The sequence below is a fragment of the Ruegeria sp. AD2(2025) genome, assembly GCF_056542385.1.
The window spans coordinates 1-57671 of sequence record NZ_JBQFZS010000008.1; the positions used below are offsets into that span (position 1 = coordinate 1).

A 57671-nucleotide genomic window follows, 5' to 3' on the forward strand; every position below is an offset into this window, starting at 1 on the left:
CCAAACATAAGATCTGCCTATGAGTTGAAAAGGGACCGAAACAGCAAATGCCCGCGATCAGGAACCGCGGGCATTTATCGTTTTTTGTGAGTGACTTATCTGCTGCGCCAGGCTTGCGTTCGACCCAGGATTCCTTTCGACGCTACCAGGTGCAGGATACGCGCTGCGGCATTGGTGTAGAAGATCATCATCCCCATCGCCGCCGCCGGTGCAATATCCCCTGCATCATCCATGTTCAGCACCGCAATCGAGGCCAGCGTGGTCTTGGGTGAATACAGGAACACCACCGCCGACACTGTCGTCATCGCGTTGACGAACAGGTAGATCGAGATATCCAGGATCGCAGGCAGACAAACCGGCACCGTTACCCGCGCAAACAGCTTCATCGTGGGCTGCTTGAGCGAGGCCGAGACGGATTCGAACTCGGTATCCATCTGCTTCAGCGCGGTTACGGCGGTCAGGTGTGACACCGTATAGAAGTGGGTTACCGAGCAGATCACCAGAATGGCCATTGTGCCATAGATTGCATTCAGCGGGTTGGCCGGGTTGTTGAAGAAGAAGATATAGGCCAGACCCAGCACCATTCCGGGGATCGCCATGGGCAGCATCGCAAACATCTGGAACAGCGCCCGGCCGGTTTTGAACCCGTTCGACTTTTCAACCAGATAGGCCCCGAAGAACACGATCGCAGTGCCGATCACCGCCGTCAGCAGCGCCATCTTGATCGAGTTGAAATAGGACCCCCAGCCGCCGCCATCCATCTTGTCGAACTGATAGTTGTTCAGGCTGAGGCTCAGGTCATAGGGCCAGAACTTGATCAGCGCAGCGAATTGACACACCGCCAGCAGGCCAACGATGAACAGCGCGACCATGCTGCAATAGATCAGCATGATACGGTCGGTTTTCGGATTCGGGTTGGGCTGATAGGGCACCGAACGCGCCGACAGCAGGGCCACCTGTTTCGATTGCACCAGACGGTCGATGGCAAAGGCCAGGATCGCGGGCACCACCAGAACAACCGAGACAACAGCGCCCATCTCAAAGTTCTGCTGGCCGATCACCTGTTTGTAGATATCCACCGCCAGAACGTTGAACTGACCGCCAATCACCTTCGGCAGGCCGAAATCGGTGATCACAAGGTTGAACACCACAAAGGCCGCCGAGATCAGACCATAGCGCGCGCCCGGAATGGTCACGGTCCAGAAGGTCCGCCAGGGGGTCGAACGCAGGCTCGAGGCGGCCTCATACAACCGCGCGTCCGAGATCGCCAACGCCGTTGAGATGATCAGGAAGGCATGTGGAAAGGTGAAGAAAACCGAGCCGATCACGATGCCTATGGGTCCGTAGATACTTGCCCCAAACAGCAGCTCTTTCAGAAATCCCTGATTGCCGAACAGATAGACCAGCGCGATACCGGGCAGCAGCGAGGGCACCAGGATCGGCGCCATGGCAATCAGCCGGAACACACCTTTGAAACGCATGCAGCTGCGGTTCAGCGCATAGGCGAACCAGAAGGCCAGCGTGACCGTGATGACAGTGCTGACGACCGCAATCCAAAGCGAGTTCTTGATCGAATTGAACAGTGCCGGGGTCGAGAAATAGCTGATAAAGTTGTCAACACCCGTCGACTGCACCGGTCGCAACTGCACCCGGCGGAAGGTGTTTGAATCCAGTTCGACCCAATCGGTGCCTTTTTGCAGGTTCGAACCGATCAGGAACCGGCCATCCGGCGCGGTGTTCCGGATCTGATACATCACCGGGCTGCGGAAACTGAAATCGGGGAAGAATGGCGTGACCGACAGCCGCCCGTCAGAGCCTGTCGAAAGCTCCTGATCGGTATAGGCGCCGGTTTCCGCATTCAGTTGGGCCCCATTCAGGATGGTGCCGCTGAACACACCGTTGTCGTCGCTGACCTGAAACTCGTACTGCGACAGCTCCATCCGGTAGGTGGAAAACGATTTGGACAGCATCGCCCACAGCGGGAAGGCCAGCGTCACAACCAGATACAGGGCGATGACCATCATGCCGCCACGCATGATTAGGTCGTCGCGGCTCAGCTTGCCCTTGATGATCGGGCCGGCGGGCAGAGAGGTGGTGTCGGTCATCAGCCCTCCTCCGCCGGGGTGAAGGCCATCAGGCGGTTTCGAGGCAGTTCGATCATCATCTGGCCACCCTCTTCAAGACCCAGACGACGGACCGCGTTGATCGAGAAATCGGCGATCAACTCTTCGTCTCCGAAGGTCTTGTGGGACAGACGGCAGCGCCAGAACGAGCCAAGGAACTCCATCTCGGTGATCAGCACCTCAAAAGCGTTTTCGGGCGTGGTGATGATGTCGGGCGCACCGGGTGAACGCGCCCCTTCGCCATGCGGAATGATATCCTCGGGGCGGACGGCGGCGACGATGCGGCTGCCTTTCTGGTGCGAATGCGGCTCGCATTTCAGCGCCGAACCGCCAAGTTCCAGAGTATCGGTATCGCCTGCAACCGCAGGCAACTGGTTCATCTCACCGATGAAATCGGCCACGAACAGGTTGGCCGGATGGCGGTAAATCTCAGTGGGCGTACCGACCTGTTCGATTACGCCGTGGTTCATGACCACGATCCGGTCGGCCATGGCCAGCGCCTCTTCCTGATCGTGGGTCACCATCACGGTGGTCACGCCCAGCTTGCGCTGCAGTTCTTTGATTTCATGCCGCAAATGTACGCGCACCTTGGCATCCAGCGCCGAAAGCGGTTCATCCAGCAGCAACAGGCCGGGGTTGGTGGCAATGGCCCGCGCCAGGGCGATCCGCTGCTGCTGACCACCCGACAATTGAGCCGGGTACTTGCTGCCCTGATCCGGCAGACCCACCAGTTTCAGCAGTTCGGCCACCCGCACCGCAATCTCGGATTTGCTGCGGCCGGTGTTTTCCAGGCCAAAGGCAATGTTCTTTTCGATCGTCAGGTTCGGAAACAGCGCGTAAGACTGGAACACAATGCCGAAATCACGCTCGGACGGGGGCAGGTTCGAGACATCCTTGCCATCCTGCATAACCGTCCCCTTGGTCTGCAGGTCCAGCCCTGCAATGGCGCGGAGCAAGGTGGTCTTACCGCAGCCCGAGGGCCCCAGAAAACAGATGAATTCGCCTTCGTTGATGTCCAGCGAGATATCCCGGAGGGCCAGAAAATCGCCAAACGCCTTCCAGAGGTCTTGGATACTCAGATAGAGATCACCGGGAGAGGTTTTCTTAAGCACGGGGAGTGGTCCTTGAGCTTTGCGCAGCAGCCATGACGAGAGAGTGGCCAGAAATTCGCCGCGCCGTTCACGTGAGTTGTAGGGAGAGTTTATCCAAAGGTCGGAGGGGCGTTAAGCCCCTCCGACGTGAGTGGTTTATTCTTTGGGTTCGGACTTGCCGTCGTAACGCTCTTGCCATTCCTTCAGGATGGCAGCGCGGTTGTTGGCGGCGAATTCGAAATCATTGTCGATCATCGCATCCAGCAGACCTTCGGGGAAGTGCTCAACCGGCTTTGCGATACCAGGGTAGGCAACGACCGCGTAGCCAACATTGTACATCTCGTTGGCCTCAGGCGTGACCGAGAAGTCCACCAGTTTCTGAGCGGCTTCCAGCTTGTCGGTGCCCGCTACAATCGCCGTTGCTTCCATGTCCCAACCAACACCTTCGCTGGGCACGATGATGTCCAGCGGTGCGCCTGCGGCTTTCGACTTGGCGCCGCGGAAGGCAAACGAGATACCGATCGGAATCTCGCCGGCGGCAGCCAGCTTGCAGGGCTTGGAGCCCGAATGGGTGTAACGCGCGATGTTCTCATGCAGCGCGTCCATGTATTCCCAGCCGCCCTCTTCACCGAACATCTGCAGCCAGCTGGACACGTCCAGGAAGCCAGTGCCCGACGAGTTCGGGTTCGGCATGATCACATGACCCTTGTACTGCGCGTCGGTCAGGTCTTTCCACGAGGTCGGCGGCGTCAGGCCAGCCTTCTCGGCTTCGACGGTGTTGTAGCAGACCGAAGCAACCCAGGCGTCCATGCCAACCCAGCTGGGAACATCGCCGCCGTCGACGAATTTCGCATCCAGCTTCTCGACACCGACCGGCGCATAGGGCTCCAGCATGTCTTCGGATTTCAGCAGCAGCAGCGAGGTTGCCGCCAGACCCCAGACCACGTCAGCCTGCGGGTTGTCACGCTCGGCCAGCAGCTTGGCGGTGATGATACCGGTGGAATCGCGAACCCAGTTGATCTTGATGTCGGGATGCACGGCGTTGAACTGTTCAGCATAGCGGGCCAGGTCTTCGGCCTCGACTGCGGTGTAAACAGTCAGCTCGGTTTCAGCAGCGGCTGCGGCGGCGATCAGCGAAGTCGCTACAACTGCCGTGAAAGTGGAAAGAGTTTTTTTCATGTTGTCCTCTGTTGTGTAGATTATGACGCTGGCGCCATTCTCTCGTGGCGCTTCCACTATTAATTTTTGATGACAGTAATTTGACAGAATACCAAAACAAGAAAAATCGTTAAAATCTACAATATCATAAGTTTTCCCTATATATTATAATCCTGCAAAAAATTCAGCGTTTTGAAGCGGTTTCGCCCAAATTTCCACCAAAGGATGACCCACACCGCCCGCAAACCAGTAAAGGCGCCGTTACCATATCACATGCCAACGGCCAGATAGCCGGTACAAATTCCGCTGATGGTCACTCCTGCATCGTGCCGCAACAACCCGGCACGCCGCGAACTCGGGCGACTCGGCAGGCCTAGGTCTGGCTTTCGCGGGCTGGCAGGTCTTCGATCAAACGCGTCTCCAGCAACTGCCCGTTGGAATACAGGATCGGTGTGGAAATCGCCGCGATGTGGCTGTTGAACTCGCGTAGCGCACGCAGGGTTTCCAGATGCACATCACTGGTCTCGAAACTATCGAACATTCCGTTCTGCAACCGCCGGAAGTGGCGTTTGCGGCTGTCCCGTTCGGCCCGTTTGATTTCGGTCTTTTCCGAATTCAAAAGGCGCGCACTTTCCAGATCTTCCGAGATGATCACATTGGTCGCCAGTTTCAGGTTGGCCAGAATCTTTTCGTGCATATCCTGCACCTCGGACCAGCCTTCAGGCGAAAACTGCCTGCCGGTTTCGCGCAGTTCAGTCGCCAGCACCGTCAGCCGCTTGGCCACCACATCACCCGCAGTCTCAAGTCGGACAGCGTATTCCAGTACATCGCGGGCTGTTTCCGAGCTTTTCTTGTCCATTTTCTCGGCGGGCAGCGCAGCAACAAAGGCGCGGATATCAGTCAGGCACTGGTTCACGTCCAGATCAATGGCCTGAACCGCCTTAATCTGTTCGTCATCGCCCGACCGGTACAGTCCGAGCAGCGGGCTGAACATGGTCTGGACCAGTTCGGCCATCCGCAGCAGTTCCCGCTTTAGGGCCGAAACGGCCAGCACAGGGCTCTCGGCCATGTCGGGGTCCAGCGCGCTGACGGGGCGGGTCAGCGGATCGCCCTGCGTCTGGGGTTTTGTGTCCGGGAAGAACCGTTCGAACGGCGCATGCAGCATACCGCAGAACGGCATCGACAGAATCAGCAGAGAAGCATTGAACGCCAGATGCGCGTTGACCAGCATCTGTCCCTGATAGTCCGCGCTCAGCATTCCGGTCCTAAGGGCCAGATTGGCAGCAAACAGGCATATAACAGCCCAAAGTCCGCGTAGTGCAAGGTTGGCAAAGGGGATGCGCCTTGCGCGCGGCTCCATCCCGCGGGTCAGCCAGACGGGGATCAGCGCACTGCCCAGATTGGCCCCCAGAACCAGCGAAAGACCCGCCGAAAATGGCAACGCCCCAATCTGCACCAGCGTCACACACATCAGAATCGCCGCGACCGAGCTGTGCATCACAAAGGCCAGCGCCCCCCCGACCAGAAAGGCGGCCACATAATCGCGCACCAGATAGTCGGCGATGGCGGGCAGAAAGGCACTGTCGCGGATCGGGTCCATCGCCTCGCGCAGGAACCGCAGCGAGATCAGGATTAAGGCGACCCCCATCAGGATGCGCCCGATCTGGCGAGGCTTCTTACGCTCGGTCTTGACGAACAGCCAACCGCCCACCGCCAGCAGCAGCGGTACCAGCCAGTCCAGCCGGAACGACAGAATTTGGATCACCAGAGCCGAGCCCAGATCGCCGCCCAGCACAATCGCCAGACCGGCGGAAAAGGCCAGATACCCACCGGCGGCAAAACCCGAAGCCAGCAGCGCAACCGCTGCCGAACTTTGCAGCACAACGGCCAGCACCATGCCCGTCATGCTTGCGCCGATCATGCTGTCATTGCGGGTCAGAACCCGCTGGAACGAGGCGCCATAGCTGCGCTCGATCCCAGTGCGCACCATGCGCACCGCAAACAGCAGCAACATCGTCGCGCCAGCCAGCTGCATCAAGAAAACGAGTATTGCCATTATGTAATTGCCTCAGGTCTTGTTTGGGGTTCATCCTGCGCGCAACTGGCGGCAGGACTCCCGTCATTCGTGCGGAGATATGTCATTCAGCCGCCAACAGCGTTTTGATCTGCCAGCCCTCAAGTTTTGCCGCCAGTTTCTTCCCCGGAAGCGCATCGGTGATCAGTTGGTCGACAGCCTGAGGCTCAAATCCCTGATGCGGCCCCGAGGTGTCGAATTTCTGGTGCACCATGGCGACCATGGTCCGGCTGGTGCGGTCCACGACCACCGATGCCAGCTCGGCCTCGCCCGGGCTCTGGTACAGAAACCCGAATTTCGGGTCCAACGCGTCCGGGCTGAGGATTGCGATGTCGTAGGTATAACGGCGCAGCTGCGCCTCGGCGACAAATCCGAATGTCCCCATTTCGTCCTTGCGCATTTCACCGCCCAGCAGAAAGACGCGGTTTCCGTTGTGTGCCAAAAGCTTATGCGCCACGTTCATCGAGTTGGTCACAACCGTCAGATCCCGTCTGTCCCGCAAGGTCTCGGCGACGAATGCGGTCGTGCTGCCGACATCTAGGAACAGCGTGGCCCCGTCTGGCACAAGGCTGGCAACCGCCTTTGCGACCTGCATCTTTTCTTCGGTGAACTCGCCAAGGCGTTGGAAAAATCCGATCTCGTGCTGCGCGTCCAACAGGCGAACCATGCCATGGTTCCGCTCGACTATTCCCAGCTTGGACAGGGATTTGATCGTGCGCCGGATCGTCTCATCCGAAACGCTAAGCGTTTCCGCCAACTCCACATTGCGGGCCTGGCCGCCCAGTTGACGCAGCGCTTCGATTATTTGAAGCTCTCTCGGAGATAATGAATTCCGGGCGATCACGTTCGCACTCCTCACGCTTTGTGTGGTTTTTGCACTAAAATCCAACAAAGTCCACACAAGTATTGTTTTTTAACCAATCCTACCCTCATTATTGGGTGTATTTGAGATTTCAGGCAATACCAGCGTCGTTTTTGCAGGCCCCGGGGAATACAAATCACCAACAGCGCGGGCTGCGCGGGGCATCCGGGACCGGTCTGCAAAAACTGCTCGTAAGTCATAAAGATCATATTGACGCACCTTTCTTTCTCGGGCACTCAGATCGCTGATGGTTCCTGCGGATACGCCAAGGGATGAAAAGGGAATACGGTGCGGCACCGGGATAACCGGAACACGCCAAGACCGTAACTGCCCCCGCAACTGTAAGCGGCGAGCGACGTCAAACACCCACTGGCCGACGGGCCGGGAAGGACGGCCGAGCGCAGACCCGCAAGTCAGGAGACCTGCCATCAAATGTTAACCAACCCGGGGCGGGGCGTCCTGGAAGGAGGCTTTGATGGCACGTCTGATGCGTGTTTACCTGATCGGCACCTTCCGTCCGCGCTTGGCAATATGTGGAGCGGACGATGTCAGACCGGCCTGACCATTTTCTTCTGATCTGCGCCACCTGTGACGGAGGCAAGCCCGTTGATGCCATGCGCGGCGATCTGACGGACAAGCTGCCACAGGGGTTTGCGATCCGCACAGTTGACTGCATGGCAGGCTGCGACCGCCCCCGGACAGTGGGCTTTCAGGCGACGGGGAAGGCCCAATACCTGTTTGGCGACATCCAGACGGAAGCGGATATCGAGGCTCTGACCCAATTTGCCCAGCAATATCGGAACTCGGCCGACGGGTGGACCAAGGCCACCGACAGGCCACCCGCCTTGCTGACCAAGACGCTGTCCCGCCTGCCTGCGATCCACCGCGAGGGGCAAGCATGAAAGGCCCGGATTTTCTGATTGCGCGCGATCTCGAATATAATGCACCAAACGGGGATGTGCTGTTGCAGGATGCTTCGTTTGAACTGGACGAAGGCGCGATATTGGCCATCGCCGGGCCCAACGGGGCGGGCAAAACCACGTTGCTGAACCTGCTGTCCGGCGCGGCCGAGATGACGCTGGGGGATGTGCTGGTCAGGGGGCGCAGCCTCAGGCAGATGCCCGCGACCGAGCGGGCCCGGATGATCGCCGTGGTCAGTCAGCAGGAATATCCCGACGGGCGGCTGTCATTGCGCGATTATGTTGCGCTGGGTCAGATTCCGATCCGAACCGACCGCTCGGCCGACGACCATGCCGCCGACCTGACGCGCATTCTGGACCTGACCGGGCTGACAACCCTGGCCGATAAGAAAATGGCCGTGCTGTCGGGGGGCGAGCGTCAGCGGGCCCATATCGCGCGGGCATTGGCGCAGGACCCCTCGCTGCTGTTTCTGGACGAACCGACCAACCATCTGGACCCCGATGCCAAAGGGCGGATGCTGTCTCTGGTCGCGGAACTGGGAATCACCGTGGTCATGATCGTGCACGATCTGGTCATGATCCCGGAATTCGCCACCCATGTCGCGCTGATGAAATCCGCTCGATTGACCGGTTTCGGACCCGTGGCCGAGGTGCTGACCCCGGATCGGGTCCGCGACACGTTCGGGGTCGATTACCTGTGCCTGCCGCACGAAGGGCGCATGATTCCGGCGCTGGATATCAGAAGAACCTCAATTTCATCTCGATCAAGGAGCATTCCTGAATGAAACACCTCTGGTCAGTGGCTTTGGCCACAGCCTTGGCGGGCGGCGCTGCCGCGCATGAGATCACCGTCGACAATTGCGGTGAACCGCTGGTCTTTGACACCGCGCCTGAGCGGCTGGTGGTGCATGACATGAACATGACCGACATGGCCTTTGCTCTGGGTCTGCAGGACAAGATCGTCGGTCTGACCGGCATCACCGGCTGGTACAAGACCAGCCCGGAATTCGACACGCTGCGCGGCGACATCCCCGAGCTTGCCCCGAAATACCCCACTGTCGAAAACCTTGTGGCGGTCGAACCCGACCTGTTCTTTGCCGGTTGGTATTACGGCATGAAGCCGGGCGGCGACGTCACGCCCGACACGCTGGAACCCTTTGGCATCAAGACCATGATCCTGACCGAAAGCTGCGTGCATCTGGACAAGGACCGCCCCGAGGCGAGCATGGACCTGCTCTTTGACGATATCCTGCGTCTGGGCAAGGTGATGCATGTCGAGGACAAGGCCGAGGCGCTGGTGGCTGGTTGGAAAGAGCAACTGGCCGGGATCGAGGCCAAGACTGCCGATCTGTCCAAACCGCGCGTTTTCCTGCTGGACGGTCCAGCGGATGCGCCCTTCACAGCCGGTAAATTCGCCATCCCCGACGCGATGATTACCGCAGCGGGCGGCGAGAATGTCACCCATGACATGGATACCAGCTGGGGCCGCACCTCGTGGGAGGCCGTAGCGGCCGCAAATCCGGAATTCCTGGTGCTGCTGGACTATCAGACCGGCAATGGCGCGGCGGATACGTTCAAGTTCCTGCAGGAACACCCCGTCATGTCGCAGACCGACGCGGTCAAGAACGAGCGCTGGATCGGCCTGCGGTACGAGGAACTGACCCCCGGACCGGCAAATATCGAGGCGATCTCGAAAATGGCGCGGGCCATGCATCCGGGTCAGAGCTGACATGGGCCGAACCGGCCTGACACTTGTGCTGGGGGCGGTCGTACTGGCCGCCCTTCTGCTGGTCTCGACGATCTACGGCACCACCCCGATCCCCCTGCCCGATACGGTCGACGCCGTGTTGCTGGGCACCGGGCTGGCCGGGGGCGAGATGTCGCCGCTGCACCGGATCGTCTTTGATCTGCGCCTGCCGCGCGCGCTGTTTGCGGCGGTGATCGGGGCCGGGCTGGGGCTGGTCGGTGTTGTCCTGCAAACCACAACACGCAACGATCTGGCAGACCCGTTCCTGTTCGGCCTGTCGTCGGGGGCAGCAGCCGGGGCCGTGTTCGTCATCACGGTAACGGGCGATATTCTGGGCTTCTGGACCCTGCCTCTGGCGGCGTTCTGCGGCGGGTTGATCGCCTCGGGCATCGTGCTGGCGCTGGTCCACGGGCTGCGCACCAGCGCGCCGGAAAAACTGATCCTGGCGGGGCTGGCGGTTTCGTTCCTGTTCTCGGCCATCACCAATTACCTGATCTTCGCAGGCGACAGCCGCGCGGCGCATTCGGTGATCTTCTGGATGCTGGGCGGTCTGGGCCTTGCACGGTGGGAGACGTTTCCGCTGGTCTGCGCCGGTCTGCTGCTGATCCTCAGCTATTCGCTCTATCGCAGCCGCTGGCTGGACGCGCTACTGACCGGAGATCTGACGGCATCTACCCTCGGAGTACCCGTTCAGGGGCTGCGGTTCAGCATGTTCTTCGTGGCCGCGCTGGCGACGGCTGTTTTTGTCTCGGTTGCCGGTGTCATCGGCTTTGTCGGCCTGATGGTGCCCCATATCGCGCGCGGCATCGCCGGACCGCTACACCGCCAGCTTCTGCCGACGGCGGCGATCGTGGGCGCGGGGCTGCTGACAGGGTCCGACATCATCAGCCGCCTGCTGCTGGCCCCGCAGGAACTGCCAGTTGGCATCGTCACAACATCCATCGGCTCGGTCTTCGTGTTCCTGCTGCTGTTCAGGGGCGCGAAGACACCGCGATAACACGGGACACCCCGGATTGTCCCTCTCGGGCCATCACGGACATGACTCTATCGCGGAAAAACCGGCCTCACGTCGGCCACGTCCAAGGCCTCTTCAAGCGCCATCCCGAGCGCCAGCATGGGGCCTTCGTCAAACAGTTGACCCCAGAGGGAGACACCTCGGGGCACTTTGAAGGCCGGGCCGTCGCCGGTTTCAGGTCCACCGGGCGCGCGGTTTCCCAAAGTTCCCGGCAGCCTGCTGGGCAGGCTTTCGAACCCGGCGCGCAAGTGCAGACAGGGATGGCCGGTGAAATTGCTGGCCACGAGCATCGGCCCGGTGGCCGCAGGGCCGATGAGCACATCAACCTGTGACATCAGCCTGCCCACCTCCTCCATCACCCGAAAACGCAGGCGATCGAGGTTGACGTGATCCACAGCCGAAAGAAAACGGGCCTTTCGCATCGTATTCGGCCAGGCTCCATCCTCCTGCCATGTCAGCGCATCGTCCAGATCCGACAGCGTCAGATCCTCAAACGCAGCGGCGGCCTCGGCGTAGAGGATGTTGATCAGCGAGGTGTAGGGAAGATCGGGCAACGCCACTTCCCGCACCGTCAACCCAAGCGCGCGGACCGTGTCCAGTATTGCATGGTCGGTTTCCGTTGCGCCTTCGGCAAACGCCTCGGGCAGATAACCGACAACCATGCCGTCAATGCCGCTGGCTGCATCAAAGCGGAAGGGAGCAGCAATCGAGCACAGATCCGCCGGATCATGACCGTTCAGCTCAGCCAGCACCAGCGCGGTATCTTCGACACTTCGGCAGATGGGACCAACCTTGTCCATAGACCAACTCAGCGCCATCGCGCCGCGACGGCTGACCCGCCCGAAGGTCGGGCGCAAACCAGTGGTCCCGCACCGTTCGGAAGGCGATACGATCGAACCCAGCGTCTCGGTTCCGATGGAAAACCCACACAAACCCGCTGCGGTGGCCGAGGCTGAACCCGCGCTTGAACCGCTCGACCCCTCGTTCAGGTTCCACGGATTGCGCGTCCGCCCCCCGTACCAAAGATCGCCATAAGCCAGCGCGCCGAGCGTTGTCTTTCCAAGCAAAACCGCACCGGCCTCGCGCAGCCTGCTGGTCACTTCAGCATCTGTATCCGGCACCCGATCCTGAAAGGGCTCGGCCCCCCACCCTGTCACGACACCTCTGGTATCGAACAGATCCTTGAGCGCATAGGGCACACCATGCAAAGGACCCCGTGAGCGACCCGCCCGCGTCAGAGCATCCATAGCGTCGGCTTCCGACAACGCCTGCGCATCGGTCACGGTCGCAAAACAGTTCAGCCTGGGGTTCAGAGACGAAATCCGTCTCAGATAAATCTCGGTCAGCCTGCGTGATGTGATCTGCCCTGAAGCGATCCAGTAGGAAAGACAGGTCAGCGGAGCAAAGGCGATATCGTCTTCCGACGCCGGAAGATCGCCGGTAAAACCGGACGTCCTGACTGCATCTTCTCCCGTCGGCATTCTGAAACCCGGCAGTCGGGGATCAAATCTGCTCGCCATTGGCGTCTCATTGGGTAAAGGCACCTTTCGCCGGGCCCGAGCCGCAAGGATTTGCGTTTCGATGCTGTCCACCATCTGCCCGCGCTCGGCGGGCGTGTAGGCGACACCGGCGAGTTTTTCGGCGGCTTCGATGTCGCCTATGGTGACAGAATCCGTCATGTCCGTTTGTCAGCCATCGAAAAGTCCGGAGGCGTCTCGCCATATCCGTGGGCACGCACTTCGCTTTCCAGCGCAGCAAATCTGGTTTCCAGATGATCGCGCATGGCCTGTCGTGCGACGTCAGCATGTCGCCGGGCAATCGCCTCGACGATCGCCATATGTTCCGAGTGGGTCACGGCCAGAGATGCCCCATCGCGCGCCTTGGCCCGGATCCGAACCCAGCCAGCATTGAAACGAATGCTGTCGAGCAGCGAATAGGCCGTCAGCAGTGGTCGGTTGCGGGCGCATTGAGCAATCAGCCTGTGGAAAGACCCATCCCACAGTTCGGTGGCCTGCGCATCCGCCGCTTCGAACTGGCGCTGTGCCAGATGGCGCAGGCGGCTGATTTCATCAGGCGTCATACGTTTTGAACAAAGCGCCGCCAGCTCCGGCTCGATACACAGACGAGCCTCCATGACTTCCAGCGCATTGGTCTCGCCCGTGATTTTTGCTGCCAGATCGCCCATCGGGTCGGTGGGCTGGCCAATGAACGTGCCCTTGCCCTGTCTGCGCCAGACAAGGCCGTCGGTTTCCAGCGCATCCAATGCCTGACGCACGTGCCGCCGCCCAACCTCAAAGCGATCGGCCAGAGCGCGTTCGGTCGGCAGCTTGCCCTGTCCCTCCCACTCACCCGAGGATATCAGGGCCAGAAGCTGCCCCCGCACACGTGATGATGTCGCATTCAGCGGCATTTATTTCCCTTCACCCGTTCTCGACCGCAGCAGATAAGCTCTTGCGCCCCGCCGCTTTGCGCGCAGCTTCGGCGGCGGCAATGGTGGCGTCAATACCCTCGCGTCTGGGCTGGCCGGAAAACGCGGCGGCGGTCGGCATACCCTTGGCGAAATGGACGTATCGCTCTTGCGCGACCTCCCAAAGCCGGGCCAGTTCGTCCAGCGGGTTGGCGTGATCATCAGCACGCAGGTCAAGCCAGGGATGCTCCTCCTGCCGGTGTATGATCAGCCCGGCGGCCTGCCGCCCGCGCTTGTCGCCGCCTGCGGCCTGTCCGGCCTGCATGGCGCGGATCAGCCGTTCGGCAAAGGGACGATCAGCAAGCTCAGCAAAAGCTTCAGAGGTCGCCGTCAGGACCTGAGACCCGGCCAGCATGTTCCCTGCGACCGAGTGATCCTCTGCCATCAGGTGCCCGGCCCAATCCACGCAGTCTTGGCCGGTGTGCTGCGCAAAAGTTCCGTCCACACCCATCATATGCGCCTGCCGGATGGCCTGCCCCGCGTCCCGCGCAACCAGATCGTCCAGAACCGCCTGCGGATCTTCCCCGGCTGCCAGCCGGGCGCGCCCTTCGGTCCCCCAGATCGGGTTGCAGAACGCCTGACTGGCCACGGCGACACGCGCACCGACATAGGGAACAACGGCGCCGCAGGCAAAGAACTTGCTGGAAACGATTAGCCCGACGCTGCCGTCGTTGTCCCTTGCGATCAGCGACCAGGTCATCGGCCCACCGCATAGGCCTGCATCAGCCGCGGCGTCGCCGCCGCGCGCATGGAGCCGTCCGTTTCGCGCAGCGCAGCAGTCAGGCGCCCCACGCTCCAGGGTTCCGCGACAACTACATTGTGACCCCGCGCACGCAGATCAGCGATGGTTTCGGATCCGACATTGGGTTCGATCATCATCTCGCCCGACCGGACCTCACGCGGGAAAAAGGAGCCCTGAAAGTGCATCGAATGGAACAGCGGCGCATCCATGCAAGCCTGCAAACCCATACCGAAATGCACGAAACGCAGGAACCAGATCAGCTGCCACTGGTCCTGCTGGTCCCCGCCCGGAGTGCCAAAGACCAGACGTATACCGTTCTTTTCCGCCAGACTTGGCGTCAGCGTCGTGCGCGGCCTGCGCCCGGGGGCAAGCGAGGTCGGCAGGCCGTGTTCCAGCCAGAACATCTGCGCGCGCGAGTTCAGTGGAAAACCAAGGCCGGGGATGACCGGATTGCTTTGCAACCAGCCGCCGGACGGCGTGGCCGCGACCATGTTGCCCCACCGGTCGATCACGTCCAGATGCACCGTATCGCCACGCCTTTCGGTCAGATGTGACATGGTCGGCTCTTGCGCCACCACCGGGCCGACATTGAAGTCGCGCGCGCTGCGTTCGACATAGGCATCCGCCAGATGCTCCAGCCCGGGTACACGCCCCGGGCGCTGTTCGAACGACGCCTTTGCCGTAATCAGCTTGCGCCGTTCCGCGTTATACTCCTCGCTCAGCAGCACATCCATGGGGATTTCGCTGTGGTCCGGATCGCCGTAATAGGCTTCCCGATCCGCGTAGGCGAGCTTCATCGCCTCGATCACCGTATGCACAAATTCCCCGCCATTGGGATTCATTGCGCCCAGATCGAACCCCTTGAGCAGGGCCAGCGCCTGCAACATCACCGGCCCCTGGCTCCAGGCATGGGTCTTGTTGATGGTCCAGCCTTCATATTCATAGCTGAGCGGCGCTTCATAAGTCGCGCGCCAGCCAGCCATGTCGTCAGGTGCCAGCACGGCGGAATGCGGGGCGTTTGAAACATCCATGACGCTGGCAGTCTTCAGATAGTCAAAGATCGCATCGGCAACAAAGCCCTCGCGCCATTGCCGCCGCGCCTCATCTATCTGTGCTTCGCGGGTGTCGCCCGGGCTGTCGGCCAGCCGGTCGTAGGTTGCCGCCAGATCGGGGTTGCGGAACAGGCTATGCGGCTCGGGGCTTTTACCGCCGGGCGTCCAGACCTCGGCCGAGCTGGGCCATTCTTCGGCGAAAAACTCCGCCAGATCGGCAATCGTCTGCGCCACCCGCGGCAGTACCGGATGTCCGTCACGCGCATAGTCGATGGCGGGTTGCATGACATCGCGCAACGGCAGGCTGCCATGATCGCGCAGCATCAGCATCCAGCCGTCAAAGGCCCCCGGCACCACGGTCGACAACAGGCCCGAACCGGGAACAAGCGTCAGCCCCTGCGCGCAGTAGTGATCGACGGTCGCCGCCGCCGGTGCCACGCCTTGCGCACAAAGCACCTGCGTCTTTCCGCTGTCGGCAGAATGAAATATCGCAGGCATATCGCCGGCGGGCCCGTTCAGATGCGGTTCGACCACCTGCAGGGTCAAAGCGCAGGCCACGGCGGCGTCAAAGGCGTTACCGCCCTTTTCCAAAATGGACATCCCGACCGCTGATGCTATCCAATGGGTCGATGTGACGACACCAAACGTGCCGCGGATCTCAGGACGGGTGGTGAATTCGGACATAAGCGCTCCAGCAATTTTAGTGTTCACGCGGGTCGAGCGCATCACGCAGCCCGTCCCCCAGCAAGTTGAAACCAAGCACCACAAGGAAGATCGAAATCCCCGGCCAAAGGGCCATCCACGGGGCCTGATTCAGAAAGTTTTTGGCGGTGTTCAGCATGGATCCCCAGCTGGGCGCTGGCGGCTGCTGACCCAGCCCGAGAAATGACAGGGCCGCCTCGGCGATGATCGCGGTCGCAATCGTCAGCGTTGCCTGCACAAGGATCGGCGGCAACACGTTCGGCAGAATATACCGGCTGAGGATCAGCCGCGTGGGCAGGCCAATGGCCCGCGCACTTTCTACGTAGTCTTCGGATTTGATGTTGATGACCTGCCCGCGCGTCAGCCGAATGAAGATCGGTGTCGCCGAAATGCCGATGGCAATCATTGCATTGGTCAGGGACGGGCCCAGAAAAGCGGCCAAGGCAATCGCAAGGATCAGGAATGGCGCGGCCAGCAGCGCCTCGGTACAGCGCGAGATGACGGCATCGGTCCAGCCGCCGAAGAACCCAGCGACCAGTCCCAGCGGCACCCCCAGCGCCACCGCAATCCCCACCGAGATCACGCCGGCCAGCAGCGAGGCCTGCGCGCCCCAGATCATACGCGACAGGATATCGCGTCCGATCTCATCGGTCCCCATCCAGTGGGCCGCGCTGGGTGGCTTGCGGACAGCGCCCCAATCCGTGGCCGCCGGGTCCGGAATGGGCAGCAGCGGTGCGGAGATAGCAACCAGAAGGAAAAACACAACAAGGCCACCCCCCAGCATTGCGCTGCGATGGGCACGCAATTTCTTCCAGACCCGGCTTTCGCGCTTTGTGGCTAGAACGGGGTCTACCCTGGCGTCGGTTGCAGAGGCATCAGTCATCTACGGCTCTCTCAGACGGGGGTTGAGGACGAAATACATCATGTCGGCAATCAGGTTCATGACAATGAAGCCCACCGCGGTGACCAGAACGATGCCCTGCACCACGGCATAGTCGCGGTTGAACACCGCGTCGACCACCAGCTTGCCAAACCCGGGGATGGTGAAAATCTGCTCGGTCAGGACGGCTCCGGCGATCAGCTCGCCGAACAAAAGGGCCGTAATAGTCACGATCGGCGTCAGCGCGTTGCGGAAACTGTGCTTGAGGATGACAACCCGCTCGGGCAGCCCCTTGGCGCGCGCGGTGCGCACATAGTCGGCGCTCAGCACGCCCAACATGGATGATCGCGTGTGCCGCATCAGCGTTGCCGCCAGTCCGGTTCCAAGCACAAAGGCGGGCATGAGCATCGTGCGAATGGACTGCCAGAAATCCTCGGCCAGCGGCACATAGCCTGACGCGGGCAGTAACTGCCACTTCACCGAAACCAGCAGAATCAGCATGATGCCAAGCCAGAAATTCGGGATCGACAGACCGGACAGGGCGACGATATTGGCCACGTAGTCCGTAACAGTGCCCTTTTTGACCGCCGACAGGATTCCGGCGGGAACGCCGATGGCAAGCGCGAAAATGATCGCCATCACAGCCAGCTGGATGGTGACGGGCAGCTTTTCGGCGATCAGCTCTGTCACCGGCTGGTTGGACCGCAAAGACGTCCCCAGATCCCCCTGCAACGCGTTTCCGATCCAGGCGAGGTATTGCATCGGGATCGGATCGTTCAGGCGGTACTTCTCACGCAGGAATTCGAGCACCTCGGGATCGCGCTCCTCTCCTGCGAGCACCAGGAGCGGGTCCCCCGGCAACAACTTTTGCAGGAAAAAGACGAAGATAGAGATCAGTATGATGGTCGGCACCGCGATCAAAACGCGTCGCACCAGATAGGGAAACATGATCAGGCCTTTTGCGCGATAAAACCCCGCGCGCCGATGCGGCGCGCGGGACCATTTTGGGTCACTCTTCCCAGGTGACGTTTTCCAGACGGATCATGCCATCGGGATAAGCAACAAAGCCCTTCATCTTGTCGTTGTAGGCCCAGATCCATGTGACGTGATACAGGAACAGACGCGGCAACTCGTCCAGCATCATCACCATGGCTTCGTCATAAAGCCCCTTGCGCTGATCCGTGCTTGGCAACACCCGGGCTTCATTCATCATCTCGTCCATCTTGGGGTCCGAGAACTTGCTGTCGTTGATACCACCGTTCGTCGTGACGAATTGGTGGTTGTTGCCATCCGGATCTACACGGCCCGACCATCCGATCTGGCTGGCCGTGTAATCACCGGCCGACTGATCGGCCAGCAGGGTCGCAAACTCTTTCGAGGTCAGCGAGATATTGATCCCCGCCTGCGCGGCCATGGCCTGAATCACCTGCATGACGGCCAGAGGCTCGGTCGAGTTGGGAACCTGCACCTCAAGGTCGATCCCGTCCGGATAACCCGCCTCGGCCAGCAGCGCCTTGGCCTTCTCAATGTCCTGACCTTCGACGGGCAGGCTGCTGTTGTACCAGGGTGAGTTCGGCGGGAAGGACTGATTACCCGGGGCATAAGCGCCTTCGAACACCACCTGATTCAGCGCTTCACGGTCGATGGCATAGCTCAGCGCCTGACGCAGGCGCTTGTCATTGCCCCAGGGGTTATCGCCCTTGGCACCGTTGTTGATGTTGAAAGTAATGCCCTGATAGCCGAAGGAAACCGCGCTATCGACCACCAGCTGGTCATCCGCTTCGGCTTGCTTGAGGTCGGTCGCGGCCAGACGTTCCAACATGTCGATATCGCCTGACTGAAGGTTGGCCAGACGCACCGTCGTATCGGGGATGGGAAGGAAGGTGACGCTGTCGAAATGGATCGCGCCAGCGTTCCAGTAATCGTCAAACTTAGTCAGGACGATCTTATCCTGCGCAACCCGTTCCTCGAATTTGAAAGCACCTGAGCAGACCGGGTTCAGACCAAAATCGGCCCCCGCAGCCGCGGCGGCGGTCGGAGAGATCATCATCCCGGCACGATCCGCAAGCTGGGCAATCAGCGTGGCATCCGGGCCGGCAAGGTTGAGCACGATCTCATACTCTCCGGTAACCTCTGTCGAGGTGATCGATTTCAGCTCAGACTTGCGACGGGATTCGTCCAGCGTCTGAGACCGTTCGATATTCGCCGCAACGGCTTCGGCATTGAAGGGCGTACCATCATGAAACACGACACCCTCGCGCAGTTGCATGGTGACCTTGGTGCCATCGGACGAGGTTTCCCACGCCGTCGCAAGCTGAGGGATAATTTCCAGTTCGGGCGTGATGTCGACCAGCTTGTCACACATCGAGGCATAGACGATCCGACCGACAAAGGTCCGCGACTGATCGGGGTCCAGCACGTCTGCATCCGATTGCAGGGCAATGCGCAGGTCCTTCGCAACGCCCGGCGTCGCTGCAAGCGCGGTCGCACTCAAAAGAGCTGTGACCATGGCAGTTTTTACGTATCTCATCGTCTGTTCCTCTGCTGTTGGTTGGTGTTGTGAATGACTGTTCCGCCGGTCGTCGCGGCGCGATAAAGCGCAAAACGCGCCTCGGCTTTTTCCGATTTCTTGATGGGTGATGCGGCAGCCCGCGTCTCTGCAATCTCCTCCCAGAAATGGCAGGCCGTCTGATGGCCCTCTCCCTGCAGCGCAGGGCTTTCAGTCTTGCAGCGGGGCCGGGCATAGGCGCAACGCGTGTGAAACCGGCATCCAGAGGGCGGGTCAGACGGGTTTGGCAGCTCTCCCAGCAGCGCCGGAGTTTTGCCTCGGCTCCGGCCATCCATCATCGGAATGGCTGCCAGCAAGGCCTGCGTATAGGGGTGGCGGGGGCGCGACAGGACACTTTCGGCCTCGCCAACTTCGACGAACCTTCCCAGATACATGACCGCGACCCGGTCGCTCATGTGCCGAATGACCCCCAGATCATGGGCGATCACGACCAGCGTCAGGCCCAGATCACGCTGCAACTCGGCCAGCAGGTTGATCACCTGTGCCTGAACCGAAACATCAAGGGCCGAGACCGGCTCGTCGCCGATGATCAATCGGGGCTCGGCGGCAAGGGCGCGTGCGATCCCGATCCGCTGGCGCTGACCACCGCTGAATTCGTGCGGGTAGCGATCCGCGTGTTCCGCACGCAGACCCACCTGGCGCAGCAGCGAGGCCACACGCTCTTGCCGCTCCTGCGCGCTGAGGTCCGGGGCGTGCACTTCCAGCGGCTCTCCGACAAGTCGGCCAACGCTCATCCTTGGATTCAGAGACGAGAACGGATCCTGAAAAACAAACTGCATCTCGCCGCGCAACGCTTTCAGCGCCTCGCCCTGTGCGTGGCTGACGTCAGTTCCATCAAATCTTACGATGCCGTCCGTGGGTTCGAGCAACCGCATCAACAGCCGCGCCAGCGTAGATTTCCCGCAACCTGATTCCCCTACGATCGCAAAGGTCTCGCCCTTCTTTATCTGCACCGAGACCCCATCGACCGCCTGAACCCGGCGCTCGGGTGACAACAGGCCGCCACCCAAATAGAAGTGCTTTACGACATCGACCGCTTCGAGAATGATTTCGCCGGTCATGCGCTCACCCTGACATGAGCTTCGAGCGGTGCGAAATGACATGCAACAGCATGGCCTTCGCCGTCATCGCGCAGGCTGGGTCGGCTACTGCAAGCATCCGCGGCAAAGGCACAGCGGGTTCGGAACCGGCACCCCTGAGGCATGTTGGCCATGGTCGGGACGGTGCCGGGCACGATCGCCAGGGGCTCGCCCGGCCGATCAAAGCGCGGCATCGCGCCCATCAGGCCAATCGTGTAGGGATGTTGCGGATTATCGAAGACGTCGCGCACCGGCCCCTGTTCAACCACCTGCCCCGCGTACATGACCGCAACCGTATCGGCAATCTCAGCGACAACACCCAGATCATGGGTGATCATCACGGTGCCCATCCCGGTCTGATCCCCGAGATCCCGGATCAGATCAAGAATCTGCGCCTGTATGGTTACGTCCAGCGCGGTGGTGGGTTCATCGGCGATCAACACGTCCGGATCATTGGCCAGTGCCATGGCGATCATGACCCTTTGACGCATACCACCAGACAATTGGTGCGGATATTCCCGCAACCTCCGATCAGGATCGGCAATACCGACACGCTCCAGCATCTCTTTCGCGCGGGCCATCGCCTCGCTCCGGGTGACATCGCGATGGCATTGCACCACCTCGGCAATCTGATCCCCGATCCGGAAGGCTGGGTTGAGAGAGGTCATGGGTTCCTGAAAGATCATTGCGATCTTGTTGCCCCGAACGCTGGCCGGCAGCCGCTCGGTCTCCAGATTCCAACTGTCGGTCAGGATCGACAGTTTTCCTGAGGAAATATTGGATGAATTTGGCGGAAGCAGTCCCATCAAAGCCATTGATGTCACGCTTTTCCCGCATCCGGATTCGCCCACGACACACAGCACTTCGCCATGTTTCACACGCAGGCTCACCCCTTGGACGACGTCATTGGCTTGCCCCCTGAACCTCAGCGTCAAATCTGACAGCTCAAGCAACAGACGATGGCGATCTGCACTCGTCGAAGCGACTGCATCGGGCGTACTCAAACCAAAGACCTCGATTCGATATTCATGAACCTTTTATAAATTGGTTTGCTTCAATTGCCAGATTTTTTGCATGCGAACCTCGGAATTAGCGACGAAGGCACTGATCCGTTGTCTAGGAAATGAGCACTTTCAGCCCTTGAGAATACAGATCAGCGTCATGCGACCCCCTGGTCGGGATCAACCCCCGATACTGTAGACCTGCCATCAGAAACCGTTTCGGAACCGGGCAGTCGGATCGAACCCTCAGGCTTTGCGGCCACCATGTTTGCCTTTGCGAATCTGGGAAATGATCTCGGATGGTTGTCGCCAGAGTTGCAGAAGGCGTCCCGCTTCTGACTGCCTAGCCAATGAACCGCATCACAATTGGCGCGCCAAGGATGACCAGAACCAATCGAAACACATGATGTGCAACCACAAAGGCGACGTCTGCCCCCACGATCAGCGCCAGCACCGCCATCTCGGCCTGCCCACCCGGCGCGAAGGCAAGCAAAGCCTCGCGACCGGGCGCAAGGTCAAAGATAATCGCGACCTCGACCAGCGCGAATGTCAACGCGATCAGCACCAGGCAGAAGCCCGCCCCGGCCACAAGGTCGCGCTGAACTTCGGCGCGCGTCACGCCCGAGTATTTCGCACCCACGGTCAGACCGATGAAGAACTGCGCCAGCCAGATTGCCTCGGCGGGTGGGCGAAAGTGCAGGAATCCGGTCAGGGCAGCAATCGCCGCTGCAATCATCGGCCCCAGAATTGAGGCGCCAAACAATCCGGCCCGCTCTGCGATGCGCCAGCCCGCGACGGCACAGACAAGCATGATCAGCAGTTCATGTGGCGGGATTGATGCCGCGGGCGCTCCGGGCGGATTGCTGAGATCGACATCCCAGATGATCTCGAGAATAAACGGCAAGGCGGCGACGATCAGCAGAACCCGGGTGGCGTGGATCAGGGACAGGGTCCGCACATTGCCGCCAGCCTCTTCGCCGAAAACCAGCATGTCCTGAAGCCCGCCGGGCATCGCCGCATAGTATGCCGTCGGCATGTCATAGCCCCAGACGCGACGGAAATAGGGGACCCCGATCAGTCCGATCAAAACCACGCTGACCGGGATCATGGCCAGCGTGGGCCACATGGATGGGAAACTCGCCAGAACTGCCGGCGTCAGGGTCGCACCAACCGCGACACCCAGTATGGTCCGCATAGATTTGTTCACGACGGAAATCCCGCGCAGCGGCATCCCGAAGGCCGCCGCTATGAGACAGGCAAAGATGGGCCCCAACAACCAGGGCAACGGCAGGTCAAGCAAGTGAAACCCGGCCACGCCGGCAAGGCCAATTGCGAAGGTCAGAAAGATCGTCATCTCTGGAGTTTCACGGGCGTTCTCATGACCTTTCTACCTTTCAAAACTGTGACCTCAGGAGCGGGAGGCCGGCTCTCCTGCTTTAGCCGCGATCACCATTTAACATCGAACCTGCAACCCTATCCGTACAGATCTGGCGACGTCATCGAAACAAGGGTGTGAGCGCGCCCAACGAACCCAACGTCGCGATGCCTTGCGCACGGTCATATAGGTCGTCGGCACGTTCGTGATCGGCCATGCAATCGAGGAACTTCTCGCGCTTCTGCGTCTCGGAAAATGGTTCGGTGATGCTGCCCTTTGGATTGCGCCGAACCCGCTCGACTTTCGAACCATCCGTGAGTGTCGCGGTCAGGATATGTGGCAGAAAGTCTTCGGCAGCTTCTTCTTCGGCGGTATAGTGGGTCATCTTTATGCGGTCCAGCAGAGGTTCGTCCGCATGGGTCTCGACCCCTTCCGGGGTGAAATCTGCGACACTCAACCGGCCCGCCCGCACCGCGCGCGCGATGCAATAGGACATCGAGAACCGGGCCTCCATTTCGTTTCTGGGATGCGTGAACGGCATGTTCCGATAGTTCGCTATGCGCACCTTGACCGAGATGTCTGCAATGTTCTCGGGGGTGATGACGCCTTCGTCGTGCAGATCCAGCGCCATGTCGATGGCCATATGGCTGGACCCACAACAGGCGAACCGCTTTGGCATGACCCCGGCGGTTTCGATATAGTGGGGCATGTCGGGGGTTATGTTGAGATCGCCGTATCCGCGAGGGTCTTTGCCGCCGAAAAGCTCAAGAAATCCCTGCCCGCGTTCAATGATATCAGCGTGCCCGGAAAGACCTGCCCGCGCCAGACGGGCGGCTTCGATGGCATTTTTGGCGCCCATTCCCGCGTGGAACGGTTTGACAGGCGCCCCGAACTGGGCCTTGCTGCCCGAGGCGAAGCTGACAGTCAGCGACATCGCGTGGACGATTTGCGCGCGATCGAATCCCATCATCGAAGCCACGCCAGCCGCCGTTCCGATGGTGCCGATTGTCGACGTGCTGTGCCAGCCAGCGGTATAGTGAGAGGGCACCACACCCGCACCAACCAGTCCCTGAACCTGCAACGCGACCAGATAAGCCTCGACAACCTGCGCGCCGGATGCGTTCAGCTCATCGCCGATTGCCAGCAAAGCTGGAACTGAAACCGCTGAAGCGTGGCTGAGCGCGGGGCGGAAATTATCATCGAAATCCAGCGCATGGGCAGCGGTTCCGTTGATTGCAGCGGCAATGGCAGCATCTGACCGCCCGCCACCAATCAGCCGTGCCGGGCCATCCTGAGGCGATCCCGACAAATAAGCCTGTCGAACGCTGAGGGTCGCCGGGTCGTCGCGCCCCAGATACATACATGCAACCGTGTCCGTGATCGCATCGGCTGCAAGCGCGCGTCGACGCTCTGTCGATTGGTACGAGATGCACCAATCCGCGATGCGTTCCAGAACGGTGCTCATATCAGTTGGGCATGCTGGTCGGGGCCAGCACGTTCTCGACGACCTCGGCAAACCACGCCGCGCCGACGGGCAGGACATCATCGTTGAAATCGTAACGCGGATTGTGCAGCGGCACGGCCGTTTCACCGGGTTTGGTGGTGCCGATCCGGGCAAAGCAACCGGGGCGCGCTTGTGCCAAAAAGGCAAAGTCCTCGCCACCCATTGCGGGCGGGCGCTTCAGCATCACATTGTCGCCGCCAACAACGGCAATGGCGGCATCCATGCCAAAATCAGTCGGTGCGTCCGCGTTGATCACAGGCGGATAGCCCCGCCGGTAGTCGACGGCGACCTCGGCCCCCATTGTGGCGGCTGCATTGTGGGCGACTTCGGCAATCAGCCTTTCGAATTCGTCCTGAACCTCGGGTTTCAGGCTGCGGGCGGTGCCTTGCAGTTCGGCCACCTCGGGGATCACATTGCCTGTTGTGCCCGCATGAAACTGCGTCACCGAGATCACGCCGTTTTCCAGCGGATCGATCCGGCGCGATAGGATGGTCTGCAGAGACAAGGCAACCTGCGCCCCGGCAATCAGCGGGTCGACGGTGTGATGCGGGCGTGCGGCGTGTCCACCCTTGCCTGTGACCTTGATCGAAAACCGGTCGGACGCGGCCATTGTTGGGCCTTTGACTACGCTCATCACACCTTCGGGCAACAAAGGGTCGTTGTGTTGGCCAAACACCATGTCAGCAGGAAATTTCTCGAAGAGACCCGCATCAAGCAGGCTTTTGGCCCCGGCCAGCCCTTCCTCGGCGGGTTGAAAGATCGCATGAACCGTTCCAGAAAATCGGCGCGTCTGCGACAGGTATTTCATCGCACCCAACAGCGTCGCGGTATGCCCGTCATGGCCGCAGCCATGCATGACACCCGGCACGGTCGAGGCCCAGGGCGCGTCGCCCTGATCTTCCATCGGCAGCGCGTCCATGTCCGCGCGCAAGGCCACGGCTCGGTTGCCGTCGCCCGCGCGCAGAGTTGCGACGATGCCGGTCTCGGTCAGGCGTTCAAACGGGATGCCCCATTCCGTCAGATGCCGGGCGACGAAATCCGAGGTCTCGAACTCCTTATACCCCAGCTCGGGGTGGGCATGGAGATGTCGGCGCCAGCTGGTCATTTCACCGGCAAAGGCCGCGATTTCAGAAGGAATGGCCATAAGAAACCTCATGCATTGAAAAGGCACTGCCCTCTGCCTGCGTTTGGCAGAGGGCAAATGCCCGTGTTGGGATCAATCGTCCTGAATGGCGGCAAGCGCCTTGTTCATCCGGGCTTTTCTGATCCGCATGATGATCATGACAACTGTGAGGATCAGGATCGTCAGCGAAATCGGGCGCTGGAAGATGATCCAGAGGCCGTCATTGGCAAGTAGCTGGGTCTGGCGCACCGCGCGCTCCATGCCGCCGCCCAGAAGCAAGGCGATCATGAAGGCCGGAATGTTGTAGTGATAGCGCCGGAACAGATAGCCAAGCACACCGAACAGAACCATGATCCAGACGTCGAACAGCGACGAGTGCAGCACATAAGCCGACGAGACCGAGATCATCAGGATCAGCGAATAGGTGATCCGCGCAGGCACCGCCAGAATGATCCGACCGATCATCGGGCTGAACCAGAAGCCCACAACAAAGTAGGCGACGATGCAGAACAGACCGGCGCTGAACAGTGCATAGATCAGGTTGGCGTCTTCGGTGAAGACCTGCGGCCCAACGGTGATGCCATGGATCAACATCGCACCAGCCAATAGAGCCGCCTGTGTCGAACCGGGAATACCAAGCGTCAGCAGCGGGATCAGGTTCGCGCCAGAGGTTGCGTTGTTGGCCGCCTCCGAGGCTGCAACGCCTTTGACCTCGCCATCGCCCCATTCGTCATCGGGCTTGGCCTGACGTCTGGCCTCGCCGAAGGACAGGAACGACGCGACCGAGGCTCCGATGCCGGGGAACATGCCGACCGAGGCTCCGATGAACATCGACCGAATGATCGTCGGGAGAACCCGCAGATAATCCGCAAGGCCGAAAGTATCGTCCGGTTTGCTGACTTCGTTCTTTTGGTTCTTTTGATCCTTGTGCGAGGTCGCGCCAAAATCCCGAACGTCAAAGCGGTGGAACACTTCGCCAACCACAAAGATACCGATCAGCGCCGGAACCAGCGGCAGGCCATCCATCAGCGGCAGCTGATCAAAGGTCATGCGCAGGTTGCCCGAGATCGGGTCGAAGCCGACCAAGGCCAGAGTGATGCCGAACAAGGTGCTGATGATGCCCTTGATCATCGATTCACCAATGATCGACGAGATCACCACAAAGGCGAGAATATAGATCGTCACCAGCTCGGGCGGACCGATTTTCACGGCGTAAACTGCAAGGTAAGCCGCGCCAAAGATCAGCAGGCATTCCGAGAAGAAGTCGCCCGTTGCCGACGCCGCCGTGGCGGCACGCAACGCCTTTACCGGGTATCCCTTCCGCGCCAGCGGATGACCTTCGATCATGGTCGCAGCCGCGGAAGGGGTCCCGGGAGTGTTGAAGAGAATTCCGGGGATCGAGCCGCCGAAATCCGATGATTTTGAGATCGTATACATCAGGATCAACGCGATCAGCGGATCCAGATAGAACGAGAAGGGCAACAACAGGGCGACCGCGGTTGTACCGCTCAGCCCGGGCACGGCGCCGACGAGAATACCCGCAACCGAGCCGATGATGGCGACAATCACCGCGCTGGGGCTGGTGATGAACGCCGACATACCTTCCAGGAATGGAGTCATATTCTATTTCCTTTTGATCGGTCTTCGGATGCGTTCAGAACGCGGCAAAGAAGTCGCGGCGCCATGTGGGCACCTTGTCGTTCAACCCGGTCGAAATCAGCGCGCCATCGCCTTCGGTGATCCCCAGAACAAAGAAGAACAGAAGGTACGAGAACAGGGTGAAACACACCGCAATCGTTGCCTGCTTGCGACCGAACTCTCCGGTGAAAAGGCTGACCGCGACAAAGCCCACGATGGTAGTGGCGATGATGTATTCGGCGGCCCAGAAGAGGATCGGATAGGCACAGCCCACCAGCCCAATCAGAACGCCGCGCCGTGTCATGAAAGGAAAATAGGCATCCGGGTCCTCGCGCTCTTCCAGACTGGCACGTGCAGCGGGCGACAGGATAACCACGGCCAGCAAGATGACCGACAAGACGATGATGGCCAATGCAAAGGCCACTCCGCTGTCCTGCGCAATTCCGGCCAAGCCACCAACGGACAGCAGATCATACGCGCCCGCCAAAAAAACAACGATCATGAAGAGTCCGAACAGGATCTCGCCATCAAGCCACTTAGGCATCTCTCTCTCCCTATTTCCGTTGACCGAAGGCAGCGTACTGCCTCCGGTCCTGATCAAGATGCTCTTACAGCGAGCCAGCGACCGAGTCGGTCGTCGGACGCCACGCATCCATGAGCTCTTTCATGTGCTCATGCGTTTCGGCACCATCCATGAACACGACATTCAGGTTGGCGTTCTTGACTTTTTCCTGCGTGGCCGGGTCGTCGATTGCAAATTTGAACGCTGCGGTCAGCTCGGCAACAACCTCATCCGGCGTATCCTTGGGTGCCAGCACGATGTAGGGTGCAGGCATGGCGACGAATTCGGTATTCTGTTCGGCGAAGGACAGCATATCGGGGGCCAGACCATCACGCTCCTCAGCCATAACACCGATTGCGCTCATGGTGTCGAGGTTGGCCAGATAGTGGTGTGTGCCAACCACGCCAAAGGCCACCTGATCGCCGATGATCGCAGCACGGGCCGGGGCACCGCCTGCAAACGGGACGTCTTGTACCTTGTCCTGCAGATCATTGGCCAGCAGCCAGCTGGTCATGGCGACATCGGTGATCGAGCCTTTACCGGTATGGGCCCAGCGAAGCTGTTCGCCTGCCGCGTCCGCGTCCAGAATGGCTTGTTTCAGATCGGCAACCGAGTTGAGGTTCCGCGCCTTAGGGGCAACAACGGCCAGGTTCGCCACGGCCACATGCGCCACTGGTTTGAAGTCGTTCAGAACGTCAACGCCGGTTTCCTTGACCATCGTTGCGATCATGGCCGAGCCCGAGATCATCACGACGGTCTGGCCATCAGGCTTTGCAGGTTTGGTGAATTTCAGGCCAATCAACTGGCCCGCACCCGGACGGTTCGCGACGACGATGGGCTGGTTATCCAGCGCTTCGGTCAAAGCCGGCGCAAATATGCGGGACAATGTGTCAAGTCCGCCGCCGGGTTTTGCGCCCACAACGATAGTGACCGGCCCGTTCGGGAAGTTGTCGGCGGCAGTTGCCGCACCGGCCATAGCGGCCAGCGCGATTGTCGCGCTTGCGGCTACGCTTTTAAGTGTTCTGTACATGGTGTTCTCCCTTGATTGGTATGCGCAGAATTGAGGTTGAAGTAAGCATCCACAAAGCGGGTCAGCTTATGCAGAATGTCGTCGAAGAAGATCTTGCCTGCCTCGGCACTGAACGGCACGTTTTCACCGTTGATTTTTGCGTCTTCGCTGATGTCTTCAGCATAAACGGGTAAGTTTATGTCGAGATCCTCGAACTTGCCCTGATGCATCGAGACAAGGGGGATTCCGTTCATCTCGCCTTTGCCTTCACGATGCACGTCCTGCTGCAGGGGGCAGTCATCGGGGAACAGATAGCGGCTGAGCGAGCCCATCGGCTCGGTCCCGTGGCCTTTGGCGCGAATACCGAATTCGGGCTGCGCACGGTTCCACACATCATCGTCGAACTTGCCCCAGACATTAACCGACGGAATGATGATGCCGTGCTTGGCACGCGCCAACCGAAGCTGATTGGCGATGATCCCGGAATTGCCGCCATGCCCGTTCAGGACGAGGATATTCCGAACGCCGTCCCGAATGAGGCCGTCCACGATCTCGGAAAATACGGCGGCAAATGTCTCGGCAGACAGGGCGATGCCCGCAGGCGCATTCTGAAAATACGTGGCATGACCGAAGGGCAGCGTCGGCACAGCAATGCAACCTGTGACCTCAGCCAGACGCTTGGCCAGTTCATCGACCAGCCGGTAATCCCCCATGGGCGTAAAACACCCGTGCGGCTCGGTCGAACCGACCGGGATCAGGAAGGGCTTGTCGGCGACGACGGCTGCGCGGGCGTTCAGAATGTTGGTTGCTGCAAGATCAGTCATTGCGCGGTCTCCACGGTCACGGCGTATTGCGCCACCAGATCGTCGGCACCAGACAAGGCGCCAAGCGTTGCCCCGGCCTTCATGTCCGCACGGCGCTGGGTGCTTGTGTCTTCTTTTGTCGCCGCCGCTTTGGCGAGTTCTGCGGCTTGGGCGCGGGGGATGCAGATCACTCCGCTATCGTCGGCCATGATCAGATCGCCCGCATGAACCACAACGCCGCCACAGTTGACGGGCAGGTTCAGGCTACCTGCGGGGCCGGTCCGACGCGTGGTGATGGGCGAAACACCGCAGGACCAGACCGGAAAGTCATGTTCGCGGATTTCGTCGGGATCGCAGATCGGGCCATCGACAATGGCACCCGCCGCGCCCGCCTGCACCAGCCCATAGGCTACATTGCCACCAAGACAGGCCAAACGGGTATCCCCTGCCCGGTCGATCACGACGATGTCGCCGGGACGCACCCGTCCCGACGCATAATGCAACAGAGTCGAATCCGGCGTGGGCAACCGCAGCGTCACGGCTGTTCCCATAATGCGTTTGTCGGACTGGCGCGGCGTGATGCGGTGATGATCCAGAAAGCCGGTCCAGGTCAGATGACCGACCGTTGCAACCGAAACACCGGACAGCATCGACAAGATTTCGCCGTCGATCTGGTCCGGCATGGGGGCTATGTCGTAGTGTCCAGTCATATGTTCGAACATTTCTATTATTTCGATGATCTACCGATTTGTAGCAGAAACATAATTATCGGTCAATAATTTCAAATTCGACTATTTTCTAATGCCCGATCGCATGTTAAACACTAGGAATGCGCACAGATATTTTGCCCACCTCCGCGACCTCGACCGCCAAAGAACCGATAACGAACCGAATTTATGATTCGATTCTTGAGGACATCCGGTCGGGAAAGCTTGAACCGGGACAAAAGCTAAAAGTGCGCGAGCTGACATCCGAGTATGGCGGCTCTACCGGATCCTGCCGCGAAGTCCTGAACCGGCTCGCGGGCGAGCGATTCGTGCAAACCAAGGGCATGACCGGTTTCAGCGTCCGCGATCTGTCCTCCGAGGATCTGGTCGAAGTGCTCGATCTAAGGGACCAGCTGGAATCGCAGGCCTTCGTTCAGGCGATCCAGCATGGGGATACCGAGTGGGAAGAACGCATGGTTCTGGCGTTTCACAGGCTGGAACGCGAGCGCGCGCGGGAAGGAACCTCTCTGATCGAGCGGGAGTATTTCCACCGGGAATTCCATCTGGCCCTGATCGGAGCCCATACCTCGGAATGGCATCAGTTCTTCATTCGGACACTCAGCCTGCATTCCGAACGATACCGCCGGATTCTGCTGCCCAAGAGGATATTCGAACCCGAATACGTCCAATTGGTTGATGAAGAACACGCGCAGATCATGGGTCTGGCGATGGAACGTCGCGCCGAAGAAGCGGCAGCGGCACTGAAGAAACACCGCTCAAGATCCCGGACAGACCTGCTTATCGCACTGGAAGGTCGCTGACCTTGGGCCCGACCCGTCCAAACCCCGCACAAAGTGAAGCCTGACGCATGACCCTGCCCCGTATCGCCCTGATCCATTTCCATCTGGAAAGCAATCGTGCAGCGCCGATAACCGCGCGCGCCGATTTTGCCGCTCAACGCCTGGCCATCGGCAAAGATTTCGCTCGGGACCTCGCGGAACGACCTGCCCTCGCCTCGGCCGGGATCAGAGGGTTCCAAGAGGATTTCGGGCCGTTTGACCCCGTGCCGGTCTTCGCGGCATTCGCAGGGGCTGGCGGCATGATGGACGGCCCGTTCTTCGATGGATTGTTGCAAGCGGTGCGTGATCAGCTTCCGGCCAACGTCGATGGCGTCTATCTGGACGCGCACGGGGCCTGCATCGCAACCAATGACGAAGACCCAGACGGGACCCTGATTTCCCTGATCCGCAAAATTGTCGGGCCGGGTATCCCGCTGGCGGTGACGCTGGATCTACACGCACATGTCAGCCCGGCCATGATTGAGGGCGCGGACTTCATCGCCGCGTATCGAACCAATCCTCACGTGGATCAGTTCGAACGGGGACAGGAAGCTGCCGCCGCCATGAAGCGGCTGCTGAACCGGGAAAAGACAGGCCGCGCCTTGGTCCGCCTGCCCTTTATTCCGCCGTCGACCACGCAGGATACGACAGGTGGACCATATGGACGGCTGATGAACGAGGCGGTGGCACAAGCGGTCGGCCCGATCTGGAACGTGTCCTTATGCGCAGGCTTTTCCGTCGGAGATTCGTCGAAAGCCGGCGTGAATGTCACAGTCACGGCGGACACTTCCGCAATCGCTCTCGAAACGGCGCGCGCAATCGGGCAGTCGTTTTGGGACGCCCGTCATGAGTTCCAGATCAATCTAACCTCAATCGACGATGCGGTTCGCCTGATGTCCGACATGGGCACCGCTCGTATTTATGCAGACGTGGCCGACAATCCCGGCGGCGGAGGTCGCGGCAACACGCTCGCCATTCTGCAAAAGATGCTCGAGGCAGATATCAAAAATGCTCTGATCGGGATGTTCTTTGATCCGGCACTCGCCGCTGAGGCTGCCGAGCTCGGTGAAGGCGCAATTTTCCGAGCCAGATTTAATCGGTCCGAGATTGATACGCAGTCTGGCCGTCATGAGGCAGAGGTCGAAGTCGTGAAACTGGCTGATGGCCCCGTCAGTTGCAGACGCGGGCTATATGCTGGCGGACAGCAAGACCTTGGCCGATGTGCCCTTCTGAGGTGCAAAGGTGTGCTCATCATCGTTGCAAGCATCCGCCGCCAGCTATGTGAACCGGCATTCGTGGAACGCCTTGGGCTCAACATTGCTGACTTCAACGCCATCGTCGTCAAGTCCCGCGGCCATTTCAGGGCCGGATTCGACGAGTTTTTCACCCCCGACCGAGTTGTCGAAATCGACGGCCCCGGCCTGACCTCACCCGAGTTGTCCCGAATAGATTTCAAAAAGACCCCGCGCCCGATCCATCCGATTGACGCCGGCGTCGAATGGTCGGCGGAGGCCGAAGGATTCGTGGCGGGCGCCTAGGTAAGGCCCACCGACGCTGACACGATCTCCGTAATGTTCAGCATCTCGACACCGCCCCTCCGGGCGCGCGCAGCATTACGTGGGCAGGTTCAAGTCTCTTTACATCTGCCCTCATTCAGACCAGTCGATGCGGAACTCTTCACGGAAGGCAAAACGCACCAGATGGGCCTCGATCACGTCTTTCCAGCGGGTCAAATCACCTCTGGGGCCGGTCGTGGCGGTGACTATCAGGCTATCATCTTCCGCCACAAGCGTGACTTTGTTCCCATCCGGGAAGGTCACGCTGCCCTTTGTTTCATCAAACTCAACCTCGGCCTTGTTTGACCAGTGTTTGCAAAGCTGCTGCAGGTATTTCCCGGCTGCAGCGGTCGTGGCAACGCCCGAGACGGTCTGGTCCGGCAACAGGCTCAGCCCCGCTTTGGCAGCATTGCGCATCGCTGTTGCAAAGAGCGTGACGTCGATATCGGTGGCCACAAAGCTGGCCCCAAGATCCAGGCATTCGCGTTGCATTACCGGATCAAGCGCCAATATGCCCGCAGCCTTACCCGCAGCAACAATGCGGGTCAGCGCGTCAGACACGGCTTGTGCAACGTCAGGATGACCGGCGTTGCCGATATGGCCCATGTCGGCGGCCAGATCGGCCGGGCCGATAAACACTCCATCCACATCCGTGGTCAGAATATCGTCCAGCGCGGCCATACCCTTTTTGTTTTCCACCTGCACCAACAGGCAAATCTGGTCGTCCGCAGTTTGCAGGTAATCGGGAATAGCCGCAAAGCGCGAGGCCCGCGCCAGAGCGGACCCGACCCCCCGAATACCATGCGGCGGATAGCGCACCGCCCGCACCAGTTCGCGCGCCTGATCGCCGCTTTCGACCATCGGCACCAGAAGGTTCTGCACGCCTGCATCCAGGTATTGCTTGATCATCCAGGTCTCGCCAATCGGCAGGCGCGCAACGGGTGCGCTGCCTGATCCCTCGATCACCCGCACCTGTTCGAGGATCGAGCGCAGATCGTTCGGCGCGTGCTCCCCATCGACCAGTAGCCAGTCGAACTGAGCCGTTGCCGCAATCTCGGCCGAATAGGCGCTGGCCATTCCAACCCAACACCCGATCTGAGGGTGTCCGGCCCCAAGGGCGGCCTTAAAGTCATTCTTTGGCGCTGGCATATCCCCTCTCCTTTCGGGCAAAATTGATATCGACCGAGCCAAATGGCCCGAAATCGGCGTGAATCTTGGTGCCCGCCGGACACTCGACCGGGCGGATGAAACTGCCGGACAGGATGATCTGCCCCGGCTCGATGCTCTGACCGTATTGTGCCATGCGACGGGCCAGCCAGACCACACTTTCGACCGGGTCGTTCAGCACCCCTGCCCCAAGACCTGTTTCCTCGATCTCGGCATTGCGGAAGGTCAGCGCGCCGACCCAGCGCAGGTCAATGCTGTCGACGGCGTGGCGTTCGGCCCCGAGAACAATGCCTGCATTGGCCGCGTTGTCGCTGATCGTGTCAAACACCGTGCGCGCCTTGCCGGACCCGGGGTCGACCCTCTGAATGCGGGTGTCGAGGATTTCGATGGCGGGCGCGACGTAATCCGTGGCGGCGATGACATCATCCCGGCTAACGTTCTCGCCGCCAACTGCGGATTTCATGACAAAGGCGATCTCAGCCTCGATCCGCGGCTGGATGAAGCGGCCCGCCGGTACGGTTGCGCCGTTTTCGAACGCCATGTCGTCGAACAGGATGCCGCTGTCGGGAATGTCGATGTTCAGCGCATATTGCATGGCCTTCGAGGTCAGGCCGATCTTCCAGCCGATCACCTTGCGCCCCTCGGCCAGTTTCTGGCGATAGATGGCGTTCTGCACCTCATAGGCATCGTCCATCCCCATCTCGGGATGGCGCAGGGTCAGCAGGCCGATCTGCTTACCCGTGCGCTCGGCCTGCAGCAGATCAGCAGCGGCGCGGGCGTGATCTTCGGGCATCATGTCCGTTCATCCTCGACCGTGTTGCGCAGCGTGCCGATCCCGTCGACCGACACCTCGACCACATCACCCGGAGCCAGATATTTCGGAGGATCAAACCGCGCGCCCGCCCCGGTGGGCGTACCCGTCACGATGATGTCGCCCGGCTGCAGCGTCATGAAGGTCGAGATATATTCGATCTCGCGCCGGATCGGGAACATCATGCGGTTCAGCGTGTCGTCCTGCCGCAATTCACCGTTCACCCGGGTCTGGATGCGGGCCTCATCCAGCTGCGCCGCGTCGGTGAAGGGCACCAGCCACGGCCCGATGGCACCGGAATTGTCCCAGTTCTTGCCCTGCGTGACATTGAACTTTGCATGACGCACCCAGTCGCGGATCGTGCCTTCGTTACACAGCGTCAGCGCCGCGATATGGTCATAGGCATCTGCCTGAGAAATCCGGCGCCCGGCCTTGCCGATCACGATGGCCACCTCGCCTTCGTAATCCAGCGTGTGGTTCTCGGGCGGGCGGATCAGGGGGCGGTCATGGCCGGTGAAACCGCTGGCAAAGCGCGGGAACAGCGACATATATTTTGGCTGCGCGCTGCCATCTTTGTATTCCGCGTTGCGGTCGGGAAAGTTGACCCCCACGCACAGGATACGGCGCGCATCAGGCATCACCATGTCATAGGCGAAATCCCGGTGCGTCACCGCGCGGCCCTCGGCTTCTTTGGCCAGTTGCTCGAACGCACCGCCGGCAATGACCTCATACAGGCTGACGTGATCCGGAAACGCATCGTTCAGGGCAATTGCGCCTGCCTCGGTGATGACCCCGAAAAACTGACGCCCCTCGGCCGTGAAGGTTGCGAATTTCATGACAATGTCTCCCAAATCTCGCGGATGACATCGGCGGCCATCAGCACATCCTGCCGGGTGGTATCGAACTGGCCGACCTGAAAGCGGATGATCTTGCGGCCATCGAACATGCCTTGGGTCAGATAGATGCGGCCATCATCGTTCAGCGCGTCCACCAAACGCTGCTGCATGGCATCGTCACCGGGACAGCGGAAGGAAAACAGGCTGAGGATCGGCCCGGTCGTGATCTCGAACCCCTCGATCGCGCCGATCTGTTCGGCCAGCTCATTGGCCCAGGCGACGTGGTTGCGGATGCGCTCGCGCAGGCCATCCAGCCCGTATGAGCGCAACAGGAACCAGATCTTCAGCGCCCGGAACCGCCGCCCCAGCGGGATGGTCCATTCCGAGTAATTGGTCACCTCGGCCCCGGTTGTCTTGAGGTATTCGGGTTCGATCTTCAGCGTGTTCAACTGCGGCGCGGCATCGCGCAAGAACTGGATGGCGCAGTCGAACTGCGCGCCCATCCATTTATGCGGGTTGAAGACGATGCTGTCATAGCGGTCGGCCTGCGCCCACAGCGCCGCGCGGAATTCCGGGCAGATCATCGCCGACCCGGCCCAGGCTGCATCGAGATGAGTATAGAGGTCGAACGCCTGCGCAATATCCGCCACCGCCGCCAGATCATCGCAAGCCCCCACGCCGGTGCCGCCGGTGATGGCCACGATCCCCGCTGGGATGTGACCGGCGGCAAGATCGGCGCGGATCGCAGCCTCAAGCGCGTCCGTATCCATCGCATAGGTTGGCCCCCGCGTCGGCAGCTTGACCAGATTGTCCTGACCGATCCCGGCGACCCAGCAGGCGCGGTCAATCGACGAATGCACCTGATCCGAGCAATAGATCCGCAGCGCCCCCTTGGCGTTCAGCCCCTGCCGGTTGCCGGTATAGCCCGTGGCGCGTTCCCGCATGGTCAGCACCGCCGACAGGGTGGCCGATGACGCGCTGTCCTGAATGACCCCGGTCATGCCGTCGGGCAGGCCAAGCGCCTGCCGCAGCCAGTCGACCATGACGCCTTCGACCTCGGTCGCGGCGGGCGAGGTCTGCCACAACATGCATTGCGCCGCGATTGTGGTCACCAGCATCTCGGCCAGCATCGACGGCGGCGCGGCATTGGCCGGGAAATAGGCAAAGAAACGCGGGTGCTGCCAATGGGTCATCCCCGGCATAACGATGCGTTCGAAATCGCCCATGATGGCTTCCATCGGCTCGCCCGCCTCGGGCGGCGCGCCCTCAAGCTGAGCGGCGATCTCGCCGGGCGCAGTCTGTGCCCGCACCGGACGATCCGGCAGAGTGCGGTGATAATCGGCGGCCCATCTGGCGATGTGCTGCCCCCAATGCGAAAACGCGTCCCAATCCATGCGTTAGCCTTCTACTGCCGCAGAAACACCCATCCATCGAGCCCCGGAACCGGGGGTGCGGATGTCTGTATCCGTCATTTGAACTCTGTCCCTGTTTCCGGCCTTACACCGAAAAGCTGATATTCGCCTGACCAGTGCCAGAGCTGCCGAAATACGGGGTGTAGATGTCGATCTCGCCCTTATAGCTGCCCCAGCCAAGAGCCCCGAACAGCAATGCCGTGTCGTTCATGGCGCATTCGCCCACGCATTTCTTGGCGTAATCGGGCAGAAGCTCCAGAAACTCTTCGAACCTGCCCTGTTCCCACAGGTCCAGCACGCGCATGTCCATCTGGCGATTGAACTCGCCATTCACCGAGTTCAGACCTTCGACCGAGCGTTCATTGGGCGAAAAATCATGGCTCAGCGACCCCGAAGCCAGAATCGAGACATTGCGGTCCGAGCGCGTGATGGCTTCGGCGATGGCCTCGCCCCAGACCCGGTTTTCGGCAATCGATGAGAACTGGTTGACCGCCACGGGCAGAACCCGGGCGTTGACGCCGTCGTTGATGAAATGCATCGGCAGAAGGGTGCCGTATTCCATCCCCATATCGGGATGCGAATGCCCCAGCGCCCGCTCGCCACGCTCGCGCAAAACGTCAAGGATAGTCTCGCCCAACGCGTGGTCACCGCGATAGTCAAACTCCATATCCGCCAGCATGTGGGGCAGCTCGTGGCTGATGAACCGGCCCTTGTGATGCTCTTTGGTGTTCAGATGAAAACCCTGATTGGTGATCCAGTGGGTATCGAAGACGACGAACGTGTCGACCTTGCGGTCAATCGCATCCTGACGCAGGCGCGCATAGCCGTCGATGGCCGGCTGGCGGATGCCTTTGTATTTCGGCATCGTGTGGGACATCCAGATGCTTGGCACATGCGTGATCTTCGCAGCCTGCACAATCTTTCCCATGACAGTTCCTCCTGTTGCATAAGGTCCGGTCGGCGATCGGTTTGCGGGCCTTTACTTGCCCAGCTGCATGATCTTGTGCTGACCGGTGGCAAAACCGATATGCTTTTGTTCCATATAAAACTCGAACGACCAATCGCCGCCATCCCGACCAATGCCCGAGGCCTTGACGCCCCCGAAAGGCGTTGGCAGGTGACGGACGTTTTCCGAGTTCACCCAGATCATCCCGGCCTCAAGCTTGTCGGTGAACCGCAGCGCCCGCGTCAGATCATTGGTCCAGACATAGCCGGTCAGACCATAGGGCGTGTCATTGGCGATCTGCAGCGCCTCTTCCTCGGTCGAGAACGGGATTGAGGTCAGGACGGGGCCAAAGATTTCCTCGCGCGCGATGCGCATCTGGTTGTTGGCGTTGGTGAACAGGGTCGGGCGGATGAAATAGCCCTCGTCGCCCAGTGTCTCGCCCCCCGCCGCGATGGTCGCGCCGTCCTGTTTGGCGATATCGAAATAGCTGGTGACCTTGTTATAGTGCTCCTCGGTGACCAGCGGCCCAATCTCGGTCGCCGGGTCCAGCGGGTGGCCAACCTTGATGTTGTTCACGCGCTCGATCAGCCTAGCCTCGAATTCATCCTTGATGCTGTCTTGCACCAGCAAGCGCGAGGACGAGGTGCAGCGCTCGCCGTTGATCGAGTAGATCATGAAGATCACCGCATCCAGCGCCCGGTCCAGATCGGCGTCATCGAATACGATGACCGGGTTCTTGCCGCCCAGTTCCAGATGCATCCGCTTGAGCGTATCGGCCCCCTGTTTGGTGATGATACTGCCGGTGCGGCTTTCGCCGACAAAGGCAATGGCCTTGATCAGAGGATGCTCGGTCAGGGCCTTGCCCGCATCGGGGCCGAAGCCGTTCACAGTGTTCAAAACCCCCTTGGGCAGCCCGGCCTCTTCGGCGATTTCGACCAGCAGGCGGGCCGACAGGGGCGAATCCTCGGCGGGTTTGTGAACCACCGTGCACCCTGCGGCCAGCGCGGGCGCGATCTTCCAGGTCGACAGCATGAACGGCGTGTTCCACGGGGTGATCACACCAACCGGGCCGATCGGCACGCGCGTGGTGATATTCATCAGAGTCGGCGATTTCAGATGCTGCCCATCCCGCGCCTGCACCACCTGATCCGCGAAATAGCGGAAATTCTCGGCCCCGCGCAACGCCGCCTTGGACATGAAACGCAGGGTCTGGCCCGTATCCCAGCATTCGCACAGGGCGATTTCCTCGGCCCGCGCCTCGATCCCATTGGCCACGTTCAGCAGGATGCGGCGGCGTTCGGTGGCGGGCGTGTCGCGCCACGCGGCAAAGGCAGAATGGGCGGCGTTGGCTGCAGCGTCGATATCCGCAGCCGTGCCATGGGCCACGTCGCAAATCACCGATTTGTCGACCGGCGAAGTGGATTGAAACACACCAGCAGCCCCGCCGACATCCTGCCCCGCGATCCGGTTCCTGATACCGGTCTCTTTGAACCGCGCCAGAAACCCCGCCAGGTTTTCGAGGTTGGAATCGAGTGCACTCATGGCTCAGCTCTCCTGCGTGGATGCGCCCAGATGGTCACGGATCGTGCCGGTCTTGGGCGAAAGCTTGGGGTCGATATCGCGCATCTCAAGGGAAAGCGCGATGGAATGGTCGGCGAAGGCGGGCTGCAGATAGGTTTTGACCGCATCGAAAATACGTTGGGTGGCCTCGTGCTTGACCTCATCAGGCCGACCGGCGCGCAAACGGATCGAGATATCGACGAAACCATGCGCCGAATTACCGTCGGCGATGGCATAATGATCAACCCGCGTGGCGCGGACGCGAATGCCCGGCATCGGAAAGGTCTCGATCCCGGCGGCGGTTGCCCGGATGCACTCACACAGGCCAGCCATGTCGATCTTGTCTTCCAGATTGCCGGAATATTCGACGTGAAAATGTGGCATGTGACCTCCGCTATTGCTTAACATATTTAGTATTATGTAATCACACTGTCAAGAACTTGTCTTGTTAATCTTTGCAATTCCGCAACGGGCGCTCTAGAAATCCGCATGACCACGCAAAGCCACACCAAAAGCACAGCCCGTTCCCTGCCAATTGCCCTGCTACGCGCCCGCGAAACCGTCATGGCACCGATCCGGGAAATGCTGCATGACGTCCAGCTTAGCGAACAAAAGTGGCGCATCCTCAGGGTTCTGGACGAGCTGGGCGAAGTTGAACAAAGCACCATCGCGCACGAGGCCTGCCTGCTGCTGCCAAGCCTCACCCGCATTCTACGCAAGATGGAGGCCGAGGCTCAGATCACCCGCCGCCAGGACGAAGAAGACAAACGCCGGACCATGGTCCGTATCACCGATGCGGGCCGGGCGGTTCTGGAAGACAACCTTGCCACCTCGCTGGCGATTTCCAGCAATATCGAGGCGCAGATGGGCCGCGAGAAGCTGGACCAACTGCTGGACCTGCTGGAAGAACTTCAGGCGATCAAGGTCTGACGCCCCCTACAAGCTGGCCAGACCAGTATCCAGCGCCGACAGGATCTTGGCCACGTCATCTGACGTGACGATCAGCGGCGGCGACAGGATGATGTTGTTGCCGGATACGCGGATCATCACACCATCCTCATAGGTCGCCTTTTGAACCTGCAGCGGCAGATGTTTGGCAACCGGCGTCTTGGCCGCGCGGTCCGACACCAGCTCCAGCGCACACATCAGCCCCTCACCGCCCCGCACGTCACCGATCACATCGTATTTCTCGGCCAGTTTCTGCAGCCCCGCGAACAGCTCGTCGCCCCGCGCAGCAGCATTTTCCCAGATGCGCAGGCGGTTGATTTCCGACAGCGCCGCAAGGGCCGCCGCCGCGCCGACGGGATGGCCGGAATAGGTATACCCCTGATCCACCGAAGCTTTTCCGGTTGTGTCGCTCTCGAAAACCTCGGCGACCGCGCCCGAGATCATCGCAGCGCCAAAGGGGAAGTAGCCGTTGGTGATGGCCTTGGCCGTGGTCATGATGTCAGGTTGCACGCCCCAATGCCGCGCGCCACTTTCGCTGCCAGTCCGACCAAAGGCGGTGATGATTTCGTCCGAGATCAGCAGAATGCCGTGTTTCGAGCAGACCTCGCGCACCATGGGCATAAAGCTGTGATGAGGCGGGATGACCCCCCCTGCCCCCAGAACCGGCTCCATGATGAAGGCGGCGACGGTGTCGGCCCCCTGAAACGCAATCTCAGCCTCAAGCGCGTTGACGCACAGTTGGGCCAGACGCTCGGGGTCCGTTTCGCCGAACGGGTTGCGATAGGTCCAAGGCGCGGGAACATGGAAACATCCCGGCATCATCGGCTCATAGGCCGCGCGGAACTTCTGATTGCCATTGACCGAGGCGGCGGCGAAATGGGTGCCGTGATAGCCCTGCCTGAGGCTGATGAACTTGGCCCGCCCCGTCTGACCCCGTACCTTATGGTATTGCCGCGCCAGCTTCAGCGCGATTTCAACCGAATCCGATCCGCCCGAGGTAAAGAACGCGCGGGTCAGACCGTCAGGCGCAAAGAATTGCGCCAGTTCATATGACAGCTCGATGGCCTTGTCGTTGCTGGTGCCGCGGAAGGTCGAGTAATAGGGCAGCGCGTTCAGCTGATCGGCAATGGCCTGCTTCACCGGCTCGCAGGAATAACCCAGATTGACATTCCACAGCCCCCCGACCGCATCCAGCGCCTTGTGGCCGTCGATATCAATGATGCTGACGCCTTCGCCGCCATTCAGAATGGTCGGCGGATTTTTCTGGCTGTCGGCGGGATGCGCCATCGGGTGCCAGAAATGACGGGCGTTGTTTTCCTTTAGAAAGTTCGAGTCTTTCATGTCTCGGGCCTCCGGGGATGGATCCACCTGTTCAGGGGTGAAATTCGGTTGGGAATGTATCGGGAAGCTGGCCGCCGAAGATCGCGGTCAGGTCTGTCGTAAGGGCGCGCAGGGTGGCCAGAATCCCGGGCAGCAGGTCGCCCGTGGCGCGGCCTTCGGGAACCGCAATGGCAATGGTTCCCAGGGCCACCTGATCAATACCGAATATGGGGGCTGCATAGCCGTGCACGCCACTCTCATAGCTTCCGTTGCTGTTGGCCCAGCCGGTTTGGCTGATTGCCGCGACGCGTTCGCTGATCTGAACCGGGTCGGTCAGAGTGGTCTCGGTGTACCGCACGTGATCGCCCTGCCCCAGGCGATCTGCCAGAAACGCCGGACCAAAGCTGAGCATACACAGGCCCGAAGCGGTCGCATTGATCGGAAGGACCTCGCTGGGGTCCAGACTGACACGGACGCTGTGATGGGTGGTTTCTACCACCAGCGCGGTCCGCAGCGCCTCTTTTTCCAGCAAAGACAGATGCAGGCTTTCACCCACATCGTGCATGGCGGTTTGCATTCTCTGACGGGCGCTTTCGATACCCGGGCGCGCGATCTGGCGCAGCGCCGCCAGACGCAACGCGACGGGCCCGACGGCATAGGATTTCGTCATCGGATTCTGTTCAACCAGCCCGTATTCCTCAAGCGCCCGCAGGTGCCGCAGGGCGGTGGCCTTGCTTAAACCAGACAGGCGCGCGAACTGACTCAGCCCGATTTCGGGCCGGGCGTTCGAAAAGTAGTTGAGCATTTTCAGGGCGTTCAGGGCGGTACCCATGTGTTCTATATCCTCTGGCTAAGGTAATACTTGACAGAATACGCTTAACAACGCAACATTATTATTGGTAACGCGGTTCAACTAATGAACCACAACGGGAGGTGCCAATGAAGAAAATTCTAACAGCCGCCGCTTTTGTTGCTTGTGCAACGGCCGCACTGGCCGAGTACCCTGAAAAACCGGTGACCTTTGTCGTTCCGTGGCCTCCGGGCGATCTCGAGGACGTGCTGACGCGGATCATCGCGGACGAATTTCAAGCCATGTATGGCGTTCCGGCCGCAGTCGTGAACAAGCCCGGCGGTGGCGGTGGCCCCTTCCCGGGCGCGGTGGAAGTGGCCACCGCACCGGCGGATGGCTACACCATCGGGTCCTTTGTGACCGACGTGCCCATCGGCGGCCCGCAGATCGGCATCCCCGAGCTGTCCCCGAACCCGTTCGAGCCGATCGGCATTTTCATGACCTATCCCTTCGTGATCGCGTCCGGCAAGGATGCCCCCTTTGCGAATTGGGAAGAACTGGTCGCCTATGGCAAAGACAACGACGTGGCGCTGGGGCATTTCGGGTCGTTCCTGCCGCCCACACAGGTCACGTTTGCGGCCGCCATCAGCTCGGGCTTTGATTTCGCAAGCGAGGCGGCCTTCGACGCGCTGGACTGCAACACGCTGGCCTCGGGCGATGTCGACGTGATCAACACCACGCTGCAGTTGATCCTGCCTTGCATGGACGACGTCAACGTTCTGGCCAGCATCGGCAACGAGCGCATCAGCCTGACCCCGGACACACCCACCGTCAGCGAGCTGCATTCGGACCTGAACGTGGCGCTTTGGAACGGTCTGTTTGTCCACAAGGACACCCCGCCAGAGGCGCGCGACAAAATCGCAGCGGCGGCTCAGAAGGCGCTGCAAACCGAGAAGGCACAGAACCTGATCGGTGAGACCGGCGTTCTGATCTACTGGCAGGACGCCGAGGCCTCGAACGCGCAGATTGAGCGCGACAGCGAGACGATTGGCGCGATCCAAGCTCTGGTCGGCGAATAAGTGAACCGAAAGGTCGCGCGGGGATCCCGCGCGGCCTTTCCATAAGTTGGGAGGGGGACCATGATCGCCAGAACGCTTCAGGACATGTTCAAACGATACCGCCGGCCCGGCGATGTCGTGTTTGCCATGGCCTTCCTGATCTTTTCCGTCGTCCTGCTGACGCAGTTGGGAGAGCAAACCCAGGTCGTCAAACGGACCAAGTGGTTTGCGCAACCCGGTTTCTGGCCCATGGTCTCGCTTTGGGCGATGGTCATCTTTGCCTTTCTGCACTGGCTCAGCTCGGCCATGTCAGACCGCATTCCGGGCCGCTGGCCCGAGGTTGTCTTTTGGGTTCGGGCACTCGAATACGTCGCCTATTTTCTGGCTTACGTCAAAGTCGTCCCGCTTTTGGGATATCTGCCGTCAACCATTCTCTTCGCCGTTTTCCTCGCCCTTCGCACGGGGTTCCGAGACGTCCGGTCCATCACGCTTGCCGCCGCTTTCGGCGCTGCGGTGACCCTCATATTCCGCGCCTTCCTGCAGGTGAAGATACCCGCAGGCGCCGCCTATGAATACCTGCCCGCTTCGGTGCGCACCTTCGCGCTGACGTATCTCTGAGGTCCCCATGGAAACGCTTCTGTCAGGCCTTGCAATTCTGACGCAATGGCAGGTGATTGCCGCCTTGCTGGTCGGCTCCATCGGCGGCGTCATCATCGGTGCCGTGCCCGGCGTTGGCGCGGCTGTGGCCATCGCCATCCTGCTGCCTGCCACCTTTGCATTTGAACCCATTGTCGGGCTGACGCTGCTGTTGGGCATCTATGGCTCCTCCATGTATGGCGGCGCGATCCCGGCCATTCTGATCAACACGCCCGGCACGGCGGTCAACGCGCTGACCACCTATGACGGCTATCCGATGACCAAACGCGGACAGGGGCACCGGGCGTTGTCGCTGGCCTATTCCGCGTCTTTCTTTGGCGGGGTCTTTGCGATCATCTGCCTGATGATCCTGTCGCCGGTCCTTGCCCTGATCGCCCCGCATTTCGGCAGCCGCGAAATCTTTTTGGCGGCCCTGCTGGGGATCGTTCTGGTCATTCTGGCCCACCGAGGGCAGATTTTCGCCGCCGGTATGCTGGCCGCCTTCGGCATCTTCCTAAACACCGTCGGGCTGGAGCCGGTCAAATACACCCGGCGCTTTACCTTCGACCAAAGCTGGCTGGCCTCGGGCGTCGATCTGATCGTGGTCGTGCTGGGCCTGTTTGCGATCAGCCAGGCGCTGCTGCTGCTGCTGGAAAAGAACCATGCCCCGGGCGAGGCGCATGTCAGCGGCAATATCTTCGCCGGTCTCAAGGAATTGTTGGGCATCAAGCGTGTCGCCACCGTATCGTCCAGCATCGGCGTCTTCATGGGCATGGTGCCGGGCACGGGCGAGTTCACCTCGCAATTCCTGTCCTACACCTATGCGCAAAAGACCTCGAAAAACCCCAACAGCTTCGGCGATGGCGCACCCGAGGGGCTGGTAGCGTCTGAGGCCGCCAACAACGCGGTCCCCGGTGCCGCCATGATCCCGCTGCTGGCGCTGGGTATCCCGGGCGAGGCGCTGACCGCGATGATGCTGTCGGTGTTCTATGTACACAACGTCATCCCCGGCCCGCAGCTGTTCGAGAACCAGATGGACTTTGTGATGGCGCTGTATATGGCGCTGATCCTGCTGAACGTGATCGTTCTGGTGTTCCTGCTGTTCTCGACCAACCTGCTGCTCAAGATCATCCGCATTCCGACCCGGTTTCTGGGCATCATGATCCTGATCCTGGCCTTTGTCGGTGTCTACAGCCTGCGCAACTCGATCACCGACTGCGCCATCGCGGCTGGGTTCGGAGTGTTCGGCCTGATCCTGAAACGGCTGGACCTGCCGATTGTGCCGATCATCCTCGGCATGGTTCTGGGCGGCATCATGGAAGTCAAGCTGCGCAGCGCCATGGCGCGGGTCAAAACCCCGCTCGATTTCGTCGACCGCCCGATCGCGGCGATCCTGACGGCGCTGATCGTGCTGGTCCTGCTGCTGCATTTCCGCACGCTGTACTTTGAATTCCGCAACAAGCTGAAACCCGAACCGACGGCGCAACCGGTCGATTCCGATCACCCCAATCAGCAAGGGTAATCCTGCCATGAACCAATCCGATATTGACGCCCTGCGATCCCAGACCCTGTCGCCCCGGTCCCATTTCATCGACGGGTGCTGGGTCCCGGCCCAAGACGGTGGCCACCGCGACGTGCTGTCCCCAATTGACGGCACAGTGCTGACCCGGATCGCCGACGGATCTCCGGCTGATATGGAGGCCGCGATTGCCGCCGCCCGCACCGCGTTCGAGGATGGCCGCTGGTCCCGCCAATCCCCGGCAGCGCGCAAGAAGGTCTTGCTGAAACTGACCGACCTGATCGAGAAACACGCCCTTGAACTGGCGGTTCTGGGCGTGCGCGACAATGGCACCGAGATCACCATGGCCCTGAAAGCCGAGCCCATGTCGGCGGCGGGCACCTTCCGCTATTACGCCGAGGCCATCGACAAGGTTTACGGCCAGATCGCCCCGACGGCGGACAACGTTCTGGGCCTGATCCATCACGCGCCGGTCGGGGTGGTCGGTGCAATCGTGCCATGGAACATGCCGATGATGATCGGCGCATGGAAACTGGCCCCGGCGCTGGCCACCGGGAATTCGGTGGTGCTGAAACCCGCCGAAAGCGCATCTTTGTCGTTGCTGAGGCTGGCCGAACTTGCCGCCGAGGCCGGATTGCCCGACGGGGTGCTGAACGTCGTCACCGGCGCGGGCCGCGTGGTGGGCGAAACGCTGGCCCTGTCGATGGAGGTGGACATCATGGTGTTCACAGGCTCGGGCGCAACCGGGCGGAGGCTGCTGGACTATTCGGCGCGGTCGAATATGAAACGCTGCTATCTGGAACTGGGTGGCAAATCCCCCAACATCATCTTCAACGACGCCCCGGACCTAAGCGAGGCCGCCAAGGTGTCGGCGGGCGGCATCTTCCGCAACGCAGGCCAGATCTGCATCGCCGGGTCGCGCCTGCTGGTGCAGGAGGACATCCACGACGATTTCGTGGCTGAACTGGTCCAGCACGCCGAAGCCATGCGCGTCGGCGACCCGCTGGACCTAACCACACAAATCGGCGCGGTTCATTCGTTGTCGGAACTGGACTCCAATCTGAATTTCGTAGTCAAAGCCGAGGCCGAAGGTGCCGAGCGCCGAACCGGCGGCTTCCGCATTCTCGAGGACACCGGTGGGTACTACATGGCCCCAACCGTCATGACCGGGGTGAAGCCCACCGACAACCTGTTTCAGAACGAAGTGTTCGGCCCGGTTCTGGCGGTCACCTCGTTCAAGGACGAGGACGAGGCGATCCGGCTGGCAAACGACAGCGTCTACGGCCTGTCCTCGGGCGTGTGGACATCAAACCTAAGCCGCGCCCACCGCATGATCGCCGGCATCCGCGCAGGCGTCGTCCATGTGAACACCTATGGCGGCTCTGACTTGACGGTGCCGATGGGCGGTGTGCGCCAGTCGGGGAACGGACATGACAAGTCATTGCATGCGCTTGAAAAATACCTCGATCTGAAAACCGCATGGATCAAATTCTGACCACAGGACAGGTTGCAGACACGGACCGGAGGACCCCATGACCGACAAAACGATCCTGCTGATCGGGACATACGACACCAAAGACCCCGAGATGCGGTTTCTCGAAGACGTCATCCGCGCGCAAGGCGCAAATGTGCTGACAATGGACGTGTCCGTTCTGGGCGATCCAGAGGCCCCGACCGATATCTCAAAGCACAAGGTCGCCGCTGCCGAAGGCATGACCATCGACGAGGTGATCGCGCTGGGGGATGAAAACAAAGCGTTCCGCGTCATGTCCGCCGGGGCCGCCAAGGTGGTGGCAAGGGCCTATGCCGACGGTCGGCTGGACGGGATGCTGGCCACCGGCGGCACGATGGGCACCGATCTTGCATTGGACTGCGCGCAGGCCCTGCCGATGGGAGTGCCGAAATACATCGTCTCGACCGTCAGTTTCTCGCCCCTGATCCCGCCCCACCGTCTGGCCCCGGACATTCAGATGATCCTGTGGGCTGGGGGGCTCTATGGCATGAACTCGGTCTGCCGGTCCTCTCTCAGCCAGGCCGCCGGTGCCGTGGTTGGTGCGACCAAAGCCGCCATCGCGCCCGACCGCAGCAAGCCGCTGATCGGTATGACCAGCCTTGGGTCGTCCTGCCTGCGCTACATGAAAACCCTGAAACCGGCGCTGGAAGACCGCGGCTTTGAGGTCGCCGTGTTTCACTCGACCGGGATGGGCGGTATGGCCTTCGAAAAACTGGCCGCCGAGGGTGCCTTTGCCTGCGTGATGGATTTCTGCATGCAGGAGTTCGTCAACTTTCTGGCAGGCTCGGTCGTCTCAAGCGGGACGGACCGCCTGACAAATGCCGGGCGCTCGGGCACGCCGCAGATGGTTGCGCCCGGCGCGCTGGACCTGCTGGATTTCGCCGGCTGGCAAGAGATCCCCGACCAGTACACCGACCGCCCCTTTCACGAGCACAACCGCCTGATCAAAAGCTCGGTCTTCAACGGCGACGAACGCCGCGCCTGGATCCGCGAACTCGCCGACCGGCTGGACGCCGCCACCGGGCCGGTTCATTTCTTCCTTCCAATTCAGGGCGTCGAGGCCTGGGACAAGGAAGGCGGCGAGACCCACGACCCCGAAGCCCTCGCGGCCATGATTGACGAAGCTCGCAAGGTGATGCCTGGTCGGGTGCCAATGACCGAACTGGACGCTCACATCAACGACGCCGCGTTCTGCAGCACCGTGCTGGCACAGTTTGATGCGTGGCTGGAGAACGGGGTCATCAGTCGGAACTAGCGGGCAGGTTTCTTCTTGCCCCGCAACTGAGGCAACGATGAGCGAAAGCGCCGCATGGGTCGACAACGGCGCGCTAGATCGTTGGGTGACAGAATACTCTTACGCTATTGCGGTAGTTGCGTTTTTTGGAAACGCGATTTGCGGCCCAAGCCCAAGAACGGATGAGACCAGAAGCAGTACGAAAGGCGGGCAGGTATATCCCCATCGCGCAGTCGACAAGCACGGCAAAACGCCTGACTTCATGCGCCCGAACCGTCGAAACAGCCCAGCCGCCACGAAGCTTTTGACTTGAATGAAGGCCTCAGCAACGCCGTAGAACAGGACCAGCCCCTTTGGTGCATAGATCGGTCCTTCTGTCTCCAGTTATTCAGGCACAGGAAAGCCGGCGGTTTCGTGTGCGACCACGAAAACTCCCGGCGTTGGGTCCTCGCATTTTTGTATAGGATAATGACGTGGCATGCAAAAAATGCCTGCCCGGGAGATAACGCGTATCTTGAACCAAAAAAGATTGAAGGTATTTTTGCGGAATAAGACGCAACTCACTGGCCGATCCGGCTATCCCCACTGTCAATAGGAGTCGCGCTTCAATTGTTGCTCATGTGACACCATCGACCATCATCGCTGGCTGACGTCAGCGCACTGGAAATGAACGCCATGCCCAGCAAACCATCATCGATGCCCGGCAGCAAACAGCCCGAGCTTTGATCGCCCCGGATCAGATCGGCGACCTCGGCGTAAAGCGTTGCAAAGCCTTCCAGATACCCTTCGGGATGGCCCGGCGGGATGCGGGTTGCTCGCTGAGCCGCCTGCGACGAAACCACACCCGAACCGCGGGTCAAAATCTGTGCAGGTTGTCCGAACCGGGAGAATCGCATGTGATTGGGGTGTTCCTGTGACCACTCCAGCCCGCCCCGCTCTCCGTAAACCCGCAAGCGCAGGCCATTTTCGTTGCCGACGGCAACTTGGCTGGCCCACAGCATCCCGCGCGCGCCGCTGGCATAGCGCAGCAGGATGTGAGCATTGTCGTCCACCTGACGGCCCGGCACCATGCTGGATAGGTCAGCGGCGAGGTGCGACGGCACCTCGCCTGTCACGAAATGCGCCAGATTGAAGGCGTGGGTGCCGATATCGCCGATGGCTCCTGCCCCAGATCGCGCGGGATCGGTGCGCCAGTCGGCTTGTTTGTTATCGGGTGCCGCTGGTTCGGTCAGCCAGTCCTGCGCGTATTCCACCTGCACCAGCCGCAGCTTGCCCAGATCACCTGCTTGCACCATCTCTCGCGCCTGTCGGATCATCGGGTAGCCGGTATAGTTGTGTGTCAGGATGAAATGCGCCGGCGACGCATCGACCGCGGCCTTGATCCGCGCCGCATCTTCGGGCGTGGCCGCCAGTGGTTTGTCGCAAATGACGTGGATGCCCGCCTCAAGAAACGCGACGGCCGGGTCGGCGTGCATGTGATTTGGAGTCACGATGGCCACGGCATCGATCCCGTCGTCAAGGGCGGCCTCGACCTGCGCCATCTGGCGGAAATCGGAATAGGACCGCGCGATCCCCAGTTCCTGCGCCGAGGCTTCAGCCCGCTGCGGGTCGGATGACAGCGCCCCCGCCACTAGGTCCCACTGACCATCCAGCCGGGCGGCGATGCGATGCACGGCCCCGATGAACGCCCCCTGCCCGCCGCCGACCATGCCTAGTTTCAAAGGTTTCATTGGCCCAGCCCCAGCATGGATCTGATCATGGCCTCGTCGACCCCACCCCCTGCAAAATCATCAAAGGCCTTGTCTGAGCTTTCAATGATGTGACGCGCGATAAACGGCGCACCCTCAGCCGCGCCTTGTTCAGGTGACTTCAGACAGCATTCCCACTCCAGCACCGCCCAACCGTCATAGCCATACTGCGTCAGCTTCGAAAAAATCGCGCCAAAATCCACCTGCCCGTCGCCGAGGCTGCGGAAGCGCCCCGCCCGGTTGGACCAGCCCTGATAGCCGGAATAGACCCCTTGCCGTCCGGTCGGGTTAAACTCGGCATCCTTGACGTGAAAGGCGCAGATACGCTCGTGATAGAGGTCGATGAATTCCAGGTAATCCATCTGTTGCAGCAGGAAATGCGAAGGGTCGTAGTTGATCTGGCAGGCCTCGTGCCCGTCCACCACATCCAGGAACATCTCGAAGGTCGCCCCGTCGAGCACGTCCTCTCCGGGATGGATTTCGAAGCCAATCGCCACGCCCTGATCCGCGTAGGCATCAAAGATCGGACGCCAGCGGCGGGCAAGCTCGGTGAAGGCCTCTTCGATCAAACCCTGCGGTCGTTGCGGCCACGGATAAAGATAGGGAAAAGCCAGCGAGCCGGTGAAACTGACTGTGGTATCCAACCCCATGCGCCGCGCGGCGATGGCAGCTTTCTTAACCTGATCGACGGCCCATTCCTGCCGCGCTTGCGGGTTGCCGTGGACGGCGTCTGGCGCGAAGGCATCAAAGGCCAGATCATAAGCGGGATGAACTGCGACCAACTGGCCTTGCAGATGAGTTGACAGCTCACTGACTTCGACGCCCGCCTCGCGGCAAGTGCCCATGATCTCATCGCAATAGGTCTGGCTGTCAGCGGCCTTACCCAAATCGAACAAACGTCCGTCAAAGGTCGGGATCTGCACCGCCTTGTATCCCAGATCAGCTGCCCATTTTGCAATCGCAGCCAGAGAGTTGAACGGAGCTACATCATCCGCGAACTGGGCCAAAAACAGCCCCGGCCCCTTGATCGCACCCGGCATATCAGCCTCCTTCGTGAATGCAGGCCCTGAGGTGGGCCCGACGGATTTAAACGATTATTTGCCAGTTCGGCCCGACAAAAACCCAGTAGTTGAAGTCGTTCAGCATAACCGCCCGGGCGTCTTAACACTTGCTCAAATTACACGATCGTTTCCACCATCCAACGGGATTTGCGCGCCTGTTGTCCGACGAAAGTTCTCGCCGACAAGCGCGAGCGCTGCTTTGGCGACATGCTCTGACGTGATCTCGGATTTCATCAAGTTGCGTGTTTTGTATTCTTCAACTGTCAGGCCGTAGCGCCTAGCGGATCGCTCCAGCGCCTCGTCTGTCCAAAGGTCTGTGTCAAAAACAGCATCAGGATGCAGGGCGTTTACAGTGATCCCTGCCTCTGCCAGTTCCAGTGCCAGAATGCGCATCAGTTGAGTCAGCCCGGCCTTGGCCACCGAATAGGCCGACGCCCCTGCACCCGGAGCCGAAACATTGCGCGAGGCCATGAACAGGATCGACGGGTCAAAACCCTGCCGCAGATAAGGCACGGCGGCGCGGGACAGGATCATGTGGGCGTCCAGATTGACGCGCATGGATTTGGCCCAGCTTTCGTCATCCATATCCTCGACCTGCGCACCCGCGGTGAAAATACCCGCGTTCGACACCAGAATATCCAGCCCACCATAGGCTTGCACGACAGCGTCCAATTCAGCCTCGACCGCAGCTCGGTCAGTGGCGTCAACCACCGCTCCCGAAAGCCCGAAACCGGACAAGTTTTCGACGACCGCAGGGTTGATATCGAGCCCGACCACAACGGCCCCCTGCACGTGCAGCTTTTGCGCAATCGCGCGTCCGATACCGGTGGCCGCCCCGGTCACCACCGCGATCTTGCCGGTCAATTCGGGGCCTTTGGGCTGTTTCTTCAGCTTGGCCTGTTCCAATTCCCAGTATTCCAGCCCGCGCAGGTCGTCCTCGCTCAACCCCTGCCAGCCGCCGGTTTCCTGCGCATAAAGCAGCGCCTTCGCCGTCGTGCGCGCCACATCGGCCGAGATATCGGCGCGTTTCAGGTTGGGGCCAAAGCTGCGGATACTGCCCGTGTGCGACACCGCCCAATGTGGGTTCAGGGGCAGTCGCTGCAAATTTTGATCGCCAGCGCGGTTGAAATAGGCCTGATAGTCGGCGGCAAACCGCGCCAGATCGGCGGTGGCATCCGGCCCGATCAGTGCGGGAAACGGTTTGTTGTGAATAACATGCTCGGGCGTGACGGTTCCGGTCTTGGTCAGTTCGGCCAGCCGCCCGGCAAAGCCCTCCGGTACACTGCACGAGGGACGCGACAGCACGGGGAACCCCGCCAGATCGCCCACCGCCCGACGCAACCCTGCCAGCGCCAGCGGATCATCCGTCAGCGCGGGCGCAGGCGACAACGCGCCGTAGTTTTCCTCAAGAAAGCTCTGCGCGATGGCGACCAGTTCGATATGGCGGTCATAGCTGGCTTTCGCGTCGTCATGAAAGGTAAACAGCCCGTGGTTCTCCAGCACCAGCCCATCACAGCGGTCAAACCCGCCGTCGCGCGCAAAAGCGGCGATCTGCTTGGCCAGATCGAAACCGGGTTTGACATAAGGCAACACCGCCACACCGTCGCCGAAAATCTGGCTCCAGGTTTCGGGCGACAGCATTGAGTTTGAGATCGTCAGGATCGCATCCGCATGGGAATGATCGACGAATTTATGCGGGATCACCGCATGAACAATCGCTTCGATCGACGCGTTCGCCGCTTGCGGATCAAACTGAGCGCGCTTGACCTCGCGCACCATGTCCGGGTCGGACAGGGCGGGCAGTTCGGACAGGGCCAGCAGCTTGCTCCGCTCGAGCCCGGTGAAGCCTTCGGTCCACATCTGCGCCAGATCAAAGCCCGAGGCCTTTACATAGATCGCATCGACGCTCTGCCCGAAAATATCCGTCTGCGTGATTTTGACCGAGGTATTGCCGCCCCCGTGCAGCACCAGTTCCGGGTCAACCCCAATCAGGCGCGAGCTATAGGCGCGCAGTTCAAGGTCCGAGTTCAGCGCATCGGCCTCAGCCGGGCTCCAGCGGTTTTGCATTTCAGGCTCCGAAGGTTATTGCGCCTGCAGGTACAGCACGTACCCCCAGGCGGACAAAATGGCGAAACCGACCAGCGTCAGGAACACGATCAGGATCGTCAGTGCGGGTTGTTTCAGGGATGACACAGGCCGCCCGGCCACCAGGAAGGGCATCATGTTGAACAGGATCGCTGACAGAAAGGCGGTGACGCAGCCGATCTGAAACAGGATATGAGAGAATGGCTGAAACACCGCTATCAGCGACCCGATGGAAAGCCCCAGAATGGCCCCCCGCGCACGCGTCGCACTCGATTTACTGAGCGTTGGCATCATGCGGCCTCCTTCTCGGACTTCCGGGTGATGCGGATGCCGTCCGAGCCGAACAGGGTCAGATCGGCTGGGTCGACCTGCACGTCATGCACCTGCCCCTGGGGACGCCCCGGCCCATGCGCCAGCACCCGCAGGTCCTGACCGTTCCAATCCGAGTGCACCAACGTTTCGGCCCCCATGTTCTCTGACAGGAACACGCGCGCGGCCTTTAACGCCATGCCGGTTTCCCCAGCGCGCGCCGCCGCGCGGGGGCGGAATCCAAGCGTTATCTCAGACCCGGTCTGTGGCAACGCCCTGAACGGGTCCGAGGGCAACCGGATCGTCTCGCCCGACAGATCAAGTTCCAGCCCGCTGTCATTGGCCGCAATACAGTGCCCTTTCAGCAGGTTCATCTGCGGCGTGCCAATAAAGCCCGCAACAAAGGTATTCGCGGGACGTTCAAACACATCCAGCGGGCGGCCGACCTGCTCGACCCTTCCATCACGCATGACGGCAATCCGGTCGCCCATGGTCATCGCCTCAAGCTGGTCATGGGTGACGATCACGGTGGGGCGGTCCAGCGTCGCCAGTACCTTGCGGATCGAGCCGCGCATCTCATCGCGCAGCTTTGCGTCCAGTCGGCTCAGCGGTTCGTCGAACAGAAACGCATTGGGCGCACGGATCACGCAGCGGCCCACGGCAACGCGTTGTTTCTCGCCCTCGGATAGCTGATGCGGATAGCGATCCAGAACCTCATTCAGTTGCAGGATATCGGCAATCCGGGCTAGACGGTCGGCGGTTTCCTCAGGGCTCGCGCCCTCGGCCTGCAGCGGATAGACAAGGTTCTGGCCCACCGTCAGATCGGGGTAGAGCGCATAGAACTGGAAAGCCATCGCCACATCCCGGTCCCGTGCGGGCAGGGCGGTCACGTCTCGGTCACCGAAATGAACGCTGCCTTTCGTGGCGGATTCCAGCCCTGCGATCATACGCAGAGTGGTGGTTTTTCCACAGCCCGACGGGCCCAGCAGACACAGCACCTCGTCCGGTTGAACGGTGACGTCTACATCCTGAACCGCAGCGAAATCGCCGAAGAACTTGGTCAGGCCGGACAGTTTCAACTCATTCATTTCGGCCTCCTCTATTTGCGGACAGTGCCAAAAGTGACCCCGCGCAGCAGTTGGTTCTGCAAAGCGAAAGTCACGATGAAGACAGGGACGAGGAACAGCGACACCATGGCCGAGAGCTTGCCCCAATCGACGCCGATCTCACCACCGATGGTGCTGGCGATGGCGACCGGGACCGTTCGGGTCTCGGGGCCGGTCAACAGCAGGGCAAAGATGAACTCGTTCCATGTCAGGATCAGTGCAAAAACCGCCGTTGCAGCCAGCCCCGCCTTGACCTGCGGCAGCGCGATACGACCAAAGACCGACCAGCCGCCCGAGCCGTCCATGCGGGCGCTGTCCTCGACCTCGGGGTTGAGATCGTCAAAGAAGCTTTTCATCATCCAGATCGAAAACGGCAGGTTGAAGCCTGTATAAAGCAGGATGATCCCGATATAGGACCCCGATAGCCCGGTCAGACGAAACACCAGAAAGATCGGGATGATCACCACAATCGGCGGCAGCATCCGGGTCGACAGGATCACAAACAGGTAGGTGTCGTTACCTTTCAGCGGATAGCGCGAGAACGCATAGGCCGCCAGCGTCCCGATGATCAGCGCCAGCAGCACCGATGACCCCGCAATGAAGGCCGAATTCGCGAAATAGAGCCAGACGCCCGACCCTGTGACCTCTCCGGTGGCCGATGTCTGGAAGAAGACGGCGCGGAAATTGCCCAGCGTCGGGGAAAAGAACAGCTTGGGCGGGATCGCCAACGCATCGGCCCGGGTTTTGAAGGCAGTAAGGATGATCCAGAAGACCGGCGCAAAGTAGACGATGCCCACCAGCCAGGCGCATGCGGTGCGGACCGGACCTGCCTGATCATGGGTGCGAAACGACGCTGCCATATCACGCGCCCTCCGTTTCATTGCGTTGTTTCACCACGTAGAGGTAGATCGAGGTCAGCACGATCACGACGAACAGGATCATATAGGCCAGAGCCGAAGCCTCGCTGGTGCGGAAGAACTGAAAGCCCAGCCGATAGGCATAGATGGCGATGGTCTCGGTAGTCGAGCCCGGCCCGCCTTCGGTGATCAGGAAGACCAGATCGAAGGTCTTGAATGTCTCGATCGTGCGGAACAGCAGCGCCAGCAGCAGCAGGCTTTTGACATAGGGAAAGGTGATCGTGCGAAACCGTTTCCAGCTTGAGGCGCGGTCGATCTCGGCGGCCTCGTACAGGTATCCCGGAACCGAGACCAGTCCGGCCAGCACCAATAGCATCACAAATGGCGACCACATCCAGGCATCGGCGATGACGATGCCGGCGATGGCCCCGGCCGGGGTGGCCAGCAGCGCAAAGCTTTCGCCCGTAAACAGGCTGATGAACCACGACAACATGCCCAGCGTCGGATCGTAGAACAGTTTGAAGAAAATCGCGACCGACACAAAGGACAGCATCATCGGTGTCAGCACGAACATCAGCGCCAGCCGTCGCATCGGGAACTTCTTGGCAAACAGCAACGCCAGCCCGAACCCGACCAGCAATTGCAGCGCGACCGAGGAACTGACGATCAGTCCGGTGGTCACGAACCTCTCCCACACGCGGTCATCGCCCAGCAGGTCGGTGTAATTTTCAAGTCCCTGAAACTTGGGCGGTTTTTGCCGATTGGCGCGGTAGTTGAAAAAGCTGAGCCCGAAAGACCACAGCAGCGGTAGGATATTGATCAGAAACAGGGTGGCCAGAGCGGGCGTCACCAGAAGTGCCCCGCGCCGCTCTGGCGCGTTGATCCATTGGAGAAAGCCGCGCGTTTCCGCCTTTTGATCAAAAGCGGACGGCAGTTTGGGAGGTCGTACAGCCTGATTCACAGCTTTCTCCATCGGTTTACTGCAGGCGATCCGCGTCGCGCAGCAGCTCGTCCTGGAATTCGGCCACAGCATCCAGCGCCTCGCGGGCCGAAACCTGACCCGTAATGGCGCGGTCGAACTCTTCCTGCTGCTGGGTCAGCATCTCGAACATCTCGGGCACGTGCCACAGGTCCTTCTGCCAGGGCAGCGACTTGCGATAGGTGGCATTCCACGGCGCCCAGCTGTCATAGTCGGGGTTTTCCAGAACCGAGGTCAGACCCGATTGCCCACCCGCTTTGACAGCGGCGATCTGCGTGTCCTCGGAGAGCCACCATTTGACCAGATCCAGCGCCTCGGCCACGACCAGATCATCGTTCCATGTGGTCAGAACAAAAGGCTGGCCGCCCAGATTGGCGCTGCGGTCCAACGCGCCGTTCAGCATGTTACCCGGCATCATGCCAAAGCTGGTGACATCGGCGACCTGACTGGTGGCGGGATCAACGACCGGCGCTGCCAGCGCGGCCCAGTCGATGATGGCGGCAATTTTGCCCTGCATATAAAGGTCCTGAATTTCAAAGATGCCCATCTGACCGGTCTTGGCGATCGGCGGCGCATAGTTCAGCAGTTCCAGATAGCGTTCGAACCCGGCGACGTTTTCGTCGGAATTCACAACACCCATGACCGGCGCGTTGGGCTCATTGGCCTCATCCCAGATGCCGCCGCCCCATTGCCAGAAAAACGCGTTGATCTGCATGGTCGAGAAATCCAGCGGCTTGCCCGCCTGATAGGCGATGCCGTAGAAGTCGCTGTCCAGCGTTTTGCCTGCCAGCGTTTCGCCGGCCTTGCGGGTGAAGAACTCACCATAGTTGCCCCAGTCATCCCAGGTCACGCTGTCCCAGGCTTCGGGCGCGCAGGGCAGCGCGGCACCGTATTTTTCCTGAAACGCCGCGTTTTCACCTTCGTCGCAGAACAGATCATTGCGATAATAGGTGAAGTAGTTATCGGGGAATTGCGGGAAGCCGTAATAGTTGACGTCCGGCGAGTAGTTCCCCATCTCGGCGATCTTGTCCGCAGGCACGTTGGGGTAGGTCGAATAGCCCGAGACCAGCGCCGGATGCAGGTCCTTGATGATGGCCTGAAGTTCCGGGTCTTCGGCGATGTGGTCATTCAGCTTCATGAAATGACCGGCCTCGATAAAGGTGCCCAGCCATTGACTA

51 protein-coding genes and 1 riboswitch (1 of these 52 running past the window's edge) are annotated in these 57671 nt (G+C 60.5%); of the genes, 12 read left to right on the forward strand and 39 right to left on the reverse strand.

Going from position 1 to position 57671, the window contains the following annotated elements; translation table 11 throughout:
* Window positions 1-95: 95 nt before the first annotated feature.
* The 5 genes from ACR1XV_RS15445 to ACR1XV_RS15465 all read right to left on the reverse strand — a co-directional run bounded on the left by ACR1XV_RS15445 (window position 96) and on the right by ACR1XV_RS15465 (window position 7305).
* Window positions 96-2105: a putative 2-aminoethylphosphonate ABC transporter permease subunit gene (locus ACR1XV_RS15445; RefSeq protein ID WP_480532884.1), complete on the reverse strand. Its 2010-nt coding sequence runs from the start codon at window positions 2103-2105 to the stop codon at window positions 96-98.
* Window positions 2105-3235, reverse strand: coding sequence for a putative 2-aminoethylphosphonate ABC transporter ATP-binding protein (locus ACR1XV_RS15450; RefSeq protein ID WP_480532886.1), 1131 nt, complete (start codon window positions 3233-3235; stop codon window positions 2105-2107). Before ACR1XV_RS15450 ends, ACR1XV_RS15445 begins: the two co-directional genes overlap by 1 nt.
* A gap of 135 nt (window positions 3236-3370) precedes the next feature.
* Window positions 3371-4393 carry a putative 2-aminoethylphosphonate ABC transporter substrate-binding protein gene (locus ACR1XV_RS15455; RefSeq protein WP_480532888.1) on the reverse strand — a complete coding sequence of 341 codons (1023 nt, stop codon included), beginning with the start codon at window positions 4391-4393 and terminating at the stop codon, window positions 3371-3373.
* Between the two features lie 352 nt (window positions 4394-4745).
* Window positions 4746-6428: a Na/Pi cotransporter family protein gene (locus ACR1XV_RS15460; protein ID WP_480532890.1), complete on the reverse strand. Its 1683-nt coding sequence runs from the start codon at window positions 6426-6428 to the stop codon at window positions 4746-4748.
* Between the two features lie 82 nt (window positions 6429-6510).
* Window positions 6511-7305 carry a DeoR/GlpR family DNA-binding transcription regulator gene (locus ACR1XV_RS15465; protein WP_480532892.1) on the reverse strand — a complete coding sequence of 265 codons (795 nt, stop codon included), beginning with the start codon at window positions 7303-7305 and terminating at the stop codon, window positions 6511-6513.
* A gap of 234 nt (window positions 7306-7539) precedes the next feature.
* A riboswitch (cobalamin riboswitch) is annotated at window positions 7540-7752 on the forward strand.
* 101 nt (window positions 7753-7853) lie between these two features.
* Between ACR1XV_RS15465 and ACR1XV_RS15470 the strand changes: the two genes are divergently transcribed.
* Genes ACR1XV_RS15470 through ACR1XV_RS15485 form a run of 4 tightly spaced genes read left to right on the forward strand, consistent with a single transcriptional unit; the run spans window position 7854 to window position 10972 of the window.
* Window positions 7854-8210, forward strand: coding sequence for a DUF1636 family protein (locus tag ACR1XV_RS15470; protein WP_480532894.1), 357 nt, complete (start codon window positions 7854-7856; stop codon window positions 8208-8210).
* Window positions 8207-9013 (forward strand): ABC transporter ATP-binding protein, encoded by an 807-nt coding sequence (locus ACR1XV_RS15475; protein ID WP_480532896.1) that lies wholly within the window; start codon window positions 8207-8209, stop codon window positions 9011-9013. The genes ACR1XV_RS15470 and ACR1XV_RS15475 overlap by 4 nt, the downstream gene beginning before the upstream one ends.
* Window positions 9010-9957, forward strand: a complete 948-nt coding sequence (locus ACR1XV_RS15480; protein WP_480532898.1) for an ABC transporter substrate-binding protein — start codon at window positions 9010-9012, stop codon at window positions 9955-9957. The genes ACR1XV_RS15475 and ACR1XV_RS15480 overlap by 4 nt, the downstream gene beginning before the upstream one ends.
* A 1-nt stretch (window position 9958) precedes the next feature.
* A complete protein-coding gene (locus ACR1XV_RS15485; protein WP_480532900.1) occupies window positions 9959-10972 on the forward strand; it encodes a FecCD family ABC transporter permease in 1014 nt (337 codons plus the stop codon).
* Window positions 10973-11019: 47 nt separating this feature from the next.
* Here the strand turns inward: ACR1XV_RS15485 and ACR1XV_RS15490 are convergent, their stop codons facing one another.
* The 17 genes from ACR1XV_RS15490 to ACR1XV_RS15570 all read right to left on the reverse strand — a co-directional run bounded on the left by ACR1XV_RS15490 (window position 11020) and on the right by ACR1XV_RS15570 (window position 30206).
* Window positions 11020-12669: an amidase gene (locus tag ACR1XV_RS15490; RefSeq protein WP_480532902.1), complete on the reverse strand. Its 1650-nt coding sequence runs from the start codon at window positions 12667-12669 to the stop codon at window positions 11020-11022.
* The gene (locus ACR1XV_RS15495; protein WP_480532904.1) at window positions 12666-13400 is read right to left on the reverse strand and encodes a FadR/GntR family transcriptional regulator; all 735 of its coding nucleotides are present in this window, start codon (window positions 13398-13400) and stop codon (window positions 12666-12668) included. The genes ACR1XV_RS15490 and ACR1XV_RS15495 overlap by 4 nt, the downstream gene beginning before the upstream one ends.
* 10 nt (window positions 13401-13410) lie before the next feature.
* On the reverse strand, window positions 13411-14157 hold the full coding sequence (locus ACR1XV_RS15500) for a DUF1028 domain-containing protein (RefSeq protein WP_480532906.1): 747 nt from the start codon (window positions 14155-14157) through the stop codon (window positions 13411-13413).
* Window positions 14154-15935, reverse strand: coding sequence for a gamma-glutamyltransferase family protein (locus ACR1XV_RS15505; protein WP_480532908.1), 1782 nt, complete (start codon window positions 15933-15935; stop codon window positions 14154-14156). The genes ACR1XV_RS15500 and ACR1XV_RS15505 overlap by 4 nt, the downstream gene beginning before the upstream one ends.
* A 16-nt stretch (window positions 15936-15951) precedes the next feature.
* A complete protein-coding gene (locus ACR1XV_RS15510; protein ID WP_480532910.1) occupies window positions 15952-16836 on the reverse strand; it encodes an ABC transporter permease in 885 nt (294 codons plus the stop codon).
* Window positions 16837-17781 (reverse strand): ABC transporter permease, encoded by a 945-nt coding sequence (locus ACR1XV_RS15515; RefSeq protein WP_480532912.1) that lies wholly within the window; start codon window positions 17779-17781, stop codon window positions 16837-16839.
* 61 nt (window positions 17782-17842) lie between these two features.
* On the reverse strand, window positions 17843-19363 hold the full coding sequence (locus ACR1XV_RS15520; RefSeq protein ID WP_480532914.1) for an ABC transporter substrate-binding protein: 1521 nt from the start codon (window positions 19361-19363) through the stop codon (window positions 17843-17845).
* A complete protein-coding gene (locus ACR1XV_RS15525; protein WP_480532916.1) occupies window positions 19360-20463 on the reverse strand; it encodes an ABC transporter ATP-binding protein in 1104 nt (367 codons plus the stop codon). The genes ACR1XV_RS15520 and ACR1XV_RS15525 overlap by 4 nt, the downstream gene beginning before the upstream one ends.
* On the reverse strand, window positions 20460-21485 hold the full coding sequence (locus tag ACR1XV_RS15530; RefSeq protein WP_480532918.1) for an ABC transporter ATP-binding protein: 1026 nt from the start codon (window positions 21483-21485) through the stop codon (window positions 20460-20462). Before ACR1XV_RS15530 ends, ACR1XV_RS15525 begins: the two co-directional genes overlap by 4 nt.
* A gap of 340 nt (window positions 21486-21825) precedes the next feature.
* Window positions 21826-22836 carry an AbrB family transcriptional regulator gene (locus ACR1XV_RS15535; RefSeq protein ID WP_480532920.1) on the reverse strand — a complete coding sequence of 337 codons (1011 nt, stop codon included), beginning with the start codon at window positions 22834-22836 and terminating at the stop codon, window positions 21826-21828.
* 142 nt (window positions 22837-22978) lie between these two features.
* On the reverse strand, window positions 22979-24322 hold the full coding sequence (locus ACR1XV_RS15540; RefSeq protein ID WP_480532922.1) for an MmgE/PrpD family protein: 1344 nt from the start codon (window positions 24320-24322) through the stop codon (window positions 22979-22981).
* A gap of 1 nt (window position 24323) precedes the next feature.
* Entirely contained in the window at window positions 24324-25505 is a 1182-nt protein-coding gene (locus ACR1XV_RS15545; protein ID WP_480532924.1) for a M20 aminoacylase family protein, read from the reverse strand.
* A gap of 72 nt (window positions 25506-25577) precedes the next feature.
* Window positions 25578-27104, reverse strand: a complete 1527-nt coding sequence (locus tag ACR1XV_RS15550; RefSeq protein ID WP_480532926.1) for a tripartite tricarboxylate transporter permease — start codon at window positions 27102-27104, stop codon at window positions 25578-25580.
* A gap of 34 nt (window positions 27105-27138) precedes the next feature.
* Window positions 27139-27666, reverse strand: a complete 528-nt coding sequence (locus tag ACR1XV_RS15555; RefSeq protein ID WP_480532928.1) for a hypothetical protein — start codon at window positions 27664-27666, stop codon at window positions 27139-27141.
* A gap of 64 nt (window positions 27667-27730) precedes the next feature.
* Window positions 27731-28714, reverse strand: coding sequence for a tripartite tricarboxylate transporter substrate binding protein (locus ACR1XV_RS15560; RefSeq protein WP_480532930.1), 984 nt, complete (start codon window positions 28712-28714; stop codon window positions 27731-27733).
* A complete protein-coding gene (locus ACR1XV_RS15565) occupies window positions 28690-29517 on the reverse strand; it encodes a creatininase family protein (RefSeq protein WP_480532932.1) in 828 nt (275 codons plus the stop codon). Before ACR1XV_RS15565 ends, ACR1XV_RS15560 begins: the two co-directional genes overlap by 25 nt.
* The gene (locus ACR1XV_RS15570; protein WP_480532934.1) at window positions 29514-30206 is read right to left on the reverse strand and encodes an RraA family protein; all 693 of its coding nucleotides are present in this window, start codon (window positions 30204-30206) and stop codon (window positions 29514-29516) included. The genes ACR1XV_RS15565 and ACR1XV_RS15570 overlap by 4 nt, the downstream gene beginning before the upstream one ends.
* A gap of 119 nt (window positions 30207-30325) precedes the next feature.
* Between ACR1XV_RS15570 and ACR1XV_RS15575 the strand changes: the two genes are divergently transcribed.
* Window positions 30326-31024 carry a GntR family transcriptional regulator gene (locus ACR1XV_RS15575; RefSeq protein ID WP_480522130.1) on the forward strand — a complete coding sequence of 233 codons (699 nt, stop codon included), beginning with the start codon at window positions 30326-30328 and terminating at the stop codon, window positions 31022-31024.
* A 47-nt stretch (window positions 31025-31071) separates the two neighbouring features.
* The gene (locus ACR1XV_RS15580; RefSeq protein ID WP_480532936.1) at window positions 31072-32580 is read left to right on the forward strand and encodes a M81 family metallopeptidase; all 1509 of its coding nucleotides are present in this window, start codon (window positions 31072-31074) and stop codon (window positions 32578-32580) included.
* A 111-nt stretch (window positions 32581-32691) separates the two neighbouring features.
* Here ACR1XV_RS15580 and ACR1XV_RS15585 read toward each other — a convergent pair whose 3' ends face one another.
* The 7 genes from ACR1XV_RS15585 to ACR1XV_RS15615 form a co-directional block, all read right to left on the reverse strand.
* Complete coding sequence (locus tag ACR1XV_RS15585) at window positions 32692-33747, reverse strand: aldolase/citrate lyase family protein (RefSeq protein WP_480532938.1); 1056 nt, start codon at window positions 33745-33747, stop codon at window positions 32692-32694.
* Window positions 33728-34561 (reverse strand): 2-oxo-hept-4-ene-1,7-dioate hydratase, encoded by an 834-nt coding sequence (gene hpaH, locus ACR1XV_RS15590; RefSeq protein WP_480532940.1) that lies wholly within the window; start codon window positions 34559-34561, stop codon window positions 33728-33730. The genes ACR1XV_RS15585 and hpaH overlap by 20 nt, the downstream gene beginning before the upstream one ends.
* Window positions 34558-35412, reverse strand: coding sequence for a fumarylacetoacetate hydrolase family protein (locus tag ACR1XV_RS15595; RefSeq protein WP_480532942.1), 855 nt, complete (start codon window positions 35410-35412; stop codon window positions 34558-34560). Before ACR1XV_RS15595 ends, hpaH begins: the two co-directional genes overlap by 4 nt.
* Window positions 35409-36806 carry a pyridoxal phosphate-dependent decarboxylase family protein gene (locus ACR1XV_RS15600; RefSeq protein WP_480532944.1) on the reverse strand — a complete coding sequence of 466 codons (1398 nt, stop codon included), beginning with the start codon at window positions 36804-36806 and terminating at the stop codon, window positions 35409-35411. Before ACR1XV_RS15600 ends, ACR1XV_RS15595 begins: the two co-directional genes overlap by 4 nt.
* A gap of 103 nt (window positions 36807-36909) precedes the next feature.
* On the reverse strand, window positions 36910-37752 hold the full coding sequence (hpaD, locus tag ACR1XV_RS15605; RefSeq protein ID WP_480532946.1) for a 3,4-dihydroxyphenylacetate 2,3-dioxygenase: 843 nt from the start codon (window positions 37750-37752) through the stop codon (window positions 36910-36912).
* 51 nt (window positions 37753-37803) lie between these two features.
* Entirely contained in the window at window positions 37804-39312 is a 1509-nt protein-coding gene (hpaE, locus tag ACR1XV_RS15610) for a 5-carboxymethyl-2-hydroxymuconate semialdehyde dehydrogenase (protein ID WP_480532948.1), read from the reverse strand.
* A 3-nt stretch (window positions 39313-39315) separates the two neighbouring features.
* Window positions 39316-39714, reverse strand: a complete 399-nt coding sequence (locus tag ACR1XV_RS15615; protein ID WP_480532950.1) for a 5-carboxymethyl-2-hydroxymuconate Delta-isomerase — start codon at window positions 39712-39714, stop codon at window positions 39316-39318.
* A 105-nt stretch (window positions 39715-39819) separates the two neighbouring features.
* Between ACR1XV_RS15615 and hpaR the strand changes: the two genes are divergently transcribed.
* The gene (gene hpaR, locus ACR1XV_RS15620) at window positions 39820-40260 is read left to right on the forward strand and encodes a homoprotocatechuate degradation operon regulator HpaR (protein WP_480532952.1); all 441 of its coding nucleotides are present in this window, start codon (window positions 39820-39822) and stop codon (window positions 40258-40260) included.
* A 6-nt stretch (window positions 40261-40266) separates the two neighbouring features.
* On the opposite strand, the gene ACR1XV_RS15625 is transcribed toward hpaR, so the two are convergent.
* On the reverse strand, window positions 40267-41619 hold the full coding sequence (locus ACR1XV_RS15625) for an aminotransferase class III-fold pyridoxal phosphate-dependent enzyme (RefSeq protein ID WP_480532954.1): 1353 nt from the start codon (window positions 41617-41619) through the stop codon (window positions 40267-40269).
* Window positions 41620-41650: 31 nt separating this feature from the next.
* Window positions 41651-42430: an IclR family transcriptional regulator gene (locus ACR1XV_RS15630; protein ID WP_480532956.1), complete on the reverse strand. Its 780-nt coding sequence runs from the start codon at window positions 42428-42430 to the stop codon at window positions 41651-41653.
* Between the two features lie 107 nt (window positions 42431-42537).
* On the opposite strand from ACR1XV_RS15630, the gene ACR1XV_RS15635 reads away from it, so the two are divergent.
* From ACR1XV_RS15635 to ACR1XV_RS15655, 5 genes are read left to right on the forward strand one after another with little or no spacing between them, the layout of a single operon-like run.
* Window positions 42538-43467, forward strand: coding sequence for a tripartite tricarboxylate transporter substrate binding protein (locus tag ACR1XV_RS15635; RefSeq protein WP_480532958.1), 930 nt, complete (start codon window positions 42538-42540; stop codon window positions 43465-43467).
* A 60-nt stretch (window positions 43468-43527) separates the two neighbouring features.
* Window positions 43528-44064, forward strand: a complete 537-nt coding sequence (locus ACR1XV_RS15640) for a tripartite tricarboxylate transporter TctB family protein (RefSeq protein WP_480532960.1) — start codon at window positions 43528-43530, stop codon at window positions 44062-44064.
* Window positions 44065-44071: 7 nt separating this feature from the next.
* Window positions 44072-45604, forward strand: a complete 1533-nt coding sequence (locus ACR1XV_RS15645; RefSeq protein ID WP_480532962.1) for a tripartite tricarboxylate transporter permease — start codon at window positions 44072-44074, stop codon at window positions 45602-45604.
* A gap of 7 nt (window positions 45605-45611) precedes the next feature.
* On the forward strand, window positions 45612-47096 hold the full coding sequence (locus tag ACR1XV_RS15650) for an aldehyde dehydrogenase (RefSeq protein WP_480532964.1): 1485 nt from the start codon (window positions 45612-45614) through the stop codon (window positions 47094-47096).
* 37 nt (window positions 47097-47133) lie between these two features.
* Entirely contained in the window at window positions 47134-48369 is a 1236-nt protein-coding gene (locus tag ACR1XV_RS15655) for a Tm-1-like ATP-binding domain-containing protein (protein WP_480532966.1), read from the forward strand.
* Between the two features lie 584 nt (window positions 48370-48953).
* On the opposite strand, the gene ACR1XV_RS15660 is transcribed toward ACR1XV_RS15655, so the two are convergent.
* From ACR1XV_RS15660 to ACR1XV_RS15695, 8 genes are all read right to left on the reverse strand, one after another.
* On the reverse strand, window positions 48954-50078 hold the full coding sequence (locus ACR1XV_RS15660) for a Gfo/Idh/MocA family protein (RefSeq protein WP_480532968.1): 1125 nt from the start codon (window positions 50076-50078) through the stop codon (window positions 48954-48956).
* A complete protein-coding gene (locus ACR1XV_RS15665) occupies window positions 50075-51136 on the reverse strand; it encodes a sugar phosphate isomerase/epimerase family protein (RefSeq protein WP_480532970.1) in 1062 nt (353 codons plus the stop codon). The genes ACR1XV_RS15660 and ACR1XV_RS15665 overlap by 4 nt, the downstream gene beginning before the upstream one ends.
* Before the next feature lie 132 nt (window positions 51137-51268).
* Complete coding sequence (locus tag ACR1XV_RS15670; protein WP_480532972.1) at window positions 51269-53224, reverse strand: SDR family oxidoreductase; 1956 nt, start codon at window positions 53222-53224, stop codon at window positions 51269-51271.
* Between the two features lie 15 nt (window positions 53225-53239).
* A complete protein-coding gene (locus ACR1XV_RS15675) occupies window positions 53240-53533 on the reverse strand; it encodes a hypothetical protein (protein WP_480532973.1) in 294 nt (97 codons plus the stop codon).
* Complete coding sequence (locus ACR1XV_RS15680; RefSeq protein ID WP_480532974.1) at window positions 53533-54639, reverse strand: ABC transporter ATP-binding protein; 1107 nt, start codon at window positions 54637-54639, stop codon at window positions 53533-53535. The genes ACR1XV_RS15675 and ACR1XV_RS15680 overlap by 1 nt, the downstream gene beginning before the upstream one ends.
* Before the next feature lie 11 nt (window positions 54640-54650).
* Window positions 54651-55517: a carbohydrate ABC transporter permease gene (locus ACR1XV_RS15685; RefSeq protein ID WP_480532975.1), complete on the reverse strand. Its 867-nt coding sequence runs from the start codon at window positions 55515-55517 to the stop codon at window positions 54651-54653.
* Window position 55518: 1 nt separating this feature from the next.
* Window positions 55519-56475, reverse strand: a complete 957-nt coding sequence (locus ACR1XV_RS15690; RefSeq protein ID WP_480532977.1) for a carbohydrate ABC transporter permease — start codon at window positions 56473-56475, stop codon at window positions 55519-55521.
* Window positions 56476-56491: 16 nt separating this feature from the next.
* Window positions 56492-57671, reverse strand: partial view of an ABC transporter substrate-binding protein gene (locus ACR1XV_RS15695; protein ID WP_480532979.1) — the 3' portion only. Its footprint extends 269 nt past the window's final position; the window shows 1180 of its 1449 coding nt (coding positions 270-1449); its start codon lies beyond the right edge, outside the window; the stop codon is at window positions 56492-56494.

What these genes read in the sequence shown, in the direction of transcription:
- ACR1XV_RS15445 (WP_480532884.1), bottom strand. Translation starts at nt 2,105, where the DNA reads ATGACCGACACCACCTCTCTGCCCGCCGGCCCGATCATCAAGGGCAAG.
- ACR1XV_RS15455 (WP_480532888.1), bottom strand. Translation starts at nt 4,393, where the DNA reads ATGAAAAAAACTCTTTCCACTTTCACGGCAGTTGTAGCGACTTCGCTG.
- ACR1XV_RS15460 (WP_480532890.1), bottom strand. Translation starts at nt 6,428, where the DNA reads ATGGCAATACTCGTTTTCTTGATGCAGCTGGCTGGCGCGACGATGTTG.
- ACR1XV_RS15470 (WP_480532894.1), top strand. Translation starts at nt 7,854, where the DNA reads ATGTCAGACCGGCCTGACCATTTTCTTCTGATCTGCGCCACCTGTGAC.
- ACR1XV_RS15475 (WP_480532896.1), top strand. Translation starts at nt 8,207, where the DNA reads ATGAAAGGCCCGGATTTTCTGATTGCGCGCGATCTCGAATATAATGCA.
- ACR1XV_RS15480 (WP_480532898.1), top strand. Translation starts at nt 9,010, where the DNA reads ATGAAACACCTCTGGTCAGTGGCTTTGGCCACAGCCTTGGCGGGCGGC.
- ACR1XV_RS15485 (WP_480532900.1), top strand. Translation starts at nt 9,959, where the DNA reads ATGGGCCGAACCGGCCTGACACTTGTGCTGGGGGCGGTCGTACTGGCC.
- ACR1XV_RS15490 (WP_480532902.1), bottom strand. Translation starts at nt 12,669, where the DNA reads ATGACGGATTCTGTCACCATAGGCGACATCGAAGCCGCCGAAAAACTC.
- ACR1XV_RS15495 (WP_480532904.1), bottom strand. Translation starts at nt 13,400, where the DNA reads ATGCCGCTGAATGCGACATCATCACGTGTGCGGGGGCAGCTTCTGGCC.
- ACR1XV_RS15500 (WP_480532906.1), bottom strand. Translation starts at nt 14,157, where the DNA reads ATGACCTGGTCGCTGATCGCAAGGGACAACGACGGCAGCGTCGGGCTA.
- ACR1XV_RS15505 (WP_480532908.1), bottom strand. Translation starts at nt 15,935, where the DNA reads ATGTCCGAATTCACCACCCGTCCTGAGATCCGCGGCACGTTTGGTGTC.
- ACR1XV_RS15510 (WP_480532910.1), bottom strand. Translation starts at nt 16,836, where the DNA reads ATGACTGATGCCTCTGCAACCGACGCCAGGGTAGACCCCGTTCTAGCC.
- ACR1XV_RS15515 (WP_480532912.1), bottom strand. Translation starts at nt 17,781, where the DNA reads ATGTTTCCCTATCTGGTGCGACGCGTTTTGATCGCGGTGCCGACCATC.
- ACR1XV_RS15520 (WP_480532914.1), bottom strand. Translation starts at nt 19,363, where the DNA reads ATGAGATACGTAAAAACTGCCATGGTCACAGCTCTTTTGAGTGCGACC.
- ACR1XV_RS15525 (WP_480532916.1), bottom strand. Translation starts at nt 20,463, where the DNA reads ATGACCGGCGAAATCATTCTCGAAGCGGTCGATGTCGTAAAGCACTTC.
- ACR1XV_RS15535 (WP_480532920.1), bottom strand. Translation starts at nt 22,836, where the DNA reads ATGACGATCTTTCTGACCTTCGCAATTGGCCTTGCCGGCGTGGCCGGG.
- ACR1XV_RS15540 (WP_480532922.1), bottom strand. Translation starts at nt 24,322, where the DNA reads ATGAGCACCGTTCTGGAACGCATCGCGGATTGGTGCATCTCGTACCAA.
- ACR1XV_RS15545 (WP_480532924.1), bottom strand. Translation starts at nt 25,505, where the DNA reads ATGGCCATTCCTTCTGAAATCGCGGCCTTTGCCGGTGAAATGACCAGC.
- ACR1XV_RS15550 (WP_480532926.1), bottom strand. Translation starts at nt 27,104, where the DNA reads ATGACTCCATTCCTGGAAGGTATGTCGGCGTTCATCACCAGCCCCAGC.
- ACR1XV_RS15555 (WP_480532928.1), bottom strand. Translation starts at nt 27,666, where the DNA reads ATGCCTAAGTGGCTTGATGGCGAGATCCTGTTCGGACTCTTCATGATC.
- ACR1XV_RS15560 (WP_480532930.1), bottom strand. Translation starts at nt 28,714, where the DNA reads ATGTACAGAACACTTAAAAGCGTAGCCGCAAGCGCGACAATCGCGCTG.
- ACR1XV_RS15565 (WP_480532932.1), bottom strand. Translation starts at nt 29,517, where the DNA reads ATGACTGATCTTGCAGCAACCAACATTCTGAACGCCCGCGCAGCCGTC.
- ACR1XV_RS15570 (WP_480532934.1), bottom strand. Translation starts at nt 30,206, where the DNA reads ATGACTGGACACTACGACATAGCCCCCATGCCGGACCAGATCGACGGC.
- ACR1XV_RS15575 (WP_480522130.1), top strand. Translation starts at nt 30,326, where the DNA reads ATGCGCACAGATATTTTGCCCACCTCCGCGACCTCGACCGCCAAAGAA.
- ACR1XV_RS15580 (WP_480532936.1), top strand. Translation starts at nt 31,072, where the DNA reads ATGACCCTGCCCCGTATCGCCCTGATCCATTTCCATCTGGAAAGCAAT.
- ACR1XV_RS15585 (WP_480532938.1), bottom strand. Translation starts at nt 33,747, where the DNA reads ATGCCAGCGCCAAAGAATGACTTTAAGGCCGCCCTTGGGGCCGGACAC.
- hpaH (WP_480532940.1), bottom strand. Translation starts at nt 34,561, where the DNA reads ATGATGCCCGAAGATCACGCCCGCGCCGCTGCTGATCTGCTGCAGGCC.
- ACR1XV_RS15595 (WP_480532942.1), bottom strand. Translation starts at nt 35,412, where the DNA reads ATGAAATTCGCAACCTTCACGGCCGAGGGGCGTCAGTTTTTCGGGGTC.
- ACR1XV_RS15600 (WP_480532944.1), bottom strand. Translation starts at nt 36,806, where the DNA reads ATGGATTGGGACGCGTTTTCGCATTGGGGGCAGCACATCGCCAGATGG.
- hpaD (WP_480532946.1), bottom strand. Translation starts at nt 37,752, where the DNA reads ATGGGAAAGATTGTGCAGGCTGCGAAGATCACGCATGTGCCAAGCATC.
- hpaE (WP_480532948.1), bottom strand. Translation starts at nt 39,312, where the DNA reads ATGAGTGCACTCGATTCCAACCTCGAAAACCTGGCGGGGTTTCTGGCG.
- ACR1XV_RS15615 (WP_480532950.1), bottom strand. Translation starts at nt 39,714, where the DNA reads ATGCCACATTTTCACGTCGAATATTCCGGCAATCTGGAAGACAAGATC.
- hpaR (WP_480532952.1), top strand. Translation starts at nt 39,820, where the DNA reads ATGACCACGCAAAGCCACACCAAAAGCACAGCCCGTTCCCTGCCAATT.
- ACR1XV_RS15625 (WP_480532954.1), bottom strand. Translation starts at nt 41,619, where the DNA reads ATGAAAGACTCGAACTTTCTAAAGGAAAACAACGCCCGTCATTTCTGG.
- ACR1XV_RS15630 (WP_480532956.1), bottom strand. Translation starts at nt 42,430, where the DNA reads ATGGGTACCGCCCTGAACGCCCTGAAAATGCTCAACTACTTTTCGAAC.
- ACR1XV_RS15635 (WP_480532958.1), top strand. Translation starts at nt 42,538, where the DNA reads ATGAAGAAAATTCTAACAGCCGCCGCTTTTGTTGCTTGTGCAACGGCC.
- ACR1XV_RS15640 (WP_480532960.1), top strand. Translation starts at nt 43,528, where the DNA reads ATGATCGCCAGAACGCTTCAGGACATGTTCAAACGATACCGCCGGCCC.
- ACR1XV_RS15645 (WP_480532962.1), top strand. Translation starts at nt 44,072, where the DNA reads ATGGAAACGCTTCTGTCAGGCCTTGCAATTCTGACGCAATGGCAGGTG.
- ACR1XV_RS15650 (WP_480532964.1), top strand. Translation starts at nt 45,612, where the DNA reads ATGAACCAATCCGATATTGACGCCCTGCGATCCCAGACCCTGTCGCCC.
- ACR1XV_RS15655 (WP_480532966.1), top strand. Translation starts at nt 47,134, where the DNA reads ATGACCGACAAAACGATCCTGCTGATCGGGACATACGACACCAAAGAC.
- ACR1XV_RS15660 (WP_480532968.1), bottom strand. Translation starts at nt 50,078, where the DNA reads ATGAAACCTTTGAAACTAGGCATGGTCGGCGGCGGGCAGGGGGCGTTC.
- ACR1XV_RS15665 (WP_480532970.1), bottom strand. Translation starts at nt 51,136, where the DNA reads ATGCCGGGTGCGATCAAGGGGCCGGGGCTGTTTTTGGCCCAGTTCGCG.
- ACR1XV_RS15670 (WP_480532972.1), bottom strand. Translation starts at nt 53,224, where the DNA reads ATGCAAAACCGCTGGAGCCCGGCTGAGGCCGATGCGCTGAACTCGGAC.
- ACR1XV_RS15675 (WP_480532973.1), bottom strand. Translation starts at nt 53,533, where the DNA reads ATGCCAACGCTCAGTAAATCGAGTGCGACGCGTGCGCGGGGGGCCATT.
- ACR1XV_RS15680 (WP_480532974.1), bottom strand. Translation starts at nt 54,639, where the DNA reads ATGAATGAGTTGAAACTGTCCGGCCTGACCAAGTTCTTCGGCGATTTC.
- ACR1XV_RS15685 (WP_480532975.1), bottom strand. Translation starts at nt 55,517, where the DNA reads ATGGCAGCGTCGTTTCGCACCCATGATCAGGCAGGTCCGGTCCGCACC.